The sequence below is a fragment of the Alkalisalibacterium limincola genome, assembly GCF_008017755.1.
Taxonomy (GTDB): Bacteria; Pseudomonadota; Gammaproteobacteria; order Xanthomonadales; family Xanthomonadaceae; genus Alkalisalibacterium; species Alkalisalibacterium limincola.
Genome location: NZ_VRTS01000012.1, coordinates 1 through 57,527, shown reverse-complemented (window position 1 = coordinate 57,527; position 57,527 = coordinate 1). Strand labels below are relative to the sequence as shown.

The window sequence follows — 57,527 nt, the reverse complement described above, 5'->3', positions numbered from 1 at the left end:
GTCGGGGCCGGTGTCGGCGCCCGGGTCTTGGCCGTCATCGGCCGGGGTGTCCTCGCCGGTGGCCACGTGGGCCACGCCGGTGCCTTGTCGCCGTCGAACGGCAGCTCCGGTTCGAGGTCGGGAATGTCGCGCAGCTCCGCCAGTGGCGGCAACTGGTCGAGGCTCTTGAGGCCGAAGTAGTCGAGGAAGCCGCGGGTGGTGCCCAGCAGCGCCGGCTTGCCCGGTACGTCGCGGTGCCCCACGACACGGATCCAGTCGCGCTCCTCGAGCGTGCGGATGATGTTGGTGCTCACCGCCACGCCGCGAACCGACTCGATCTCGCCGCGGGTGATCGGCTGGCGATAGGCGATCAACGCCAGCGTCTCCAGCACGGCGCGGCCATAGCGGGTCTGGCGTTCGGTCCACAGGCGCGAGACCCAGGGGTAGACCTCGCCACGGACCTGGTAGCGGTAACCCGAGGCCACCTCGACCAGCTCCACGCCGCGCCCCTCGCAGTCGCCGGCAAGTGACTCCAGCGCCTGCTGCAGGATCTGGTGCGACGGGGCCTCGCCCTCGGGGAAAAGCTCCGCCAGCTGCTTGGTGCCCATCGGCTGGCTGGCTGCCAGCAGTGCGGCTTCGACGATGCGCTTGAGCAGCGGCATGTCCATCGAAGGGGCAGGGATGGCGTCGGCCACGTCCTGCGCCGGCTCCGCTGCGGCCTGGTCTGCCGCCTCGTCGCGGTGGATCGTCGTCGCTTCCGCGTTGGCGTCGTCGCCGCTGCCATGCGCGGCGCCCATCGGGGTGTTCTCATCGCTCATGCGTGTTCGGCCACCGCTTTTGATTTCACGTAGATCGGCCCCAGCGGGACCTCCTGTACCAGGTCCAGCAATTGCTCCTTGGCCAGTTCCAGCGTGGCCAGGAAGGTCACCACGACGCCCAGCCGGCCTTCGGCGGGGTCGAACAGCGAGATGAAGTCGTGGAACGCGCCGTCGCCGAGCCGCTCGAGCAGTTCGCCCATGCGCTGGCGCACGCTCAGCCGCTCGCGCTGGATCGCGTGGTGGCTGAACAGGTCGGCGCGCTTGAGCACGTCGCGCAGCGCCACCAGCATCTCGCGCAGGTCGACCGGCGGCGGCAGGCGGATCACGTCGCGGTCGGAGACCTGCACCGAGGCCATCGCGGTGTCGCGTTCCATGCGCGGCAAGGAGTCGATGTCGAGGGCGGCCTGCTTGAAACGTTCGTACTCCTGCAGGCGCCGCACCAGCTCCGCACGCGGGTCGTCCTCGTGGCCTTCCTCGACCGGCGGTCGCGGCAGCAGCATGCGCGACTTGATCTCGGCCAGGATCGCGGCCATCAGCAGGTACTCCGCGGCCAGTTCGAAACGCATCTCCTGCATCAGTTCGATGTAGCCCATGTACTGCTGGGTGATCTGCAGTACCGGGATGTCGAGGATGTCGAGGTTCTGCCGGCGGATCAGGTACAGCAGCAGGTCGAGGGGGCCCTCGAACGCCTCCAGGATCACTTCCAGCGCGTCGGGCGGGATGTAGAGGTCCTGCGGCACCTCGACCATCGGCTCGCCGCGCACCACGGCCAGCGGGATCTCCTGCTGGCGCGAGCTCGCCGCCTCCGGCGCGGTGGCCGCGGCGGGGGCTGTGCTGTCGGTGGCCTCGGTGGGCCCGGTCGCGTTCGCTTGTGCCATCAGGTCTCTGGAGCCCCTTTCGGGCTGTGTGTCGCGCGGGTGCCCGGTGGGCATGGTTCGCGTCCCCTGGTCGCCGACGGCGTCACCCGCATGCGTTCAATCCAGGTCGATCGGCCGGAATCCCTCGCGGAGCAGTTCCGGCATGTCCCCGGTACAGTCGATGACCGAGGTCGGGCCAGACGGGCAGTCCTCGGCATCGAGCATCAGGTCCACGTGCTTGAGCATCGTTTCCGCGACTGTCTCGGCCTCGTGGCTGGGCAGTTCCTCGGCGTCGGTGTCCGGCAGCACGAGGCTGGTCGTCAACAACGGTTCGCCTACCGTTTCCATCAGCGCCATGGCAGCCGGGTGGTCGGGTATGCGGATACCCACGGCACGACGCTTGGCCTGCTTGAGGCGGCGGGGCAAACCGGATGCGCCGGCAGGATGAACGTACACGGGCCGGGAGTGTGTGAGCGGATCAGCCGGAAGGCCTGATCGTCGATGCGGGCCAAGTGGCCGGCTTCACTCATTGACCGACAGAGTAAGGTGAAAGGGTGAGTGGTGTCCAGCGCCCGCAGGCGCACCACCCGGGCCTCGGCGTCGCGGGCGTCCACGCCCCAGACGAATGCGTAGCCGGCATCGGTCGGGCACAGCAGCAGGCCACCCTGGCGGACGACGTCGGCGGCACGATCGACGAGGCGCTGCTGCGGGGACACCGGATGCACGCGGAGGCGGTTGCTCATCGCAGTATCATGCCCAGCCAGGACCTTTTCGGATAGACCACATGTGGTACGTGATCTTCGGGCATGACCGCCCCGACAGCCTCAAGGCGCGCCTCGAGGCGCGACCGGCCCACGTGCAGCGCCTCGAGGCCCTGCGCGACCAGGGGCGCCTGCTGGTGGCCGGCCCGTGCCCGGCGATCGATGCCGAGGACCCGGGCAGCAACGGATTCAGCGGCAGCCTGATCGTCGCCGAGTTCGCTTCGCTTGCCCTGGCCCGGGCCTGGGCCGATGCCGACCCCTACCTTGCCGCCGGCGTCTACGAACAGGTCGACGTGCGGCCGTTCAAGCGGGTGTTGCCGTGATCGGCCCGCGCGAAACCCGGGTCGAGCGCATCCGCGCCGCGCTGGAGGCCGCGCTGGCCCCCGAGGCGCTGGAGGTCATCGACGAGAGCCACAAGCACGCCGGCCACGAGGGCGCGCGCGACGGACGCGGCCACTTCAAGGTGCTGGTCACCAGCGCCGCGTTCGAGGGCCTCAACCCGATCGCCCGGCACCGGGCGGTGTACGAAGCGCTCGGCGACATGATGGTGACCGACATCCATGCGTTGTCGATGACGGCCCGCACGCCGGCCGAGGCCGGGCGATGAGGCCGGGCATGCCCTGCCACCTTCTTCGAAGCCGCCGCGGCAGCGTATAGTCCCGACCCATGCGCCTCTCCACGATCAAGCTCTCGGGCTTCAAGTCCTTCGTCGATTCGACCGTGCTGCACCTGCCGACCAACATGACCGGCGTGGTGGGCCCGAACGGCTGCGGCAAGTCCAACATCATCGATGCGGTGCGCTGGGTCATGGGCGAGAGCTCGGCCAGCCGCCTGCGCGGCGACAGCCTCACCGACGTCATCTTCTCCGGCTCGGCCTCGCGCAAGCCGGTCAGCCAGGCCATGGTCGAGCTGGTGTTCGACAACGCCGACGGGCTGGTGGGCGGCGAGTTCGCCCGGTTCTCGGAAATCTCGGTCAAGCGCACCGTCAGCCGTGACGGCCAGAGCGTGTACTACCTGAACGGCAGCAAGTGCCGCCGCCGCGACATCACCGACCTGTTCCTCGGCACCGGCCTGGGCCCGCGCAGCTACTCGATCATCGAGCAGGGCATGATCAGCCAGATCATCGAGGCCAAGCCCGAGGAACTGCGCGTCTACCTGGAGGAGGCCGCCGGCATCTCCAAGTACAAGGAGCGCCGCCGCGAGACCGAGATCCGGATCCGGCATACCCGGGAAAACCTGGATCGACTCAACGATGTACGTGATGAAGTTGATAAACAACTTGAACACCTGAAGCGTCAGGCGCGAGCCGCCGAGCAGTACACCGCGCTCAAGGACAGCCAGCGCGAGAAGGACGCCCAGCTCAAGGCGCTGCTCTACCGCAAGCTCGACGCCGAGCTCGGTGGCCTGCGCGAGACGCTGGCCCAGGACGAGACGAAGCTGGAGCAGCTCATCGCCGAGCAGCGCCATGCCGAGGCCCAGATCGAGGCCTGCCGCGAGCAGCACGGCGAGGCCCGCGAGGTGCTCAACCAGGCCCAGGCCCGGGTCTACCAGGTCAGCGCCGACATCGCCCGGATCGAGCAGCAGATCCAGCATTCGCGCGAGCTGCGCGAGCGCTTGGAGCGTGGCCATGGCGAAACCCAGGGGGCGCTGGCGGAACTGACCGCGCACATCGAGGACGACGAGCGCCAGCTGGCCGAGCTGCGCGAATCGATGGAGGCCGACGAGCCGCGGCTGGCATCGCTGCGCGAGCAGGACGCCGAGCGCCAGGAGGCGCTGCGCGTCGCCGAGGCGGCGCTGGTGGACTGGCAGCAGCGCTGGGACACCCATGCGCGCACCCAGTCCGAAGCCGCGCGCGCCGCCGACGTGGAGCGCACCAAGATCGAATACCTCGAGCGCCAGGCGCTGGAGGCCAATTCCCGCCACGAGGCGCTGACCGGCGAGCGTGGCGGCCTGGACGTGTCCGCGCTGTCGGAGGCACTGGCCGCGCTGCGCGAGCAGCATGACGAGCAGAAGCAGGGGCTCGACGAACTCGGCGATGCGCTGGAGGCCCGAAAGCAGGCGGTGGCCGAAGTGCAGGAATCGCAGCGGGCGGGGCAGGCTGAACTGGCCGAGCTGCGCAAGCAGGTGCAGGCCGCCCGCGGCCGGCTGGGTTCGCTCGAGGCACTGCAGCATGCCGCGCTGGGGCAGGAGAAGGGCGCGGCGCTGGACTGGCTGCGCGCACAGGGCCTGGAAGGCGCGCCGCGCGTCGGCGAGCTGCTCGAGGTCGAAGCCGGCTGGGAGACCGCGGTGGAGACGGTGCTTGGCACGCTGCTGCAGGGCGTGGCCGTGGATGCCCCGGACCGCCTGTTCGATTCGCTGGCCGAGTTCGACAACGGTCGCGTGGCGCTGGTGTCGGCCGAGGCCGCCGAAGTCACGGTGCCGGACGACTCGCTGGCCTCCAAGCTTCGTGGGCCGGCGGCCGTGCGGCGCCTGCTGAAGAACGTGAAGTTCGCCGAGGACCTGGCCGAGCGCGCGGCCGCGTTGGCGGCCTGGGCGACGGCGAGGCGGTGATTACCCGAAGCGGCGAATGGGCCGGCCCGGGCTGGGTGCGCGTGATCCGTTCCGGCGAGGCGCAGCAGGGCGCACTGGCGCGCGAGCGCGAGATCCAGGCGCTCAAGGCGGAGATCGACACACTGGGCGAGCGCGAGGATGCGCTGGTCGAGGCCCAGGCCAACCTGAAGTCACGGCAGCTGGAAGCCGAACAGCAGCGCGAGGACGCCCAGCGCGCCCTGTACCTGGCGCACCGCAGCGTTTCCGAACTGGGCGGCCAGATCCAGAGCCAGACCGGCCGCCTGGAGTCCGCCCAGGGTCGCCTGGCCCGGATCGAACAGGAGCTGGGACAGCTGGCGACCACCCTGTCGGAGTCGCAGGAGCGCGCCACCGAGGCGCGCGGCCGGCTCGAGCACAGCATGGAGCGCATGGGCGAGCTGGAGGACGAGCGCCACGCACTCGAGGCCGAGCGCCGTGGCCTCGGCGAACAGCGCGACGCGGCCCGCAACGCGGTGCGCGAAGCGCGCGACACCACCCACCAGCTGGCCCTGTCGCAGGAGAGCCGACGCACCAAGGTGACCGCGCTGACCCAGGCCCTGGCGCGCATGGGCACCCAGCGCGGGCAACTCGAGCAGCGGCTGGCGGAACTGGGTGGCCAGCTGGGCGAGGGCGATGCGCCGGTGCAGGCGCTGCAGTCCGAGCGCCAGACCTGCCTGGACCAGCGTGTGCTGGTCGAGAAGGACCTGGCCACCGCGCGCTCGCGCGTGGACGGTATCGAGGCGGAAATGCGCCAGTACGAGCAGACCCGGCAGCAGCGCGACCAGCAGTCGCTGGCCCAGCGCGAGCTGATCGGCAAGCGCCGGCTGGAGGAGCAGTCGCTGGTGCTGCGCGAGCAGCAGCTCAACGAGGGCATCGCCGCGGCCGAGCTGTCGATGCAGGACGTGCTGGCCAACCTGCCGGCCGAGGCCGAGGTCGGTGCCTGGCAACAGGCGCTGGTGGAGATCGAGGCGAAGATGCGCCGCCTGGAGCCGGTCAACCTGGCCGCGATCCAGGAATTCGGCGAGGCCGAGAAGCGCAAGACCTACCTCGACGCGCAGCACCTCGACCTGAGCTCGGCGCTGGAGACGCTGGAAGACGCGATCCGCAAGATCGACCGCGAGACGCGCGGCCGCTTCAAGGACACCTTCGACCGCGTGAATTCCGGCGTGCAGGAACTCTATCCACGCCTGTTCGGCGGTGGCCACGCCTACCTGGAATTGACCGGCGAAGACCTCCTGGATGCCGGCGTGGCGATCATGGCGCGTCCGCCGGGCAAGCGCGTGAGCAACATCACGCTGCTTTCCGGCGGCGAGAAGGCGCTGACCGCCGTCGCGCTGGTGTTCGCGATCTTCCGCCTGAACCCGGCGCCGTTCTGCCTGCTCGACGAGGTCGACGCGCCACTCGACGAAGCCAACGTCGGGCGCTTCTGTGCGATGGTCACCGAGATGAGCGAGAAGGTGCAGTTCCTGTTCGTCAGCCACAACAAGGCCACGATGGAAGCCGCGAGACAGTTGTCGGGTGTCACCATGCGCGAGCCGGGCGTGAGTCGCCTGGTCTCCGTCGACCTCGACGAAGCCACCCGCCTGGCAGGCGCCGCCTGACCCCCCGAGGAGGACCCTGACAACGATGGATGCCACCCAGCTTCGAATCATCCTGCTGATCGCAGGCCTGATCCTGATTGGCGCGATCTACTGGTTCGGCCGTCCCGGAAAGCCGGACCAGGTCCGTCGTGGGCCGCGCGCGCGAAGCGCCGCCGCGACCGGGCGCCGGGGCGCGGAGCCCGAAGCCGGGCGCCGCGAGCCGACCCTGAGCGACATGGTCGAGGACGAGGACGGCGCGTCCGCGGTGGCGCCGCAGGGCGAAGATCCGGAGTTCGACCGCGAGATCCAGGCCGAGCTCGAACTGCTCGAGCGTACGCTGGCGGAGGAAAATGCCGAGGATCGCGGCGGGGACGAGGACGAGCACGCGCACCGTGGCGGCCGGGTCGAGCCCAAGGCGGGCGGTTCGGCCAACGCGAAACTCGGCGAGCGTCCGGACGAGCAGTTCGACCGCATCCTCACGCTTTTCGTGGCGGCGCGCGCCGGTGCGCAGCTCAGTGGGCCCGACCTCGTCGTCGCGGCCGAGAAGGCCGGCCTCATCTATGGCTACATGGGCATCTTCCACCGACTGGTGGATGGCCATCCCGAGCAGGGGCCGGTGTTCAGCGTCGCCAACATGGTCAAGCCGGGAAATTTCGAACTGGCCGGAATCCAGCAACTGCAGACCCCGGGCATCAGCTTCTTCATGACCCTGCCCACGCCGGTACCGGCGCTGGACGCGTGGGACATGATGCTGCCGACCGCGCAGCGCATGGCCGAACTGCTCGATGCCGTCGTGCTGGACGAGGAGCGCAATGCGCTCGGGCGCCAGCGCATCGCCCACATCCGCGACGAACTGCGCGCCTACGACCGCAAGCGCGACGCGGCCAACCAGCCCCCGCGCTGGTAAGCCGGTGCCATGGCCGGCTCCGATGAAGTCCGCGAACGCGCGGCCGGGCTGAGGCGTCGGCTCGAGGACGCGAACTACCGCTACCACGTCCTCGACGACCCTTCGATCCCGGACGCCGAGTACGACCGCCTGCTGCGCGAGCTGGAACAGCTCGAAGCGCAGCATCCGGAGCTGGCCGACCCCGACTCCCCGACCCAGCGCGTCGGGGCCGGACGCCTGGAGGGCTTCGAGGAAGTCCGGCACGCGATGCCGATGCTCTCGCTGGGCAATGCCTTCAGCGAATCGGAGGTGCACGACTTCGTGCGCCGGATCAGCGACGGCACCGGAGATGCGAACCCGGCCTTCTCGGTCGAGCCCAAGCTCGATGGACTGGCCATCAGCCTGCGCTACGAACACGGCAAGCTGGTGCAGGGCGCCACCCGTGGCGACGGCCTGAGCGGTGAGAACGTCACCGCGAACCTGCGCACCGTGCGCGCGATTCCGCTGAAGCTGCGCGGCGATGCGCCGCCGGTGCTGGAGGTTCGTGGCGAAGTCTACATGCCGCGCGCGGCGTTCAACGCGTTCAACGAACGTGCGCTGGCCGAGGGCGAGAAGCCGCTGGCGAATCCCCGCAACGGCGCGGCCGGCTCGCTGCGCCAGCTGGATCCGCGCATCACCGCCAGGCGCCCGCTGGGCTTCTATGCCTACTCGCTCGGTGTCGTGGAAGGCTGGGACGTGCCCGAGACACACTCCGAGACGCTGCAGGCGTTGAGGGCTTCGGGCTCCCCGTGTCTCCCGAGGCCGACACCACGCGCGGCGCGGACGGACTGCTGGCCTATTACGCGCGCATCGGCGAGCGCCGCGACGCGCTTCCCTACGAGATCGACGGCGTGGTCTACAAGCTGGACCGCTTCGAGCAGCAGCGGGCGATGGGTTTCGTGGCGCGCGCCCCGCGCTGGGCGATCGCGCACAAGTACCCGGCCCGCGAGGAAGCCACGACGGTGGAGGCGATCGAGGTGCAGGTGGGACGCACCGGTGCGATCACGCCCGTGGCGCGGCTCACGCCGGTGCAGGTGGCGGGTGTCGTGGTGACCAATGCCACGTTGCACAACGCCGACCAGATCGCCCGCCTGGACGTGCGGGTGGGCGATGCGGTGATCGTGCGCCGCGCCGGCGACGTGATCCCCGAAGTGGTGCGCGTGATCACCGAACGGCGCCCTCTGGATGGCGACGGCAAGCCGGTCCACGCGGGCTTCGACATGCCGGTCGCGTGCCCGGCCTGTGGTTCGGCCGTGGTGCGCGAGGAGGGCGAGTCCGTGGCGCGCTGCACCGGCGGCCTGGTGTGCCCCGCGCAACGCAAGCAGGCATTGATCCATTTCGCCTCGCGCCGGGCGATGGACATCGAGGGCCTGGGCGAGCGTCTCGTCGAGGATCTCGTCGACCTGGGCTTCCTGGAGACCGTGGCCGACCTCTACCGGCTCGAACTCGACGACCTGCTGGCGATGCGCCGTCGGGCCGACGAGCGCGACGGCACGACGCCGGAAACGGTGAAGTCCGGAAAGGTCGCCACCAAATGGGCCGAGAACCTCGTCGAGTCGATCGACCGCAGCCGCCACACCCGGCTGGAGCGACTGCTGTTCGCGCTCGGCATCCTGCAGACTGGCGAGGAAACCGCGAAGGCCCTGGCCAAGGCGTTCGGCACGCTCGACACGGTGCGTCGCGCCGATGCGCTGGTGCTCATGTCGGTGCCCGACGTGGGCCCCAAGGTGGCGCAGTCGATCGCTGCGTTCTTCGCCGAACCCCACAACGAAGCGGTCATCGATGCCTTGCTCGCGGCCGGCGTGGTGCCCGAGGGCAGCGGTGCACCGTCGGGTACGTTGCTCTCGCGGTTGGGACTGGCCGCGCTGCTGCGCGCCGCCAAACAGCTGGGTGCTCCGCTCGATGGACTGGGCGACACGTCGATCGAGCGCATCGGCGAGCATTGCGCCTCGCTGGCGGCGCTGAAGGCCTCCGGCGCGCACGGCCTGGTGGCCATGGGCGTGCCGTCGGGGCCGGCGAAGGCGGTGATGGACCTGCTCGAGGATTCCCACTGGGGCCCACGCCTCACCGGCGCGCAGGCACTGGTCGACGAGCTGCGCGCGCTGTCTCCGGTCAGCAGCGCCGAGGGTCCCTTGCAGGGACAGACCGTGGTGCTGACCGGCGCGCTGAGCGCCATGACCCGGGACGCGGCCGGCGAGCAGCTCGAGGCCCTGGGCGCGAAGGTGGCCGGCAGCGTGTCGAGGAAAACCAGCTTCGTGGTCGCCGGCGAAGCTGCCGGAAGCAAGCTCGCCAAGGCCAGGCAGCTGGGCGTGGAGGTATGGGACGAGGCGCGGCTGCTGGAATTCCTGGCGCGGCACGCGCGCTGACAGGCGGATTGCGTGACGCGGTACGCGCTGCCTGCACGTGGCGCGGGCGCGGTTCAGGAACTGCGGCGTGCAGACGATAACCTTGCTGGCACCGGGGCCGGTGCCCCAGAACGAAGCGTGACGATGTCCCATACCCCAGCCGACTGGCAGCCCACGGCCCGCATCGAAGCACTGCGCCTTCGCGCACGCCTGTACCAGCTCGTCCGCGAGTTCTTCGCCGAGCGCGGGGTGCTGGAGGTCGAGACGCCGATGCTGTCGGCCGGCGGCAACACCGATGCGAACATCGAAAGCTTCAGCACCCGGTTCGATGGCCCCGCTGCCGGCGGTCCCGCCAAGCGCTGGCTGCGCACTTCGCCGGAGTACCCGCTCAAGCGCCTGGTGGCCGCGGGTGTGGGCGACTGCTACGAGATGGGTCGGGTATTCCGCAACGGCGAGGCCGGCACCCGCCACAACCCCGAGTTCACGATGCTGGAGTGGTACCGGGTGGGATGGGACCACCGGCGCCTGGCCGAGGAAGCTGCCGACCTCGTGCAGGCCGCACTGGGCCTGGTGGGTCGACGCACTGCGGTGCGCCGCGCCACGTTCCGCGAGCTCTACCGCAAGAAGCTGGGCATCGATCCGTTCACCGCGTCCGTGGAGGAGCTGCGCGCGCCACTTGCGGTCTACGAGATCGACCCCGAGGGACTGGGTCGCGACGACTGGCTGGACCTGCTGATGACCCACCTGATCCAGCCCTCGCTGTCGAACGGGCGCATCCTGGTGCTGAGCGACTATCCGGCGAGCCAGTGTGCGCTGGCGAAGATCCGCGAGGACGAACCCCCGGTGGCGGAGCGTTTCGAGCTCTACGTCGGTCCGCTTGAACTGGCCAACGGCTACCACGAGCTGACCGATGGCAACGAGCAGCGGCAGCGCTTCACCCGCGACCTCCACAAGCGCCATGGTCGCGGAGCGGTGCGTCCGCCGGTGGATGAGGCGATGCTGGCGGCGCTCGACCACGGCCTGCCGGCGTGCGCCGGCGTGGCACTCGGCGTCGAGCGCCTGCTGATGACGATGATGGGCACCGACCGGATCGCCGACGTGCTGGCGTTTCCGTTCGAGCGGGCCTGAGCTTCAGCTTCCCTCGGGGGCCAGCAGCACCTGGTTTCGTCCGGCCTTCTTGGCGGCGTACAGCGCGGCGTCGGCGCAGCGCAGCAGTCCATCCGGCCGCAGCGCCTGCTGCGGGTAAGTGGCCACGCCAATCGTGACGGTGATCGCTGGCAGGGGTCTGCCCAGGTGCGTGAGCTCGGCGCGCGCGATCGCTTCGCGTATCTGGTCACCCCGCTGCATCGCGAACTTCGATTCGGTGTCGGGCAGGATCAGCGTGAACTCCTCGCCGCCGTAGCGGCAGGGCACGTCCTCGGCCCGGCACTGGCCCCGCAGCAATTCGCCGACGTGCCGCAGGACGGCGTCGCCGGCCTCGTGACCGTGATCGTCGTTGAAGCGCTTGAAATGATCGACATCTATCATCAGCACGGCGATGTGCCCGTCGCGCCGCTGGGCACGGGCGGTCTCACGGGTCAGCGACTCCTCGAGGTAGCGCCGGTTGAACAGGCCGGTCAGCGGGTCGCGGATCGACTGCACGCGCAACTGGTCCTGCAGGCGCAGGTTGAACAGTGCCAGGGCCAACTGCTCGCTCGCCGCCTCGGCCAGCGCCGCGCGTGCGATCGGCCCTTCGCCGCTGCGCGCCAGGTACAGGAAGCCCAGGGACTCGCCCTGGACCGACATCGGCACGCACAGCGTCGTCGCCGGTTGGTTCTCTGGAGGCAGCTCGACGTGCGCGCATTTGACGTCCCGCTGGATCTGGGGCACGGAGTAGCTGTGGCCCCGGCGCAGTGCCCAGCAGTCGTCGGGTGCGGCCAGTTCCCGGGTCGGGGACGGGAGGCTTCCCCAGGTGAACATCCTTTCTGCGTAGTCCTTCGACGCACGCGCCAGGTACAGCGCACCGCCCAGCTCCGGGAAAAGGCGGTCCAGGGTCTGTTGCGACACCGACAGGGCTTCGTCGAAGCTTCGGCAGCTCTGCAGCAGGCCGGCGTACCGGCTCAAGGCCTGCATGTCCTCCTGTGCGGCGCGAGCGGTGTCGTAGCGTTCGGCGAACTGGCCCTGGGCCGTGGCAATACTGTGGGTCTCGCGCAGGACGCGGCGCAGGACCAGGGCCAGGACCGCCAGGCTCAAACCGATCCCGCCGAACGCCAGGGCGATGAGCACCACATGGTTCCTCCGGCGGGAGACTTGCGCCGCAGCCAGGGCGTACTCGTCGATCGTCTCGATCGTTTCGGCCAGTTGGGTGATCTCGCGGCTCAGCGCCAGTCCGCCGCCCTGGCGAAGCTCGTGCACGGCGGCGTCGAGACCCGACTGCGCATAGACGCGTGTCACCATCCGCGCGTGCTCAAGGCGCGGTTCGGCCATGGCGATCAGCGAGTCGATCCGCTGGCGTTGCATCGCATCGGGATGCGGGTTCGCACGAAGCCTCTCGATGATCGCGAGCAACTCCGCGGACGCCGAGTGGAAGTTGGACAGGCTGTCGGCCTCGCCGGTCAGCACGTGCAGGCGCTGCGAAGCCTCGGCCGAGCGCAGGGCGGTGACCGAGCGTTCGATGACGAGCAGGCGCTGCTGCATGCGTTCGATGCGCATCGCGTCGGCCGCGGTGACCAGCGTACTGGCGACCACGGCGACACCCACCACCACCAGGACCGCGGCGGCGGCGACGAAGCCAAGCCAGGAGCGACGGGCATCCCGGGCGGAAGCGAGGACAGTGGCATCGTGGACGTTCAACGCGCCCAGCATACGCAAACATGGCGGACGGAGCCGCCAACTCCATCTCATTGTCGGATTGCTAGACTACGGGCTTTTCCGGACCACCCCGATGATCGATTTCGCCCGCTACGACCGCGTCCGGCCCCTGCGCTGGACCGGTGACGCCCTGGAGATGCTCGACCAGCGCAAGCTGCCGTTCGAGGAAGTCTACGTGCGCTGCGCCGACCATCCGGCGGTGGCGCGCGGCATCCATGACCTCGTCGTGCGGGGGGCGCCCGCCATCGGCATCGCGGCCGCCTGGGGCCTGGTGCTGGCCGGGCGCGACGTGCGTGCCAACTCCGGGCCGGACGCGTTGCGCGCCTTGCGCGATGCCGTCGATGTGCTCAACCGCGCGCGCCCCACGGCGGTCAACCTGGCCTGGGCACTGGCCCGCATGGGCCGCGTGCTGGCCGCATCGGGCAGCGACTGGCAGGAGCGACTGGAGGCCGAGGCGCAAGCGATCACCGAGGAAGACCTGGCCGCCAACCGGCGCATGGGTGAGCTGGGCTCCGACCTCATGGTCGCGGGCAGCGGCGTGCTGACCCATTGCAACACCGGTTCGCTGGCCACCGCGGGTTTCGGCACGGCGCTGGGTGTCATCCGGGCGGGGGTCGCGTCGGGCCGCGTCGAGCGGATATTCGCCGGCGAAACACGTCCGTGGCTGCAGGGTGCGCGCCTCACGGTGTGGGAGCTGTTGCAGGACGGCATCGACTCGACGCTGGTGGCCGATTCAGCCGCCGCCCACCTGATGGCCTCCGGTCAGGTGCAATGGGTGGTCATCGGCGCCGACCGCATCTGTGCCAACGGCGACACGGCCAACAAGATCGGCTCCTCGCAGCTGGCCATCGTCGCGCGCCACTACGGGGTGAAGTTCATGGTCGTGGCGCCGTCCTCGACCGTCGACATGGCGATGGAAAGCGGTGCCGGCATCGAGATCGAGATGCGTGATCCAGCCGAGTTGCTGGGCGTTTCAGGCACCCGCACCGTGGCCGAAGGCGTGCGCGCCTGGAACCCTGTCTTCGACATCACCCCGGCCGGCCTGATCGATGTGATCGTCACCGAGAAGGGCGTCATCGAAGCGCCGGACCGGGCCCGGATGGCACGCGCTTTCCCGGCCTGAACCGGGGTTGGCTTCCGCAGTTGCAAGTTACTGATTTGGTTCGCTAAAAACCCGGCTGGATCGCCCGTGTCCATGCTATACTTCACCGTCTTTTGACCCGGTCGGCGCATGCCCGCCGGGCCCATGCCTGCGAGCGTCCGGGGAGGGCGGCGCAGGGTGTTGAAAACCAACGGAAAAACGAATGGCAGAGCTCGCTAAGGAAGTCATCCCGGTCAATCTCGAGGATGAGATGCGCCGCAGCTACCTCGATTACGCGATGAGCGTGATCGTCGGACGCGCCCTCCCGGATGTCCGGGACGGTCTCAAGCCCGTCCACCGTCGCGTGCTGTTCGCGATGAGCGAACTCGGAGCCCACTCCAACAAGCCCTATTACAAGTCCGCCCGAATCGTCGGCGACGTGATCGGTAAATACCATCCGCACGGCGACTCGGCGGTGTACGACACGCTGGTGCGCATGGCGCAGCCGTTCTCGCTGCGCTACATGCTGGTCGACGGGCAGGGCAACTTCGGTTCCATCGACGGCGACTCCGCCGCGGCGATGCGCTACACCGAGGCGCGCATGTCGCAGCTCAGCCACGAGCTGATGGCCGACATCGACAAGGAAACCGTCGACTTCCAGCCCAACTACGACGAGAAGGAACAAGAGCCCAGCGTGCTGCCCACGCGGGTGCCGAACCTGCTGGTCAACGGCTCCACCGGCATCGCCGTGGGCATGGCGACGAACATCCCGCCGCACAACCTCACCGAGGTCATCGCCGCGGTCACCGCGCTGATCGACAACCCCGAGGCGACGATCGAGGAGTTGATGGAGCACCTGCCGGGTCCGGACTTCCCGACCGCGGGCATCATCAACGGCGCCGCCGGCATCCACCTGGCCTACCAGACCGGTCGCGGCCGGGTGCGCATGCGCGCGCGTGCCGGCATCGAGGTCGACGAGAAGGACGGCCGCGAGTCGATCATCGTCACCGAGCTGCCCTACCAGGTGAACAAGGCGCGGCTGATCGAGAAGATCGCCGAGCTGGTCAAGGAAAAGCGGATCGAGGGCATCTCCGAACTGCGCGACGAGTCCGACAAGGACGGCATGCGCATCTTCATCCAGGTCAAGCGGGGCGAGTCGGCCGACGTGCTGCTCAACAACCTGTACTCGCAGACCCAGATGGAGTCGGTGTTCGGCATCAACATGGTGGCGCTCGTCGACGGCCGCCCGCAGCTGCTCAACCTCAAGCAGATCCTCGAGGCCTTCGTGCGCCACCGCCGCGAGGTGGTCACCCGGCGCACGATCTTCGAGCTGCGCAAGGCCCGCGCCCGCGCCCACATCCTTGAAGGCCTGACCGTCGCGCTGGCGAACATCGACGAGATGATCGAGCTGATCAAGAGCTCGCCCAGCCCGGCCGAGGCGAAGGAGCGCATGCTGGCGCGCACCTGGGACGCCGGCATGGTCGGCGCGCTGCTGGCCGCGGCCGGTTCGGCGGCCTCGCGCCCCGAGGAGCTGGCCGACGGCATCGGCCTGACCGAAAAGGGCTACCAGCTCTCCGAGGTGCAGGCCAAGGAAATCCTCGAGATGCGCCTGAACCGCCTGACCGGGCTGGAGCAGGAGAAGCTGACCGACGAGTACAAGCAGCTGCTGGAAGTGATCCGCGACCTCATCGAGATCCTCGAGGTGCCCGACCGCCTGCTGCAGGTGATCCGCGACGAACTCCTGGCGCTCAAGGAAGGCTTCGGTGACGCGCGTCGCACCGAGATCCGGCCGAGCGAGGAAGACCTCGACATCCTCGACCTGATCACCCCCGAGGACATGGTGGTGACGCTCTCGCACACCGGTTACGCCAAGCGCCAGCCGGTCAGCAGCTACCGGGCCCAGCGCCGCGGTGGCCGTGGCCGCTCGGCCACCGCGGTGAAGGACGAGGATTTCGTCTCCAAGCTGTGGATCGCCAATACCCACGACACCCTGCTGACCTTCACCAGCAAGGGCCGTGTGTTCTGGCTTGGCGTGCACCAGCTGCCCGAGGCCGGCCCGAACGCCCGCGGTCGTCCGATCATCAACTGGCTGCAGCTCGAGGCCGATGAGCAGGTGCAGGCGGTGCTGCCGGTGCGCGAGTACGCCGAGGACAAGTTCGTCTTCTTCGCCACCCGCAACGGCACCGTCAAGAAGACGCCGCTGACCGAATACGCCTACCGCCTGCAGCGCGGCAAGATCGCGATCAACCTGGACGAGGGCGACGAGCTGGTCGACGTGCAGATGACCGACGGTGGCCACGAGGTGATGCTGTTCGCCTCCAACGGCAAGGTCGTGCGCTTCCACGAGGAGGCAGTGCGCCAGATGGGCCGCACCGCCACCGGCGTGCGCGGCATGCGCCTGGCGCCCGGCGAGTTCGTGCGCAGCCTGATCGTGGTCGACGGCGAGGGCGACGTGCTGACCGCCTGCGAGAACGGCTTCGGCAAGCGCACCCCGGTCAGCGAATACCCGACCAAGGGCCGTGGCATCCAGGGCGTCATCGCGATCCAGACCTCCGGCCGCAATGGGCCGCTGGTCGGGGCGATCCAGCTGACCGAGGAGCACGAGATCCTGCTGATCTCCAACCGCGGCACGATGGTGCGCACGCGCGCCTCGGAAGTGTCGCAGGTGGGCCGCAACACCCAGGGTGTCACGCTGATGCGCGTGGGTGACGGCGAGCGCCTGATCGCGGTCGAGCGCGTGGATGCGCTGGAAGCGGACGAGGTGCTGGAGGACGAGGACGGCGAGGGTGGTTCGGTCGTGCCCCAGGCCGCCGGTGCCGATGCCCAGGATGCGGGCGCAGAGCCCACCGAGTAACTCCGGTCGGCGTGATCCACGAAAAAGGCGACCCTCGGGTCGCCTTTTTCGTTCCGGGACGCGTCAGCCGCCGCTTCAGCCGATGGCTTCGAGCATGGCCTCGGCGCTGGAGACCTTGAATTCACCGGGCGCTTCGACGGCCACGTGGGTCACCACGCCGTCCTCGGCCGCCAGCGCGAAGCGCTGGGCGCGCAAGCCCATGCCGAAGGCGGTGCCGTCGAGTTCCAGGCCCAGTGCGCGGGTGAATTCGCCATTGCCGTCGGCCAGCATGTGCAGGCCCTCGGGCACCTGCTGGCTCTCGCCCCAGGCGCCCATGACGAAGGCATCGTTCACCGACAGGCAGGCCACGTCGTAGCCGCGCGCCTTGAAGTCCGCGAAGTGCGCCACGAAGCCCGGCAGGTGCTTGGCCGAGCAGGTCGGGGTGAACGCGCCGGGCACCGCGAAGAGCACCATCTTGCGGCCCTCGAACAGCTTGGCGGTGTCCACGGCCTGCACGCCGTCGCGCATTTCGTTGACGGTGGCGGCGGGAATGCGTTGGCCGGGGGAGATCGCCATGCGGGGAATCCTTGTGCTGGGGAAGGGAGCAGGGAGTGTAGCGCCGGCGCGTGAAAACCCCGTCGCTTCCCTCTTGAAGCCCTGCCAGGCGACCCCAGATTCCTGAGCAGCAGCCGGATGCAACCGGACTGCCCCAACCAAGTGGAGGTTCCCATGAGCATGATCCGCTACAACCCCTGGGGCAATTCCAACCAGCTCCAGAACGACATCAAGCAGGTCTTCGAGAAGTTCTTCTCCGAGGACGAGAACGACCAGTCCAACATCGCCACCAGCCAGTGGGCACCGCGCGTGGACATCCGCGAGGAGTCGGGCCGCTTCGTGATCCTGGCCGACATCCCCGGGGTCGACCCCAAGGACATCGAAGTGCAGATGGACAAGGGGATCCTGACCATCAAGGGCGAGCGCAGGTCCGAGAAGCGCGACGAGAACGAGCGCTACTCGCGTGTGGAGCGCCAGCACGGCCTGTTCTATCGCCGCTTCGCGCTGCCCGACAGCGCCGACCCCGAGCAGGTCAGCGCGGCCGGGCGGCACGGGGTGCTGGAGATCACCATCCCCAAGCGACCGGAAACCACGCCGCGCCGGATCACGGTCAACGGCGAGTAAGCGATACTGGGGCCATGAGGGCCCCGGCGCGCAGCAGGCGCCCCGCGACTCCGGTCGCGGGCCGTCATGTTCGCGCCGCTGATCGGGGGCCGCAACGGAGCGAAGCATGCAGTTCAAGGACTACTACCAGACCCTGGGCGTCGAGCCCGGTGCCGGCGAGGCGGAGATCAAGACCGCCTATCGGCGCCTGGCCCGCAAATACCACCCCGATGTCAGCAAGGAAGCCGGGGCGGAGGACAAGTTCAAGGCGGTCAGCGAGGCCTATGAAGTGCTGCGCGATTCGGCGAAGCGGGCGCAGTACGACCAGTTGCGCGCCGGTGGCTTCCGTCCCGGGGAGGAATTCCGTCCCCCGCCGGGCTTCGGTGGCGGCGGAGGCGCGCCACACGGTTTCGAGTTCGAGTTCGGCGATGACGGTGGCGGTGGCTTCAGCGATTTCTTCGAGTCGCTCTTCGGACGCATGCGTTCGGGTCGTCCGGGTCCCGGCGGCGGTCCGGCGCAGGGGCCGGGTGCGCATGCCGGACACGCAGGCCACGCCGTGCATGGCGACGTGCATGCGAAGCTGGCGATCCCGTTGGAGCTGGCCTTCACCGGCGGCAAGCAGCGCATCAATGTCGATGGCCGCACGCTGGAGGTGAAGATTCCGGCCGGCGTCCGACAGGGCCAGGTGATCCGCCTGGCCGGGCAGGCCGGCGGTGGCCGCCACCTGCTGCTCGAGGTCGCGTACCGGCCGCACCCGCAGTTCGAGGTCGACGGCCGCAACATCCTCTACAACCTGCCGGTGGCGCCCTGGGAAGCGGGACTGGGCGCAGCATCGACGTGCCGACGCTGGGAGGACGGGTCACGCTGCGGATCCCGGCGGGTTCGGACTCCGGGCGAAAGCTGCGCCTTCGCGGCCGCGGCCTGCCGGGGCAGCCGTCCGGCGACCAGATCGTCCTGCTCGAGGTGCGCGCCCCGAAGGCGGAGAGCGACGCGCAGAAGGCCGCCTACCAGCGCATGGCCGAGGCCTTCGACTTCGACGCGCGGCAGGACTGAGCGCGCGCCAGCCATAAACTGCTTGACCTGTGCGTGCCCCGGCGGGACGCTTGCCGGTAGCCGCGCCCGGGGGGGCTGGGTGCGGAAAATCCAGGGGGTCGATGATGCGTGTATCCAGGGCCGGCGCGATGCTGGCAGCCTTTGTGTTGATGTGCACGCCCGCGCTGGTCGCGGCGCAGGATTACGGGAATTTCGAGATCGGGGCGGGATTCACTCCGGACCCGCAGACCGGTAGCGGCGTCTCCGGAGGTTCGGTGGATGCCAGCAGCTTCGGGCCCGGGTGCGTCGGGTCGGTCGACGACTCGCCCGACCACCGCATCACCGTCACCAGCACGCTCGACCTCACGCTCTACGCGCTGAGCAGTGTCGACACCACGCTGGTGCTGCGGGGTCCGGCCGGCACCTTCTGCGACGATGATTCCCATGGTGGCCTGAATCCGGAGATCAACGCGCGGCTCACGCCCGGCACCTACGAGGTCTATGTCGGGAATTTCGACCAGGACGACCAGGCCCGCTACACGCTCACGTTGACCGAGAACCTGGGCGGCACGCCCGGCGCGGACGAGGAGAGCGGGCCGCGTACCTTCTCCCTTGGTGCCGGTTTCCTGCCCGATCCGACCATCGGCCGTGGCATCACCGGCGGCGACATGGACGCAGCGCGATTCGGGGCGGGCTGCACGGGCAAGGTGCATGTCGAACCCGACCACGTCCTCACCGTCACCTCGGCGGTGAACCTGCACATGTACGTCGACAGCGACGTCGATGCCACGCTGGTGGTGATGGGACCGCAGGGCGCCTGGTGCGACGACGATTCCAACGGCAACCTCGATCCGGCGATCCGCCGGCGCTTCCCCGAGGGCGTGTACCAGATCTACATCGGGCACCTGGGCGGGGATGCGGGGCGCTACACGCTGACGCTGACCGAAGACCTCGAGGATTTCCTCTAGGCCCAACGAAAACGCGCCGGCAGGTGCCGGCGCGTCGATGCTGCTGCAGCCGTGGTGGCGCGGTCAGTGCGCGGCGAGCAGCTCGTTGATCACCTTCACCAGGGCCTGCTCGTTGAACGGCTTGGTGATGTAGCCCTTCGCGCCCTGGCGCATGCCCCAGACCTTGTCGGTCTCCTGGTCCTTGGTCGTCACCAGCACGATCGGAATGTGCGCGGTCGACGGGTCCTTGGAGATCTGGCGGGTGGCCTGGAATCCGTTGAGGTTGGGCATGACCACGTCCATCAGGATCAGGTCGGGCAGTTCGCGGCGCGCGAGCTCCACGCCCGCGGCACCATCCTCGGCCGTCAGGGGATCGTGTCCGAGCTTCTCGATGATGCGTTTCATGCCCATCAACTGGGAAGGCGAGTCATCGACGATGAGGATGCGGGCCATGGGGGATTCCGTTTAGAAGTCTTGGGGATTGTAGCCAGCGAGGGGGCGCTGTCCACCGTTGTCTCACAGCCGGACCAGGGTCCTGCCGAAGCTGTCGCCGGCCAGCATGCGCGGAAACACGTCGTGAAGCTCTTCCAGGCCGACCTCGCGGGTGCAGACCGCATCAAGGTGGCGCGGCTTCCAGTCGCTTGAAAGCCGCTGCCAGACCTCCTCGCGGACATCGCGTGCGGTGCCTGCGGAGGCGACGCCCAGCAGGCTGACGCCCCGAATGATGAAGGGCATGACGGTGGTGGGCAGGCTGTGGCTGCCGGCCAGCCCGCAGCTGGCCACGTTGCCGTAGGGCACCGTCTGCGCCAGCAGGCCCGCCAGCGTGTCGCCACCCACGTTGTCGAGCGCGCCGCCGAAGCGCGCCGAGCCCATGGGCTTGTCGCACAGTGCAGCGTCCCGCGGCAGCACCTCGCTGGCCCCCACGTCGCGCAGGAAGCTGGCGCGCTCGCTCTTTCCGCTGAAGGCATGCACCTCGTAGCCGGCCGCGCTGTAGATGTCGACCGCCAGCATGCCCACGCCGCCGGTGGCGCCGGTCACCGCCAGGGGGCCCATGGCGGGCTTCTGGCGGTTCTCCTCCATGCGCAGCAGGCCCAGGGCGGCGGTAAAGCCCGCGGTGCCGAGGATCATCGCTTCGCGCAGGTCGAGTCCCGCAGGCAGCGGCACGGTCCACTGCGCCTCCAGGCGCACGTACTTCGAGTAGCCCCCGTCGCGGGTCTCCGACAGGCCCGAGCCGGTGCAAAGCACCGGGTCGCCCTCGCGGAAACGCGGATCCTCCGAACGCACCACCGTGCCCGCGACGTCGATGCCACCCACCAGCGGGAACTGGCGCAGGATCTTGCCCTTGCCGGTGCCGGCCAGCGCGTCCTTGTAGTTGATCGACGAATAGGCGGCCTCGATCACCACCTCCCCGGCGTTGAGGTCGTCGAGCGAGATCTCCTCGATGCCGGCGCGATAGCCCTGGCCGTCGTTGTGGATGCGGAAGGCGGAGAAGGAGTTGGCTATGGACATGGCTGGTCTCACCTGCGTGGCGCGTGGGAGTTACCCGCAATTATGGCGCGGAATCTCGATCACCCGCGGCGTGATGACGAACCCGTCGACCGCTTCGGTCTCCTCGTCACAATGGTAGAGGTCCATGTGGATGACCATTTCCGGCTGATCGGCGCACTGCACGCGGTACGCATCGACCATCCGTCCATAGGGGCCGACCCCGGTCGAGCCGATGCGCTCGAAGGCCGGGCTGGAGTCGTCGGCACAGCGCAGGCGGTGCAGGTAGTCGCGCTGCCCCATCGGCCCGGTCGCCCGGACCGGATTGGTGGGGCTGCCCAGTTCGCCGGACACCGCGGCATGGTCCGGGCGCTCCTGGTGATAGGAAAGCGACTGGGCGAAGTCCAGCGCTGCGGAGTCCGTGCTTGCACACCCAAGGCCGGTGAGCACACTTCCGGCCATCACCGCGGTCATCACAACGCGCGCATGCTTCATTCGCTTTCCCCCAGGCAAGTCTTCGATCCGATGAATACTAGCGGCAACTCGCCTCCGGGTCAGATCCGGCTCAGCGCAGGTCGCGGCCTTCCGTGATCTTCTCGTCGAGCCACTTGCGCGAATCCGCGGGGGTGTAGTCCTGCATCCAGGCCAGCATCGAGTCGATGCTCTCGCCGTGCCACAGGTCCTGGCGCTGGGCGGGGTGCAGGAAGCGGGTGTCGACCATGCGGTCGAGCATCTGCATCAGCGGCTGGTAGAAGCCGTCGACGTCGAGGAAGGCGCAGGGCTTGTTGCCCAGGCCGAGCTGGCGCCAGGTCAGCATCTCGAACATCTCGTCGAGCGTGCCGAAGCCGCCGGGCAGGGCGATGAAGCCTTCGGCCAGGTCGAACATGCGCATCTTGCGCTCGTGCATGTTGCCGACCACTTCCAGGCGGGTGACGTCGACGTGGGCCACTTCCATGTTCCGGAGCTGTTCGGGAATCACGCCGATCACGCGGCCGCCGGCCTGCAGCGCGGCGTCGGCGACGATGCCCATCAGGCCGACGTTCCCTCCACCATAGACGAGCTCGAGCCCGTCGCGCGCGAGGCGGTCTCCCAGCTGGGCGGCGCGTTCGGCGTAGACCGGGTTGGTGCCGGAGTTGGAGCCACAGTAGACGGCGACTGATTTCATTGGATGGACTTCCTCAAAGCGAAGCGGCGCACCTTTTGGGGCGCGCCGCTTCGGGTGCAACAGCATTGCGACGCGATCAGTTCTGCTTGTGGATCGCGCGCTTGTCGACGGCCAACGCGGCCTCGTGCACGGCCTCCGACAGGGTCGGGTGGGCGTGGCAGATGCGGGCCAGGTCTTCGGCGGAGCCCTTGAACTCCATCGCGACGACACCCTCGTGCACCAGCTCGGATACGTTCGGGCCGACCAGGTGCATGCCGAGGATGCGGTCCGTCTCGGCGTGGGCGATCACCTTGACCATGCCGGCGGTCTCGTTCATCGCAACGGCGCGACCGATCGCGGCGAACGGGAAGGTGCCGACCTTGTACTCGATGCCGGCCTCCTTGAGCTGCTTCTCGGTCTGGCCGACCCAGGCCAGCTCGGGCTCGGTGTAGATGACCCACGGCACGGTGTTGAAGTCGATGTGGCCGGGCAGGCCGGCGATCATCTCGGCCACGGCGATGCCTTCCTCGGACGCCTTGTGCGCCAGCATCGGGCCGCGAACGCAGTCGCCGATCGCCCACACGCCATCCACGCCGGTGTGGCAGTGCTCGTCGACCTCGATGAAGCCACGGTCGGTGAGCTTCACGCCGCAGTCCTCGCCCAGCAGGCCTTCGGTGGCGGCGCGGCGGCCCACGGCCACCAGCAGCTTGTCGACCACCAGCTTCTGATCGTCCTTGCCGTCGCTGTAGGTCAGGTGGACTTCGTTCTTCTTCACCTCGGCCTTCGACACCTTGCAGCCCAGCTTGATGTCCAGGCCCTGCTTCTTGAATTCCTTCATCGCCACCTTGGCCACGTCCGCGTCGGCGGCGGCCAGGAAGTCGGGCAGGGCCTCCAGGATCGTCACCTCGGCGCCGAGGCGCCGCCACACGCTGCCCATCTCCAGGCCGACCACGCCGGCACCGATGACGCCCAGGCGCTTCGGGGTGGACTCGAAGTCGAGCACGCCGATGTTGTCGACGATGTGCTTCTGGTCGTACTTGGCGAACGGCAGCTCGATCGACACCGAGCCGGCGGCCAGGATGACGTTCGTGCCCTTGAGCTCGACGTCCTTGCCGTCATGGGCCTTCACCTTGACCACGTTGCCCTTGTGCAGGCTGCCGAAGCCGTGGAAGGCGGTGACCTTGTTGGCCTTGAACAGGCCGGCGACGCCGCCGTTGAACTGCTTGACGATCTTGTCCTTGCGGCCAACCATCGTCTTGACGTCGATCTTGGCGTTGTCGGCGGTGATGCCGTGGTCGCCGAACATGTGCGTGAGGTTGTGGAACTGGCGCGAGGAATCCAGCATCGCCTTGGACGGGATGCAGCCGACGTTGAGGCAGGTGCCGCCCAGCGCCATCTTGCCGCCGTCCTTGCCCTTGAACGCATCCACGCAGGCCACCTTCATGCCCAGCTGCGCGGCGCGGATCGCGGCCACGTAGCCGCCGGGGCCTCCGCCGATCACGACGAGGTCGAAATTGTGCTGTTCGCTCATTTGCGTTGATCCTTGTGTTCGCAGACCCTCCCCGCGGACGGGGAGGGAGGGGAGCCGCGATCAGATGCCCAACAGCATCCGGTGCGGGTTCTCCAGCTGGTTCTTGATGTCGACCAGGAACAGCACCGCGTCCTTGCCGTCGATGATGCGGTGGTCGTAGCTCAGCGCGATGTACATCATCGGCGCCGCCACCACCTGGCCGTTCTCGACGATCGCGCGCTCCTTGATCGCGTGCATGCCCAGGATCGCCGACTGCGGCGGGTTCACGATCGGCGTGGAGAACAGCGAGCCGAAGGTGCCGCCGTTGGTGATCGTGAAGGTGCCGCCCTGCAGGTCCTCCAGCGACAGCTTGCCGTCGCGCGCCTTCTTGGCGTAGTCGAGGATGGCCTGCTCGATCTCGGCGAAGCCCATCGACTCGGCATTGCGCAGCACCGGCGTCACCAGGCCCTTCTCGGTCGACACCGCGATCGAGATGTCGGCGTAGCCGTGGTAGATCACGTCGTCGCCGTCGACCGAGGCGTTCACCACCGGGTACTTCGCCAGCGCGTTCGCGGCGGCCTTCACGAAGAAGCTCATGAAGCCCAGCTTGACGCCGTGGGTCTCCTGGAACGACTCGTTCATCGCCTTGCGCATCGCCATGACCTCGCGCAGGTTGACCTCGTTGGACGAGGTCAGCATCGCGATGGACTCCTTGGAGTGCATCAGGCGCTCGGCGATGCGCTTGCGGATGCGCGTCATCGGCACGCGCTCCTCGGGGCGACGGCCACCGGCGCGACCGGCACCGCCGGCCTTCATGTGGTTGACCAGGTCTTCCTTGGTCACGCGGCCGCCACGGCCGGTGGCCTCGACGTCCTTCGGATCGATGCCTTCCTGCGTGGCGACGCGACGGCCGGCCGGGGACAGGTCGGAGGTGTCCGACTTCGACTCCCCCTTCGAGGAGGACTTCGCCTCGGCCTTGGCCGCTGGCTTGTCGTCCTTCTTTTCGCTCGCCTTCGGCTCGCTCTTCGCCTCGGCCTTCTCTTCCTTCTTCTCCGGCGCCGCACCCGCCTCGATGATCGCGATCAGCTGGTCGGAGGTGACCGTGTCGCCTTCCTTGTGCTTGATCTCCTTGATCACGCCGTCCACCGGCGAGGGGACTTCCAGCACCACCTTGTCGGTCTCGAGGTCCACCAGGTTCTCGTCGCGAGCGACCGCGTCGCCCACCTTCTTGTGCCAGGTGGCGATGGTGGCGTCGGAGACGGATTCCGGAAGGTTGGGGACTTTGACTTCAGTGCTCATGGACTCGGGTCCTGATTGCGTATTGTTTGGAAAGGGAAAGGACTTATTCGGCGACGTCGTTGCTGAGCTTGCCCACCAGCGCTTCCTCGACGAGCCGCTTCTGCTCGACGACGTGGGTCTTCATGTGGCCCGCGGCCGGCGACGGCGAGCGCGCGCGACCGGCGTAGTACAGCGACTGCTTGGCGCCGGCGCAGTGGGTCAGGTGGTGGCGGATCTGGTACCACGCACCCTGGTTCATCGGCTCTTCCTGGCACCACACCACGTCGGCGGTGGGCGAGAAGCGCTTGAGCTCCTCGACCAGCTCCGGCCGCGGGAACGGGTAGAGCTGCTCGACGCGCACGATCGCCACGTCATCGAGCTCGCGCTTGGTCGCCTCCTCCCGCAGGTCGTAGTAGACCTTGCCCGAGCACACCACCACGCGCCTGGCCTTCTTCGGTGCCTTGACCCGGTCGTCCGGGATCAGCAGCTGGAAGCCGCCGTCGGCCAGCTCGTCGAGCGTCGACACCGAGTCCTTGTTGCGCAGCAGCGACTTGGGCGTCATCACGATCAGCGGCTTGCGCGTGGCGCGCTTCATCTGCCGGCGCAGCATGTGGAACATCTGCGCGGCGTGGTCGGCACGCACACCTGCATGTTGTCCAGTGCGCACAGCTGCAGGAAGCGCTCCAGGCGGGCGGAGGAATGCTCCGGGCCCTGGCCCTCGTAGCCGTGCGGCAGGAACAGCACCAGGCCGCACAGGCGGCCCCACTTGGCTTCGCCGGAGCTGATGAACTGGTCGATGACCACCTGGGCGCCGTTGGCGAAGTCGCCGAACTGGCCTTCCCAGATGCACAGCGTCGATGGGTCGGCGGTGGCGTATCCGTACTCGAAGCCCATCACCGCTTCTTCGCTGAGCAGCGAATCGATGATCGAGACGTGCTCGGGGCGCTCCACCAGCTGCCGCAGCGGCCAGTAAGTCTCGCCGCTGTCTTGCTGGTGCAGCACCGCATGGCGGTGGAAGAAGGTGCCGCGGCCGGAGTCCTGGCCGACCAGGCGCAGCCTGAAGCCCTCCTCGAGCAGCGTGGCGTAGGCCAGGTTCTCGGCGAAGCCCCAGTCCATCGGCTGCTCGCCGGCCATCATCTTGAGCCGGTCCTCGTACACCTTGGCCACGCGCGAGTGCAGCTTGACGTCCCCGGGCACGACGTTGATCGCCTTGGCCAGCTTGTCGAGCGTCTTGCGCGGCACCTTGGTGGACGTCGGCGAGGCCAGCGTGCCCTTGAGGTAGGGGGCCCAGTTGACGGTGATCGCGTCGGAGGCTGGCGGTGCCAGCTCGACGACGACCGTGCCCTCGTCGAGCTTCTTGCGGTAGGCGGCCACCATTTCCTCGGCATCCTCGCCGCCCAGCACGCCGGCCTTGGCCAGCGCCTCGGCGTAGAGCTCGCGGGTGGTCTTGCGCGCGCGGATGTTCTTGTACATCAGCGGCTGGGTGGCCGCCGGCTCGTCGGCCTCGTTGTGGCCGTGGCGGCGGTAGCACACCAGGTCGAGGATGACGTCCTTGTTGAACTTCTGCCGGAACCGCAGCGCCAGCTCGGCGCAGAACACCACCGCCTCCGGGTCGTCGCCGTTCACGTGCAGCACCGGCGAGCCGACGATCTTGGCCACGTCGGTGCAGTAGAGGGTGGAGCGGGCGTCGTCGGGGCGGCTGATGGTGAAGCCGACCTGGTTGTTGATGACCACATGCACGGTGCCGCCGACGGCGAAACCGCGCGCCTGCGACATCTGCGAAAGCTCCATGACCACGCCCTGGCCGGCGAACGCGGCGTCGCCGTGGATCAGCACCGGCACCACCTTCGTGCCGACCTCGTCGTGGCGGCGCTCCTGGCGCGAGCGCACCGAGCCCGCGATCACCGGGTCGATGATCTCCAGGTGGGACGGGTTGAAGCCCAGTGCCAGGTGGACGGTGCCGCCCGGGGTCTCGATGTCGGAACTGAAGCCCAGGTGGTACTTCACGTCGCCGGTGTGGGCCGGGGTCTCGGGGTGGTCGAACTTGCCCTCGAACTCGGCGAACAGCTGGTGCGGCGGCTTGCCCATCGTGTTGACGAGCACGTTGAGGCGGCCACGGTGGGCCATGCCGATGATCAGCTCGCGGATGCCGTCCTCGCCACCGCGCTGGATCAGCGCGTCCATCAGCGGGATCAGGCTGTCGCCGCCTTCCAGCGAGAAGCGCTTCTGGCCGACGTACTTCTTGTGCAGGTAGCGCTCGAGCGTCTCGGCCTTGGTCAGCTCGGCCAGGATGCGCTTGCGCTTGTCGGCCTTGAACTTCCACTGGCCGGCATGGGCCTCGAGCTGCTCGTACACCCAGCGGCGCTGCTCGTGGTTGGTGATGTGCATGAACTCCGCACCGATGGTGCTGGAGTAGGTGGCCTGCAGGTGGGCCAGAAGGTCGCGCAGCTTCATGCGCGCCGGGCCGCCGAAATGCGGGCCGGTGCCGAACTCCTCGTCGAGGTCGGCCTTGGACAGGCCGTGGAACTCCAGCCCCAGGTCCGGCGCGTCGGGCTTCTCGCGCATGCCCAGCGGGTCGATCGAGGCGGCCAGGTGGCCACGCGAGCGGTAGGCGGTGATCAGCTTCAGGACCGCGCCCTGCTTGCGCGCGGCCTCGTTGCTCAGCGGCTCGCCACTGTCGCGGCCGGCGTGGCGGGCGGCGTCGCGGATGTGCGCGACCACGGCCGAATGCGGCACGTCTCCGGCTTCACGACCCTCGAGCCCATTGAAATAGGTTCGCCACTCGGGGTCGACCGACTCGGGGTCCACCAGGAACTGTTCGTAGAGATCCTCGACGAAAGCGGCGTTGCCGCCGGCGATGTGAGACGACTTCGCAAACTGCTTGATTAGGCTATCCACGGCTCGGCCTGGACCCTCTGGATTCCGGGGCGGAAGGGGAATGTCGATGCGGGCAACGACGGCACACCACAACGCGGCGCACCAAGTTGGCGATTATAGACGCAGGGCGCACCTGCTGGAACCGGCAAATGCCGCGAAAACAGTGGAAAAACGTCTAATCAGGCGCCGCGTTGGGCCCTGTTCACAGCCCGAGGGCGCGGAACTGGGTGCAGCGCTCGCAGCGCTCGAACACCGGGTCGAAGCCGGCGATGAGCTGGTGGGCCCGGGCCGGGGCCATCGGGCTGGCCTCGCCGGAGAAGCGGTTCGCCAGCGGCCGGTACACGAATCCACCGCGCTCGGCGGCGATCCAGGCGCCGGGTTCGCGGCGATCCACCGGGTCGGTCGGGCTGCGCAGTTCGATCCGGCTGGCCAGGCGCTGGGCGAGGGCGATCAGCGGGTGCGACGCACCCAGCCCCTCGGGTTGCTGCAGGATCACCCGCAGCGTCGCGTCGCGATGGGCGGTCAGGGCCACGCGGAGCGCGTCGATGACCCGGGGATGCCCCAGCAGCGGCAGGTCGCCATCGCGGCTGTAGACCACCATGCTGCGCGGGGCGGTCTCGATGACCGCGACCGTCGCATCCACGGCTTCGGCCAGCGATTCGATCTCGCGCACCGGCTGCGAGGGTGGCGACGGCTGGGCGCCAAGGCCCTCGGGCGGCCGGCAGGGGGTCGAGCGCGCGGCGCATCGTGATGTGCTCGATGCCGGCCTCCATGAAACGCTCGCCCTCCGGCGAGAAGCCGGCCCGGGAATAGAAGCCCTCGGCAGACACCTGTGCGTGCAGGCTGACCTCGTCCCAGCCGCGGGCGCGGGCCCGTTCGATCAAGGCCAGCAGTATCGCTTCGCCGACACCGCGGCCGCGCCAATCCTTCATCACCGCCATGCGACCGATCTTTCGCCCGGGCGTCAGCCGACCGGTGCCGATCGGCCGATGGTCGAGATCCACCGCCAGCACGTGCTCGCACTGCGGGTCGAGGTCGTCCCATTCCTCGTCCAGTGGCACCTGCTGTTCCTGGACGAAGACGGTTTCGCGCACCAGGCGCAGCGCGTCGAAGTCGGCCGTGTAGTCGGCCGGCACCACCTGGAACTCCAGCACCTGCGGGTCTTGGCTCATCGCTGTCGTCGCCTCGGAACGGGGCCAAGCTTCATGATGCCTCGTCCCAGCAGGTCGATGACAGCCTGGCGGCCATCCTCGTCCAGCGCGCCGTAGTCGCCGGCGTCCAACCGGCCGTCGGCACACAGTGCGCGGGCCGAGGCGATACCCATGCGCCAGGCGTCTCCCTCGACGAACAGCCGTGCCCCACGGCCATCGCGTGCCCAGGCCAGCCGCACGAACGGATGGCGGGCGATCAGCGCCCCCTTTTCCAGTCGGGCTTCCACGTCGCCACGCGTCGGTGCCCGGGCCGGGCCGGGAATCTGGCCGGCGCTTCGGTAGCGGGTGATGAAGCTGCCGAAGAAGTCACGCAGCTGCGCGTCGTCGAGTTCGCCCAGGCTGCCCAGCGCGGTGCGCAGGCGGCCGATCGCGGCGGCGTCGATCTCGTGGGCATCCCGCGCCGGGGCCAGGTCCGGGTCGGCGTAACGCAGTTCCTCGGGCAGCCGTTCGGCGACGTGGTCGGCCAGCTCCACCACCAGCTCGGCCGCCGAGGGCGCGCGCATGCCCAGCGAGAAGGTCAGGCAGGCGTCCACCGCCTCGCCGTGGTGGGGCACCCCGGGTGGCAGGTACAGCATGTCACCTTCTTCAAGTATCCACTCATGAGTTGGCTGGAACTCCTTGAGAAGCTTGAGTTCCGAGTCCTCACGAAAGTCCACGGGCGGGTTCGCCCCGGCATCGATCTGCCAGCGCCTGCGGCCCTTGGCCTGCAGCAAGAACACGTCGTACTGGTCCACGTGCGGGCCCACCGAACCACCCGGGGCGGCGAAGCTGACCATGATGTCGTCGATGCGCCAGCGCGGCAGGAAGTCGAAGGCCTGGATCAGCGCGGCCACGTCCAGGTCCCACTTGTCCACGTCCTGCACCAGCAGGGTCCAGTCCTGGTGCGGCATGTCCGGGAACATCTCCTCCGGGAACGGACCGGTGCGCAGTTCGTAGCGGTCGGCCTGCCGGTGGTGCACGACGATGCGCGACAGCGCCGCCTCCTCGCAGGCCAGGCCGGCCAGGTCTTCGGGTTCGATCGGCGTGGTGAAGCCCGGGAACGCGTTGCGGACCAGCAGTGGGCGCTTTTGCCAGTAGCGCGACAGGAACTGCTCCGGGGTCATGCCCAGCGGGGGCAGGGTGGCGGCGTCGACTTCGATCGGGGTTCGGGCCACGGTGGCCTCCGGCTGGGCGGGCGCCTGGGCACCCCGGGGGAATCAGATTTCGCGTGCCAGCTTCGCGGCCAGGCCGGTGTAGTCGCCGGGGGTCAGCGCTGCCAGCCGCGACTTGGCGTCCTCGGGCAGGTCCAGCCCATCGACGAACTCACGCAGGCGCGTCGCATCGATGCCATGGCCGCGGGTGAGTTCCTTGAGCTGCTCGTACGGGTTGGGCAGGCCGTGTCGACGCATGACCGTCTGCACCGGCTCGGCCAGCACCTCCCAGGAGGCATCGAGGTCGGCGGCAAGGCGTTCCGGGTTCACGCTCAGCTTGCCCAGGCCCTTGAGCAGCGACTCGATCGCGATGAGCGTGTGGCCGAAGGCGGTGCCCAGTGCGCGCAGCACGGTGGAGTCGGTCAGGTCGCGCTGCCAGCGGCTGATCGGCAACTTCGCCGCGAAGTGCTCCAGCAGGCCGTTGGCGATGCCGAAGTTGCCCTCGGCGTTCTCGAAGTCGATCGGGTTGACCTTGTGCGGCATCGTCGAGGAGCCCACTTCGCCGGCCTTCACCGCCTGCTTGAAGTAGCCCTGCGAGATGTAGCCCCACACGTCGCGGCACAGGTCGATGCCGATCGTGTTGAAGCGACGGGTCACGTCGCACAGCTCGGCGATGCAGTCGTGCGGCTCGATCTGCGTGGTGTAGGGGTTGAAGAACAGGCCCAGGCTTTCGACGAAGTTCTGCGAGAAGGTGGGCCAATCCACGTCGGGATAAGCCACCACGTGGGCGTTGTAGTTGCCCACCGCGCCGTTGATCTTGCCCTGCAGCTCCACGGCCCACAGCTGCTTTTGCTGCCGGCGCAGGCGCGCCACCACGTTGGCGACCTCCTTGCCCACGGTCGAGGGCGAGGCGGTCTGGCCGTGGGTGCGCGAGAGCATCGGCAGTGCCGCGTGTTCGTGGGCCATCGACACCAGCGCCGCCTCCAGGCGCTTGATGGCGGGCTCCAGCACCTCCTCGCGGGCGCGGGAGAGCATCAGCGAGTAGCTGAGGTTGTTGATGTCCTCCGAGGTGCAGGCGAAGTGCACGAACTCCAGCGCCGGTGCCAGCTCTTCATCGTCGCGCAGGCGCTCCTTGATGAAGTACTCCACCGCCTTGACGTCGTGGTTGGTGGTGGCCTCGATCTGCTTGACCCGGGCGGCGTCCTCGACGCTGAATTCCGCCGCGAGGGCGCGCAGGCGGGTGGCCGCATCTTCGGAGAACGCCGGCAGTTCGACGATGCCATCCTCTGCGGCCAGCGCCAGCAGCCATTCCACCTCGACCCGCACGCGGGCGTGGATCAGGCCGAACTCCGAGAGGATGGGGCGCAGCGCATCGACCTTGCCGGCATAGCGGCCGTCGACCGGGGACAGGGCGAGGAGGGCGGCGTGCGGGGTGTCGGACATGGCGTGCAATTCGCATTGGGTCGAAGGGGCAGGATTCTACACTGCGGGCCTCTTGGCGGCCGCGCCCTGCCCATTGCGAGGCATGAAGTTGCACCCGCTTGCCCGTAGCCGTTTCGACCGGATCGCCCGTGCGGGCGCTATTGCAGCTCCGCCAGCAATGCCGCCCCCAAACGGTGGTCGGGTAGCGCGGCGAGGCTGCGCGCCGTGCCCAGCAACCCGGCGCAGTTCTCGTCGGCCTCCGGGCCTTGCGCCGAATAGGCGATCGGCCAAGGCCGCAGCGGCGGTAAGGCGATAGCGGGCTCGCTGGCGGCCAGCGTCGACGTCGCCTGCCACGGCGCCCAGTCGCGCTCGGCCGCAGCACGAACCACCTCGACGGCGCGTGCCAGCGCGGCGCGTTCCGCCTTGGGGTGGAGGGCCTGGGCGTAGCAGGCGCCGCCAGGCGACTCCCATTCGAACTGTTCGTCGAGCTTCACCAGGTTCCGCAACCAGGCGCGCGCCACGTGCGGTGGGGTGGCGGCCAGCGCGGTGCCGAAGGGCCCGTGCAGCAGCTGGCGAAGCGCCTCCTCGACACCTTCCTGGCGGGTCTGGGCCAGCAGCAGCGCATCACTGTGCAGGCGCACATGGTCGGGGAAGGCGAGTTCGAAGAAATCCAGCATTTCCGCCGCCTCGGGCATGTCGCGGGCCAGCAATGCCCGTGCCAGCACCGTGCCGCGGGCCTCGGCCGGCACCGCCTGGCTGTCGTTGTCGAGCAGCAGGAAGTCCGGCAGCACGCCGAAGTGCGTGGTGGGCTCCAGCCACGCCATGTCATCCGGCGGGGTGTCGCGCATGGCGTCCAGCGCCTGCGGCCCGAAGCCCGCGCGCTCGAGGTGCTCGACCATCGTCTTGATCGTGCCGTCGGAGTCGATGCCCCGCTCGCCTCCCAGCACGTTGGAGGGGCGGTGCAGGCCGATGCGCGAATCGGTGTACAGCTCGATGCGGTCGGCGGCGGCCAGCAGCAGGGTGCAGGCGCTGGCGCACTCGCCGTCCACCCGTGCGGTGAAGGGGCCGCGGGCCCGCAGCAGGTCCGCAGCGGCCGCGGCGGCGTCGATGATGCCGCCGCCGTTGTCGAGCACCAGCACCAGTTCGCCGGTGTGGCTTTCCAGCAGCACCTGCAGGTCGTGGGCCAGCGTGCGGCCCAGCCCACCCAGGAGCAGCACCTCGCCCTTGTCGTTGATGCTGAGGTGGTGGGGGTCGACCTCCAGGTCCGACGCCACGGTGGTGCGGAACACCAGCGTGCCCATGGCCAGCGCGGGCAGCGCGACCAGCGCCGAGATGCCTGCCACGACCTTGACGCCGGGGCCGATGGATCCGCCACCGCGCCAGCGCACCCAGGCGAAGGCGGCCACGGCCAGCAGCAGCAAGCCGGCGCAGGCGGCCATGACCAGGACGCTCAATCCCAGTGCCTCCTCGCTGTCGGCCACGCGCCAGGCAATCGCGCCCAGGCCGGCGTAGGCCACCCAGCACCCCGCTGCCGCCACCAGGGCCAGGCCGCCAACCAGCGCGCGCGCGCGCGGGCCGGGGCCCGGGAAACGCGCGGGGAAGACCTGCGCCACGCTCTGCCACGTCGGGTCGCCGGGCTGGGCGAGCAGGTCGTTGCCGCCCAGTTCGCCGGCATCGATCCGCGCGTGGAGCGTGTCGGCATCGAAGGGGCCAAGCACCTGCCCGGCCCGCGAGAGGTACCAGAGCATCAATCCAGCCTGTAGAGCATGATGATGGCTGCGTAGCCCACCACCAGCGCGGCGATGCCAAGCACGGCAAGCAGGGTGCGCGTGGTCCCGGCGGCCCGGTAGAGCACCACGGTGCCGCGCCAGTCGCCGTCCCACGAGGACTGGCCCTCGCGCTCCAGCGTGCGGTAGGCGACGAGCTGGGTGATCATGGCGATCAAGGGCACGCCCAGGCCGAGCCCGCGAACCAGCACGTCGACCTCGCGCAGCAGCGCGCGGCGCAGACCCGGCGGTCCCCCGTTGGTGCCCTCGACCCGGATCCCGAACAGGAACTTGCCCGGCGTGGTCGCGGTGAGCCCGTACATCAAGGCACAGCCGATCGCCGCCAGCACCAGCACCAGCACACCCTGCGCCAAGGCCAGGGGCAGGACCGTGTCCAGGCTGGTGTCGAAGCCGAACATCAGTACGAGTTCGATGAGGATGCCCCCGAAGAAGCCGAGCAGCAGTGCATCGATGGTGCGGGCGGCCCATCGGCTCCATGGCGCCACCGGCGCGCGCTCCCACACCTGCGCGGGCAGTTGCGTGGCGTCGGCCACGACGTTTTCCTCGATCATTTCACCATCCCCGTGGACGATGCCTCCCAGCACGCATCCCCCCGGAAGCGATTTCGGCATCGCCGGAAATGATGACACAGCCTGCGGCCGTTGCGGCATGCGGAGCGTCGGTCCGGCAACCGTGCCGACGCCCCGTGCCCCTGCGGCCAGCGTTGGACGCTGGTCCTGGTTCAGCGCATCCCGACCCGTGTGCGTGCGGTGTAGCGGACCTGGGCCATCGCATCGTCGGTGGCGCGACGCACGCACACCTCGGTGCTGGGCTCGCCGTCGGGATACAGCTCGGCCAGTTCCTTGCACACCCGCTCGGCGGCCTCTTGGACGCGGTCCTCCAGCGTGAACAGGTCGGCGGTGCGGTCGAGGTTCAAGTCGTCGAACTCGACCTGGGCGGTCTGCTCGGCCGAGGCCACCTGCATGCGCCCGCCGCGCTGCCGCTCGCGGGTGATCCGGGGGGCCACGACGGTGATCGACTCGAGCCGCTCCGTCGATGGTTCGGACTGGGCAATGGCCGGAGTCGGTGCGAACGCCAGCGAGACCAGCATCGCGGCGGGCAATGTTGCGGTGAGTAAGGTGATTCCACGCATGATCGCTTCTCCTTGCTGCGTGATGTGCCGGTGGCAAGCCGGCCTTGGGGGAGGGCCGGCGGACTCGCGTGAAGCCGACCGCCACCCCTTACAACGCAGCCCGACCTCGGGAAAGGACGCTATGCTGGCCCACGCCCCCGACATGGAGCCCGACATGGCCGACACCCCATCCTCCAGGCCGCGCGAGCGCATCGAGCGCGATTCCATGGGCGAGTTGCGCGTCCCCGCCGACGCGCTGTACGGCGCCCAGACCCAACGCGCGGTCGACAACTTCCCGATTTCCGGGCTGCGCATGCCCCGCGGCTTCATCCGGGCGCTGGGCCTGGTCAAGGGCGCCGTGGCCGAGGCCAACGCTTCGCTGGGCCACCTGCCCAGGGACACCGCCCGAGCGATCGCCCGCGCCGGGGCCGAGGTGGCCGCCGGCACGCACGACGACCACTTCCCGGTCGACGTGTTCCAGACCGGTTCGGGCACCAGTTCCAACATGAACGCCAACGAGGTCATCGCCCGGCTGGCCAGCACCAAGCGGCGCACCGTGCACCCGAACGACCACGTCAACCTGGGCCAGAGTTCCAACGATGTCGTGCCCACCGCCATCCAGGTGGCGGCCTGCCTCGCTGCGCACGAAGACCTGCTGCCTGCGCTGAAAAAGCTGCGCAAGGCCATCGACAGCGCGCCAAGCGGCTGGACAAGGTGGTCAAGACCGGCCGCACCCACCTGATGGACGCGATGCCGCTGACGCTGGGACAGGAACTGCGCACCTGGTCGGCGCAGCTGGACTCGGCCAGCGAACGCATCGGCGACAGCCTCCGGCGCATGCGGCGCCTGCCGCTGGGCGGCACCGCGATCGGTACCGGCATCAATGCCGACCCGAAGATGCCCAGGCTGGCGGTCGCCGCCCTGTCCAAGGCCGGCGGGGTGAAGTTCGAATCGGCGAAGAACAAGTTCGAGGGCATCGCCAGCCAGGATGCCTCGGTGGAACTGTCCGGCCAGCTCAATACGCTGGCCGTGGCACTGATGAAGATCGCCAACGACCTGCGCTGGATGAACTCCGGGCCCCTGGCCGGCCTGGCGGAGATCGCGCTGCCTGCGCTGCAGCCGGGCTCCTCGATCATGCCGGGCAAGGTGAACCCGGTGATCCCCGAGGCGGTGGCGATGGTCTGCGCGCAGGTGATGGGCAACCACACCACCATCACCGTGGCCGGCGCCAGCGGCAATTTCCAGCTCAACGTCATGCTGCCGGTGGTGGCGCTCAACCTGCTGCAGTCGATCCAGCTGCTGGCCTCGGCGTCGCGGGCGCTGGCCGAGGACGCGATCGCCGGCTTCAAGGTCAACGACGACCGGTTGCAGGACGCACTGGCGAGGAACCCGGTGCTCGTCACCGCGCTCAATCCGGTGATCGGTTACGAAAAGGGGGCGGCCATCGCCAAGCAGGCCTACGCCGAGAAACGTCCGGTGCTGGACGTGGCGAAGGAAATGACCGACCTGGACGAGGCGCAGTTGCGGAAGCTCCTGGATCCGGTGGCGTTGACCCGGGGCGGCATCGCCGGGTGAGGCCACTGCAGTGCCCGGCCGCCCTGGGGCGGCCGGACTCCCTGCGTGGTCAGTGCAGGGCGGCGATTTCCGACCAGCATTGATCGCCCGCGTCGAGCTGCCCGTCGACGTAGGGCAGCAGTTCGATCAGGCCCATGTCGATCGCCTTCTGGCTGCTCTCGACCAGTGCGTCCACGCTGCCGCAGATGCCTTGCATCGAGTCGGCAAGGCGCGCCTTGACCGATGCTTCGACGCCGGCCGCGAATGCCGGGTCCCCGGCGCGTCCGCTGGCCACGGCCTGCAGGGCCTCGGCGGTCACCTCGGCGGCAATCGCCTCGGCCTCGCGCCCGATCGCCTGGCCCTTCGCGCCGAGGTCCTCGATGTGCAGATGCATGCGCATCAAGGCCTGGCGTTGTTCCGGCGAGGTGGGCACCTCGATGTCGTCGATGAACAGGCGACCGGTCGTGCCGATCCTCGCGTCGGGGTGCCCGAAGGCGGTGAGCTGCAATCCCTCGCTCCCCGCGGACGGGTTGGCGGTCTGTTCGGCAGCGACGACGCTGGTGAGGGCCAGCGCGGCGCTTGCCAGGGCCGTCAAGGCCCAGCATTGGATGTGTTTCATCATCAGGACTCCATGGCAGTTTCCAAGGCCACGTCAGCGCCACCGCCCAAGGCGACGCTGCCGTGGCAGACCCGGCGCGGTCTGGGCGTGCATCCTGCGCGCGCCGTCTTACCTCGAAACCAGGACCGGTCGCGGCGCGGGCGCCGCTCCGACCGTCAAAGCGAAGCCATCCCCTCGCGACACTTCTCGCTGCTGCGCGGGGTCATGCGCGCGTAGGGCTGGAATTCGGTCAAGCCGCTCTCGGCCACCGCGCGCTGCGAGCGGTAGACGTCGTCGATGCGATCGCAGATCGGGCCCAGGCCCGCCGACACGGCGTCCTTGACGCCCTGGCCGATGCGCTCGCCCATGCCCTCGTCGGCCTCGCCGCTGAACTTGGCCCGCACCGCGTCGCGTGCAGCCGTGGCGGCAGCACCGCCCGCGGCCTTGCCGAACTCGGCGGAATCCTCGCCAAAGCGCAGGATCTGGGCATGGTAGTCGCGCAACAGGGCGCGCTGGGCGGGCGTGGTCGCAACCTCCGTCCCTGCCACCTTGAACGTGCCGTCGGGCTCGAGCGTGGCGCGCGGCAGGTCCGGGACGTTCATGCGCACCGTGTCGCCACGTACGCTGAGGTGGCTGGAATCGCCTTCGAAATCGACGTGCTGCGCGCAGCCGGCCAGCAGCACGAGCGCCACCAGCGGGGCCAGCATCAGGGGTTTGGTGTTCATCGTGAATCCCTCCGGTATGGCCGGGCCCGCCGAGGCGGCGCCGGCCTGGATGCCATCAGCGGCGGCGCGGCACGTCCACGTTGCCGGCCACGTTGCGGGTGCGCACGTCGCCGCTGCCCTTGACGCTCAGGCTCACGTCGCCGCCGACGTCGTAGGCCCTGACGTCGCCCGAGCCCAGCGTCCTGACGCTGACGCTGCCGGCGATGCGCTGCAGCTCCGCGTCGCCCGAGCCGATCGAACCGATGTCGACCGAGCCCTCCACGTCGCGAAGGTCGAGGTCGCCCGATCCGATGCTGCCCACGCTCACGTCGCCGGCCACGCCGTAAAGCTCCACGTCGCCCGAGCCGATCGAGCCGATCTCGGCGCGCCCGACGTTGCGTGCCTCGATGTCGCCGCTGCCCACCCGGGCCTTGAACAGGCCGGCCACGTCGCGTGCCTCCAGGTCGCCCGAGCCCACGGTGGCATCGAGCGATTGCACGTTGTGGATCCACGCATCGCCCGAGCCCACGGCGAGGTCGATTGCCAGGGTGTCGGGAATGCGGCCCTCGATCTCGAAGTAGCCGTAATTGCCGCTGCCGCGGCCGAAGAGGTTGAAGCGCACCGACGAGCTGCCGCCGGTCTCGCGCACCAGCTTGAGCACGCCGTCACCGGCCCGCTCGGGTTCGAGCGAGAGTTGCGCCAGGCGCTCGGCGGAGGAGGCGCAGCCACGCACGCTCAGGCGGCCATCGCCATCGGGCGCACCGACCAGGCGCAGCTTGTCCGGACCGATCGCGACCTGCAGCACCCGGATGTCGTCCAGGTCGAGCTGCAGCTCGCTGCGGTTCTCGTGGGCGCAGGGCATCGCGGCCAGCGCCAGCGTGGGTGCCAGGAAAAGGACGGGGATCAATGCCTTCATCATTGGACTCCTTGGAAGGATAGGGGTTGAACCGGGCAGGGCGTCAGCGGTTGGGCAGGCTCACGCTGCCCTTGACGCCGCGGTGCTCCACGTCGCCCGAGCCCTTGCTGCGCAGCCGCAGGTCGCCGCCGATGTCGCGGGCCTCGATGCTTCCCGAGCCCAGCGCGCGCGCCTCGACATCGCCGCCCACGTCGAAGAGCTTCGCCCCGCCCGAGCCGATGGTTCCGATCGACACCGTGCCGCTGACCTCGCGGAGGTCCAGCTGTCCCGAGCCGATGTTGCCGATGCGGGCGTCACCCTCGACGCCACGCAGCTTGATGTCTCCCGAACCGATGGAGCCGATCTCGACCGGGCCGGTGCGTTCGGCTTCGATGTCGCCGCTGCCGACCAGCGCGGTGAAGCGACCGTCCACCCGGCTGACCTCGAGGTCCCCGGAGCCGACCACGGCCTCCAGGGCGCCCACGTTGGTCACCTCCGCGTCGCCCGAGCCCACGGTCAGGTCGACGGCGAGCCGGGCGGGGATGCGCCCGCTGATCTCGAAGCGGCCATAGTCGCTGCGGGTGATGAACCAGCTGCGGCCGATCTCGTTGTGGCGGCCACCGTGGTCGAGCGCCAGCACCAGGCGGTCGTCGCCGTCACGCTCCAGCGCCGCGGCCAGGTCATCCAGGCGCGTCTGGTCGGAGGCGCACATGCGCACGCTCAGCGAACCACCTTCCTGGTCCTGGCCTTCCAGCCGCAGGCTGTCCGGGCCGATGCTGACCTGCAGCGTCTCGATGCCGACGGTGTCGAGTTCGAGTGTCTGCGTGCGTTCCACCGCGCAGGGGCCCTGGCCCAGGGCCAGGCCCGGCGAAAGCAGCAGGACGGCGATCATTGTCTTGTTCATGAATTCCACTCCATCGGAGGTTGTTGCCCGCCCGCCCGGCATGGGCCGGGCGGGCAGGGGGGTCAGCCCTCGTCGCGCCAGCGGCGCAGGCGGATCGCGATGACCACCATGACCGCGCCGGCCAGGGCACCGATCCACATGTGCGGCAGGGCGAAGCTCTGGAACGCGAAGCCGGCGCTGAACAGGTGCAGGAAGTCCTCGGGACCCTGCATGCCGGAGAACGTGGCCCAGTCGCGGTAGAGCACGTCGGTGCCCGGTGCCACGCTCAGCAGCATGCGCCCGACGATGTTGAGGCCGAACCAGCCCGCACCCAGGTCGAACACCCGCATCAGGCCGAACCACGCCACCAGCACCCAGGCGAACAGCGGCAGCATCACCGCCCACAGGAAGGGCTTGGTGCGCGCCCAGGCCGAGCACAGCAGCAGCCAGCCGACCGCCGGCAACGCCCACACCGCATACACCGGGATCCACATCAGCACGTTGAACGCGACCAGCATCGGGCTGGACGGGCCGATCACCAGCGTGAACGGGTTGCCGCCATGGGCCAGCACGAAGATCGACAGCACCACCAGGAAGGCCAGCATCGTCAGCACCGCCGCCACGATCGCGATGACCGGTGCCACCACCGTCGCGGTCACCACCTTGGACAGAACGGTGTCGCGGTCGGAAATCGGCAACGACTTCCAGAACAGCACGCTGCGATCGCGGCGGTCGTCGTAGAGCGCGCCCAGGCAGTAGAAGAACACCACGAACGGCAGCACCATCAACGGCCACGTGGCGGCCATGTACAGGCTGATGTCCAGGCCCTGGCCCAGCGCCACCGCGTCCTCGGCCAGCACGTCGCGGGTCAGGTCGCTGATGTTCACGCCACTGACCTGCATGTTCTGCCGGCTGCCCAGCACCAGGGCGGTGATGAAGCCCATGATGTTGATGCCGATGAAGACCAGGCCGGCGATCATCGGGGCCCAGAAGAAGCCGCCCTTGGACTCCCAGAATTCACGCTTGAGAAGCCACTTGAAGGTGTTCATGCGTAGGTCCCCTTCATGGTCGAGACGAACAGGTCGGCCACGCCGGGCGTCTTGGTCTCGCCGAACTCGGCGAGCTTGGCGCGCGGCTGCCCGTCAAACAGGAATACGGTCTTGCCAAACACCTGGCGCTCGTCGATCGGGCCAAGCGCCCGTGCCGCTGCCACGTGCTCGCCGGCCACCATCACTTCGACGAATCGGTCACCGACCTCGTCCATGCTGGCCTCCAGCGCGATCTTGCCGTCCTTGATGAACATCAGGTCGGTCAGGATGTGCTCGATCTCCTCCACCTGGTGGGTGGTCACGATGATCGTCTTCTCCTGGTCGAAGTAGTCCTCCAGCAGATGCTGGTAGAACGCCTTGCGGTACAGGATGTCCAGGCCCAGCGTCGGCTCGTCGAGCACCAGCAGCTTCGCGTCGATCGACATCACCAGGGCCAGGTGCAGCTGCACCACCATGCCCTTGGACATCTGCTTGACCTTCATGTCCGGGGTCAGCTTGGTCTTGGCCAGCAGGTCCTCGCAGCGCTTGCGGTTGAACTTCGGGTGCACGCCCTCGACGAAGTCGACGGCCTCGCGCACCTTCATCCAGCGCGGCAGCACCGCCACGTCGGCGATGAAGCACACGTCGTGCATCAGCTCGTCGCGCTCGGTGCGCGGGTCGCGGTCGAGCACGCGAAGCTCGCCATCGAAGGGCACCAGCCCCAGGATCGCCTTGAGCACCGTGGTCTTGCCTGCGCCGTTGGGACCGATCAGGCCCACGATGCGGCCCGGGCCGATATCGAAGTCCACGTGGTCCACGGCCAGGGTCTTCTTGTAGCGCTTGCTCAAACCCCTGGCAGCGATGACCGGCTTGATCGCGGTATCCATCACTTCTTCTCCCCGTCGGCCTTGGCCGTTTCCATCAGATCATCGAAGTCCAGCCCCAGGCGCTGATGCGCTCCACCACCAGGGGCCACTCATTTGTAAGGAACTGGTTGCGCTCGGACGCCAGCAGCTTCTGCCGCGCGCCCTCGGTGACGAACATGCCCAGGCCCCGGCGCTTCTCCACCAGCGTCTCGTCCACCAGTTCCTGGTAGGCGCGGCTGACGGTGATCGGGTTGAGCTGGTACTCCGCCGCCACCTGGCGCACGGAGGGCAGGGCGTCGCCGGGATTGAGGTCGCCGTCGAGCATCATCGCCACCACTCTTTCCTTGAGCTGGAGGTAGATCGGAGTGTTGTCGTTCCAGGTCACGCTCATGGCTCAGATCTCCGCAGTGCGTGGAAGGGCGCGGGAGTAGGAAAAGTAGGGCATCGACAACTGGGCTCTCACGGCGCGCCTCTGGGCGCGGTGTTGGGCCGCTTCCGACGCCGGGTCGGCGGCGGTTGCGGATTCGGTCGGCTGCTCGCGGGTGTCCGCGGCGGACGGCAGGGGTTCGGCCCGGGCCGCGCCATTGCCCGCCATCGCCAGCAGCGCGAGGATGGCGGTCAGGGCGAACAGGCCGGCCAGCGTATGTTTGTAGGTCGCGTTCATTTCGCGTCTCCCGGCGGACTGAGGGACAGTCCTTCTGGATAGGTGTTGTAGGTAACTATAACACCAGTTTGGCCACTGTCAACATCTTCCGCACTTTTGTTCAGGCAGGCACGATCCGCGCCGCTGAACCGGCGCAGATACAAGGGCTTGCAATATGAATCCAGTAGTTTTCCGTGCCCAGCCGCAGTCTTCCCGATGCCCGCGACGGGGCCGGCAGCGCCTGCACAGGGTGGTCCGGCGCCGTGCGGGGCCGTTCCGCTGGAGAACTACAGGCGGTTCTTGATCGCGCTGATGCCCCAACCCAGCAGCGGCACGTGCTCGAACATGCCGCCGGCGGCGTCCCAGTAGTCCTGGTGATAGGCCACGCGGCCGTCGCCGTCGAAGCGCAGGTGGCTCATGCCGACGCTCCAGTTCTCGCGGCCCTTCGCGAACTTCTTGAACCGGATCATCATCTTCCATCGCACCAGGTAGTCGCCGGCCGCGGTGCGCGTGGTTTCCTGGATCTCCACCCGCACGTCCTCGGTGGCCTCGGCGCTGTCGCGCATGTAGGCCATCAGGTTGTCCAGGCCGCGCACGGTCTTGAGCGTGTCGCTGAAGTAGACGTCCTCGGCATAGGTGTCGCGCAGCCGGGTCTCGACCGCTTCCACGGTGAGGTGGCTGAAGAAGCCGGTGAAGCGGGCCAGCGCCTCGGCCTCGCGCGTGCTGCCCGGTTCCATCTGCCCGTCGCCGCGCTGCCTGAGCCGCTCGAGTTCGCTGAAGGTGTCCATCCTGGTCCGCCTGTGTGTGGGCTGTCGTGCCGACTGTGCCGAAGGCCCCGTGATCCGGACATGATCCAATCCTGACCGGGCGATCTGCATGGGGAACCCTGTCGGCCCGATCCGGTCGTATGCGTTGCCCGCCCGCACCGTCGCGGGCTATCGTTCGCCGTTGTGGCCCGGCATGAAGCCGGACAGTCCCCCAGGAGATGCCAAGTTATGAAGCTTTCACCGCGCTACACCGCCACGGCGTTGGCCGTATCCGCCACGCTGATCGCCGGTGCCGCCTTCGGCCAGCAACTCACCACCGAAAAGGACCGTGTCAGCTACACCGTTGGCATGGACATGGCCCAGATGATCGAGCCGATCAAGGACGAGCTGGAAGTCGACGTGGTGATCCGCGCGATCCGTGACAGCCTGGGCAGCGGCAACACCGCACTCACCGCCGAGCAGGCCGATGAGGTGCGCCAGGCCTTCGCCCAGCGCATGCAGGCCCAGCAGCAGCAGCGCAACCAGCGCCTGGCCGCCGAGAACAAGGCCGCCGGCGATGCGTTCCTGGCCCAGAACCGTGGCAAGTCCGGCGTGCAGGTGACCGACTCGGGCCTGCAGTACCAGGTGGTGCGCCAGGGCAGCGGCACCCGCCCGACGGCCAACTCCACCGTGCGCGTGAACTACGAGGGCCGACTGCTCGACGGCACCGTGTTCGACAGCTCCTACGAGCGCGGCGAGCCGGCGCAGTTCCCGCTTCGCAACGTCATCCCGGGCTGGACCGAAGGCCTGCAGCTGATGCAGCCGGGTGCCGAGTACACGTTCTGGATCCCGGCCGAGCTGGCCTACGGCGAGCGCCCGAACCCGGGCCCGATCCCGCCGAACGCCACGCTGGTGTTCAAGGTGGAGCTGCTGGACGTGGTCGAGTAAGACCGGCAGCGCAATGAAATCCGGGCGCCGGCGGAGATATCCGCCGGCCGCCTGCGTTTGCAGCCTGCGTTTAGAATAGGCCCATGTCCGACGACCTCGAATCCCGCCTGGTGGAGCTGGAAAGCCGCGTCGCTTTCCAGGAGCTCGCCTTGAACGAACTCTCCGATGCGCTGGCCAGCTCGAGCCTGCAGGCGGACCGCACGGCGATGCTGCTCGATCGCGCGCTGCAGGACCTCAAGCAACTGCGCACCCTGCTGTATGCCGACCCGGGGCAGGAACAGCCCCCGCCGCATTACTGATCACCCTCCCGCTGCCCACGCAGCGCCGCGACCGAAACGATGACCAACTCCCTCAAAGACCAGCTGATGGGCCTGGGCTTCAAGCCCGCCCCCAAACCCGAGCGCAAGCCCGACGAGCGCGGCCGCAAGCCGCACCACGGCAAGCCCGGCGCACGCGGCCCGGGTGGCGGCAGGCCCCAGGACGGCAAGCCCCACAGTGGCAAGCCCAACAACGGCAAGCCGGGCGCTGAGGGGCAGGGCGCGCGCGAAGGTCGTCCCGACGGGCGTGGCCCGCGGCGTCGTGGCGGCAAGCCCGGTGCTGGCCGGCCCGGGGGGCGGCGCCAGCGGCGGCAAGCGCAGCCAGGAAGAGATCGACCTGGCCAAGGCCTACGCGATCCGCGCGCAGAAGGAAAAGCAGGAGCGCATCGACGCCGAGAAGGCCAAGCAGGAGGCCGCGCGCATCCGCCGCGAGGCCCGCGCGAAGTTCGACGCCCTCATCGAAGGCAAGGCGGTGAACGCGGCAGAGGCCGAGCATCCGCGCCACTTCGAGTACGGCGGCAAGATCAAGCGCGTGTACTGCACCGAGGATCAGATCAAGCAGCTCAACGCCGGCGAGTTGTGGGTGGGCCAGCAGAAGGGCCGCTATCTGCTGCTGCCGATCGCGCTGCTGGCCGAGGCGAAGGCCGTCTTCCCCGACGGCATCGCGCTGGAGGTCGACCCCAACGCCACGCGCGAGGAAGACCCCTACGCCGATCCGCAGTACCAGGTGCCCGACGACCTGATCTGGTGAGCGGCATCGGCCGGGCGGCGCGCGGCGTTCCCGTCCGCGCCGCCTAACCGGCTTTTAATGAGGCGCCGGCTAGACTCCAGCCGCGCCAGCCGGCGCAGCACTTCAAGGGATCTGATTTGAGCACGCGTCGTTGGGTTGTCCGTTCGTTCGCGCTCGTGGCGGGTTCTCTCGCTGCGTCCTTCCTGGTGGCCCCGCTGGCCACGGCCGTCGTTCCCGATGAGGCGGTGGTCCTGGATTCGGTCACCGTTTCCGGTGAGCAGCCCGGTCCCGGCCTGTGGCGCGTGTCGCGCGGCGACCACCACCTGTGGCTGATCGGCATCGTCAGCCCCGTGCCCCAGGACATGCAGTGGCGGCCCACGGAGCTGGAGGAGCGCCTGGCCGAAGCGCACGCGGTGCTGCAGTCGCCGGGCGTGGACGTGGGCACCGGTCGCGGGCGCCTCCATGCGATCACCCTCGCGCCCCAGGCCATCGGCATCCGCAACAACCCCGGCCGCAGACGCTGGCGACGTGCTGCCGCCCGACACCTACGCGCGCTGGATCGAACAGAAGGGCCGCTACCTGGGCCGCGACCGCAAGGTGGAACGCTGGCGCCCGATCTTCGCCGCCCAGAAGCTGCACGAAGCCGCGGTGGAGGCCAATGCGATGGCACGGCTGTCCCCGGTGTCCACGCTGGTCAAGGACACCGCACAGGCACGTGGCCTTCCCCGGGTCGAGTCGACGCTGAAGATCACGATCGACGACCCGCGCGACGCGATGCGCGAGTTCAAGGCCACAGAGGTCGAGGACCTGGCCTGCTTCGAGGCCACGCTGCAGCGGCTGGAATCCGACATCGGCCTGCTGCGCGGCCGCGCGAACGCGTGGGCCACCGGTGACCTCGACATCCTGCGCGAACTCAGCGGCGCCGACCCCGGCAGCGCCTGCATCCAGGCCCTGCTGGGCACCGGCATGCTGGCCCGGCGCGGCTTCGACGACCTGGAAGCGCGCGTGCATGCCTCCTGGCTGGCGGCGGCGGAGCAGGCGCTGGTCGAGTATCCGGTCACCGTGGGTGCGATTCCGATGTCCGAGGCGCTGCGCCCCGGGGGACTGCTGGCCCAGCTGGCGGCCCGCGGTTACACGGTCAGGGCACCGGATGAGTTCGAGGATGATGAGTACGACGATGCCGGCGCGGGGGTCGAAGTATCGACAGCGGCGACGGCGGAGCATCCCGCCGACTGACGTGGCCGATGGCCCCCGCGGCTGGCGTTCTCCCGGGATGGTACCCGCAGCCATCCCGCAGCAAGCCAGGAGAACGTCCGATGAGCTTGACCCGTCGCGAACTGCTTCGTGCATCCCCGGTGGTGGCGTTCGGGGCCCTGTCTCCGGGCGCACTGCTTGCAGCGGTGGTTGAACAGTCGACGCCGATGCCCGACCTGTCCGACTGGGGCCAGGTCCGCGCCCAGTTCCCGCTGGACTGGTCCTACAGCCACTTCGCCTCGTTCTTCCTGGTCAGCCATCCCAAGCCGGTCAGCGATGCGCTGGACGCGTACCGCCGCGCGCTGGACCACAACCCTTACCTCAGCCTCGAGCGCGCCATGTTTTCAGGGCCCGAGGACAACCTGCTGCTGGCCGTGGCCACCGAGGTCGCCGACTACACCGGTGGCACCGTCGATGAGGTCTGCCTGACCGGAAGCACCACCGAGAGCCTCGCGCTGGTCTACCAGGGCCTGACGCTGGAGCCGGGCGACGAGGTGCTCACCACCACGCACGACCATTACTCGCACCACGAGTCGATCCGGCTGGCGGCCGAGAAGTCCGGCGCCTCGATGCGCAAGATCAGCCTGTTCGAGGACTCCTCGCGCCCGGACACCGCCGACATGATCCGCCGGCTGCAGGCGGCCATCACCCCGAGCACCCGCGTGGTCGGCTTGACCTGGGTGCATTCGAGCTCGGGCATCCGGCTTCCGATCCAGGAGATCTCCGCTGCGTTGAAGTCGCGTCCCAACGCCCCGCTGCTGGTGGTGGACGGCGTGCACGGACTGGGTTCGGCCGAGCCGAAGGTGGCGGAGCTGGGTGCGGATTTCTTCTGCGCGGGCACGCACAAGTGGATGTTCGCGCCGCGCGGCACGGGCATCATCTGGGCCCGCGAGGAATCCTGGGCGCGCCTGCGGCCCACCGTGCCCAGCTTCACCGACGAAGAGGCGTACGTCGCGTGGATGCAAGACGCCGCGCCGGCGACACCCACCAACGCACGGCGGATGATGCCGGGCGGGTTCGAGGCCTTCGAGCATCGCTGGGCCACCGCCGCCGCCTTCGCCATGCACCGCAAGATCGGTCGCGAACGCGTGGCGGCCCGCATTGCCGAACTCAACGGGCAGATCAAGGACGGGCTGGCGGAGATTCCACGGGTTCGGGTGCATACGCCGCGCTCGCCCGAGTTCTCCGCCGGGGTGGTCACCTTCGAAGTGGAAGGCGTGCCGACGCGCGAGGTGATCAGCCAGCTGCTCGAGCGCCGCATCGTGGCCAGCGGCAGCCCCTACGCCAACAGCCAGCCGCGACTGGCGGCCAGCCTGGTCAACACGCCCGAGGAGGTCGAGGCCGCGGTGGGCGCGGTACGGGAGATCGCCGGGTCGGCCTGAGCAGCGCGGACCGGGCCCGCCACCGCCGGTGGCGCAGGGGCCCGGTCCGCACGGCGGGATCAGCGCGTCGGTGCCTGCACGGTGTCGCGCAGCAACTGGTGTGCCAGGCGAACCCGGCGATCGCGGCCGTCGATCGAGTCCTCCAGCGCCACCATCAGCACGAAGGCTGCGTCCGTCGCGCCGCCTTCGGTCCAGCCGACGTACCAGCCCACGCCCGCGTGATCGCCCCGGCGCAGTCCGGTACCGGTCTTGCCGTATACGGCCGTGCCGTCGACGTCGCCGCCGCGCATCGCCTCGCGCACCGTCGCCATGTGCTGCGGCGCGAAGGGCAGGTCGCCGCGCCGCAGCCGGTCGGCGAAGGCCAGCTGTTGTCGCGGTGTGATCAACAGCACGCCGTCGTGCCAGGCGTTTTCGGCCTGCGCGCCGAGCATGCCGTTGCCGTAGTCCACCCGTGCCACCCACTCCGCCAGCGTGTCGCGACCAATGCGCGTGGCCAGGGTGCGGAAGTAGCTCTCGCTCGACGAGGCCATCGCCTCGGTCAGGGTCGACGCCTGCTCCCAGTGCGGGAAGTTCGGATAGGCGCGCCCGTCCCAGGGCACCTCCTCATCGCCCCCGGCCAGCGCGCCGGTTTCCAGAGCGATCAGGGCCAGCAGGGGTTTGATCGAGGAGGCCGGTCGGCGCGCCGCGTCCGGTGATGCGTCTGCAAGCACCTCGTGGGTCGTGCCGTCCTCATGCTTGGTCAGCCACACGCCGGGCGTGCCGTAGTCGGCGAAGCGCGCGGCCTGGCTTTCGGGGCTGGCGTGGGCGGCGCCCGCCACGGCGAGGGTGCATGCCATCGCGGCCAGCAGGGATGTGCGGAGCAGGGCAATGCGTTTCATGGAACCTCCTTGCGTTGTGTGTGGCGGCCGACTGTGCGGCGTCGTGCCGGGCCCGTTCCAGCCCTGGGCCCGTCGCGGACGTCACCGCTGTAACGGCTGTCACCACGCCCGCCGGCGCGGTGCTAGTCTGCGCGCCATGCCGCGTATCGAACTCAGCGCACCGGTCCGGGTGGACGGTCGGCCGGTCTCCCCGCAATCGGCGTGGTTGTTGCTGCGCCTGTGGGTGGTGGCGACGGGTGCGGATCCGCACAGTCCGGGCTGGCTGCGCGCCGCCGAAGTTCGCGAGCACTTCGCCCGCGCGCGCAGCAACCCGCGCATGCTGGTCAGCCGCGCTTTCGCCGATTTCGCGCGCTGGGGCATTCGGGTGGGCTGGGGCACGCAGGTGGATCGGCCGCTGTCGATGCTCTCGCTGGCCGGCCGCAGTCGCGGGCCGTTCTGGCTGGCAGCGGGCGAGGCGAAGCGGATCCGGATCACGCTGGAGGGGAAGGGCGCCACCGCCGCAGATGTTCTGCAGTGGCTGGATCTTCCCAGACCGGTACCGGCCGATGCCACGCCCCTGGCCGACGGCCCGGACGCGGCGTATTGGCATGCCTGGGGCGGCGCGAAGGCCGACATGCAGCGCGGCCGCCTGATGGTGGCGGGCGGCGAGGGTGCCCTGGGCGGCTACCGCAAGGCCCAGGCCCTGGCCGGCGACGCGTATGGCGCGGCCCTGGCGCTGGTGCAGCAGGCAATGGTGTGGCGCCGGGCCGGCAATGCCGACGCCGCGCGCGCCGTGCTGGCCGAGCTCGATGCGCAATGGCGCGACGAACAGGCCCCGGAGCACGCTTGGCTGGGCGCGATGGCCGCCATCGTGTCGGCGTGGTGCGCCTATGCCGACCGCAACATCCTCGTGGCCCGGCAGATCCTGCGCGAGGCCAGCACCGACGGGCGCTGGGCGCTGCTGTTCCAGCACCATCCGCGGGTGCGCTGCGAGGCCAGCAACCTGCTGGCGCTGATCCACCGTGCCGAGGCGCTCGACGATGCTGCCGCGCCCGCCGAACGCCAGCAGTCCGCGGTGCGGGCGGTGGCGCACTACCGCCAGGCGCTGGCGCTGGCCTGCGAGTCCGAGCTATTCGACGCTGCCGCATCGACCGCCAGCAACCTCGGCTGGTCGCTGTGGCTGTTCCGCCGCAGTGGCCTGGTCCGGGGGCCCACGCGCAACGAGCGTCCACTGCGCTGGATCGCACTGGCCGACGCCCTCACGCAGCAGCACGGCCTGGGCGGCGGCAGCTGGAACACCATCTACCTGCTGCGCATGGTGCGCGATGGCGGGCCACCCGACGCGCACCCCGAGCTGGCGGCATTCCGGCGCTGGCCGGTGACATCTCCGGCCCAGGTGGCGCGGGAAGTGAAGCCGATGCAGTTCGCGCACCGCGGCGACACGTGGCTGGCGATCGCCGGCACCCAGCTGGCCGAGGTCGATGCCGGCCGCATCCAGGTCGACGCCCTGCAACGGGCGAACCTGCTGCTGGAGGTGGCCTGGTACGAGGCCCACCAGGGCGACCTCGCACGCGCGGCGCAGGCCGCCACCCGCCTGCGCCGGCGCCTGCGCGAACTGATGCCGGTGGACCGGGAGTTCTTCCGTGCCGCACTGCGGCGGCTGCCGGAGCTGGGGAAGGCCTGAGGGCGCCCACCGAACGGCGCATAGGCCATCAGTCAGGGTTGCAACGGCACTAAATTTGTAGTGCACTACAGTTGCAGTGTCCCTTGCCGCCCCGGAGCCCGTCCATGCTCGAGTCCCTTCCCCCCCCGCGAACGCCAGATCGTCGACGTGCTCTACGCGAACGGCCAGGCCACCGTGGCCGAGGTCCGCGAGGCACTGGACGTCGAGCTCAGCGAGCAGGCAGTGCGCGCCATGCTGACCCGGCTGGAGGCCAAGGGCGTGGTCAAGCGCAAGGCCTCCGCACGCGGCCAGCTGTTCCTGCCGGCGGTGCCCAAGGCGGCCGCCACCCGCTCGGCGCTCGACAAGGTGGTGAAGGTGTTCTTCGACGGCTCGCCGACCAGTGCCGCCAGCGCACTGCTGGGCATGAGCGAGTCGCTGGACGAGGCGCAGCTGGATGAACTGCAGAAGATGATCGAGCAGGCACGCAAGGGAGCACGCTCATGAGCACGGTCGTGTTCTTCGAGCTGGCCTGGAAGTCCGTGCTGCTGGCGGGCGTCACCTTGCTGGTGCTGCGCGCGCTGTCGGGCCGCTCGGCCGCCGAGCGCTCGTGGGTGGCGCATGCGGGCCTGGCCGCATTGCTGCTGCTGCCGTTGATCGTGGTGGGCGGGCCGCGCTGGCAAGTGGAGGCGCCGCAGGTGGTGACCCGTGCGCTGGGCGAGGCCGCACCGACCTTCGTGCCGGCCCCCGCGTCGGTCCGCCAGGCGCCCGGGCGGGCGGCCGTCGATGCGGCGCCAGTGCCGCCGGCCGGTCCCTCGCAGGCTGTGTCCCCCCAGTCTGCCGTGACGCCGCCCAAGGGTGGCTCGAGCGCCACTGCTGCGATGTTCTATCTCGTCCCGGTGCTGATGTTGCTGGGGGCACTGCTGCTGGCGGTCGCCCGCCTGTTCGGCCTGCGTCGGCGGGCGCGGGTGGTGACCGATCCCAAGTGGGTCATGGCGATGGCGCGTGCCCAGGAGCGCCTGGGGTTCAAGCGTGGCGCCGCGCTGCTGGTCAGCGACGAACTGAGTTCGCCGGTCAGCTGGGGCGTGGTGCAGCCGGTCATCGCACTGGATCCGCGCTCGGCCGCCGACACCCGTCAGGCCGAGGCGGTGATCGCCCACGAGCTGGCCCACCTCGACCGGCTGGACTGGAGCAAGCTGCTGCTGGGTCGCCTGGCCACCGCGGTGTTCTGGTTCAACCCGCTGGTATGGCGCCTGGCGCGCGAATGCCACCAATTGCGCGAGGAAGCGGTGGACGACGCAGTGCTGTCGGCCGACGTGCGGGGCGATGTGTATGCGCAGGTGCTGGTGCAGGCCGCGCGCTACCAGACCCATGGCGCGCTGTTGGCCGCCAACGGCGTAGCCCCCGGCTTCAAGGGCCTCAAGCAGCGCGTGGCGCGGGTGCTGCAGCCGACGCTGCGCCGGGTGCCGGCCAGCAACGGCTTCGCCTGCAGCTGTGCGGCGGCCGCACTGCTGCTCGCGGCCCCGTTGGCCGCCCTGGCGCCGGTGTGCACCACGGGTGGTGCCGCGGTGGCAGGGACCCCCGCCAGCGTGACCCCGGCGCGCCATGCGTCCGCCGGCTTCACGGAAGTCGAACTGCAAAGCGCCGGCAAGGTCCGCATCGTGCCGGGCGACGCACATGGCTATTCGGTGGTGGCGGGCGACCCCGCCTCGGCCATCGTCGAATGGGCGATGGGTCGCCTGTTCGTGTCGGCCTGCGATGACCGTTGCGAGATCGAGGTCACCACGCCCGGTCCGCTGGGTGCCCTGTCGATCAGTGGACGCGGCGAGATCCTGGTGGGGAACGGCTTCCCGAAGCAGGGCGCACTGGCCCTGGCCCTCAGTGGTTCCGGTCGGATCGACACCCGGGCGCTGGTCGCAGACCACGTCGTGGCGGCCCTGGACGGGCAGGGCGAGATCATCACCCAGGCGCTGTCCGGACTCGTTGCCAGCACTTCCGGCGGTGGCGACATCGTGTATTACGGCAACCCGCGGGTGCTCGCCTCACCTTCCACCGGCGGCGAGGTGCGCCGGGCATCCAGCGACGACGGCTGACCCCGCCCCTAAACGTCCTCGCGGCACCCACCGCATTCCCTGATTCCCCTCGCGTGATCGAACTGGCCGCCAGCCGCGGCCACGGGCCTTCGCGCGCCTGATTCCGGCCCCGGCCGTGCAAGGAACTTGAACATGAACATCCGAATTCCCCGCCGCACATCGCACGCCGGAAAGTCCCGCGAAGGGCGTTCCACGTCGCTCGCCAGCCTGCCGTGCCTGATCGCGCTGGCGCTGGCCCTGCCTGCCGCTCACGCCGCCACGATGAGCACGGGCGAGGACGGCCGCCGCATCTACACCGCCGAGCATTTCGAACGCTTCGCGCCGCGCAACGCCTTCGACATGCTCTCGCAGCTGCCCGGCTTCGTGATCCGCGAACAGGCCCAGACCCGCGGCCTTGGCCAGGCCACCGGCAACGTGCTGCTCAACGGGCAGCGCATCTCGGGCAAGGACAACGAGATCCTGGTCGAGCTGCGCCGCATCGCGGCCGAGAACGTGCTGCGCATCGAACTGGTCGATGGCGCCACGCTCGACATCCCCGGGCTGTCCGGCCCGGTGGCGAACGTGGTGACCGTGTCCACCGGGCGCACCGGCCAGTACACCTGGTCGCCGGAATTCCGCGCGCGCAACACCGACCCCCGGCTCAGCAACTTCGCCGTCTCCGTCAGTGGTCGCAATGGCCGGCTGGAACACACCCTGGGCCTGGACAACGCCTCCAACCATTCGGGGGCCGATGGCCCCACCGTGATCCGCGACCGCGACGGCGCGCTGATCGAAGAACGCCACGAGGCCTGGACCTCGGAGTACAACCAGCCGCGCATCAGCGCCCGCTTCGCGCTGCGGCCGGAGGTGCCCTCTGGCGTGGCCACGGAAGGCGAAGCCGACAACGGCGAGAGCGAGCCGATCGCCAACCTCAACCTGTCCTACCGGCGCATCGACGAGGACTTCCGCGAGGACGGCCTGCGCACCGGGCCCGGCCGCGTGGACCGCGAGCGCGACGTGCGTTCGATCGCCAAGGGGTACGGCCATGAAGTGGGCGGCGACTACGCGTTCGCCCTCGGTGGCGGGCAGATGAAGCTGATCGGCCTGTCGAAGGGCCGCACCATCGACCGCGTCGCCACCGCCATCACGCGCTTCGCCGATGGCAGCCCCGACGCCGGCGACCGCTTCGACCGCGACAGCGTCGAGGACGAGCGCATCGCGCGCGGCGAGTACCGCTGGAGCCGCGGTGTCGGCGACTGGCAGGTGTCCGGCGAGGCGGCCTTCAACAGCCTCGACAACGTCGCGCGCCTGTTCGTGATGGGTGCCGATGGCGAACTGCAGCCCGTGCCGCTGCCCGGCAGCAGCGCCCGGGTCGAGGAGGACCGCTACGAGCTGATGGGCAGCTACGGCCGCCCGATCGGCAGCGACTGGACGGTGAACCTGTCCGCCGGTGCCGAGCACTCGCGCCTGGAACAGGTGGGCGAGGGTGGCCAGGCGCGCACCTTCCTGCGCCCGAAGGGACTGCTCACCGCGGCCTGGCGCGCGTCGCCCGACACCGACGTGAGCTTCAAGCTCGAGCGCCGCGTCGGCCAGCTGAATTTCTTCGACTTCCTGGCCACCGTGAACCTGACCGACGAGCTGGAGAATGCCGGCAACCCGGACCTGCGGCCGTCGCAGATCTGGGACCTGCAGAGCGAAGTGACCCGTCGAATGGGCGACTGGGGCAGCACCTCGCTGCGTGGTTACGTGGTGCGGGTGGACGATCAGGTGGACGTGGTCCCCATTGGCGACACCGGCGAGTCGCCGGGCAACATCGGCACCGGCAGCATGTGGGGCGTGGAGTGGAAGGGCACGCTGAACCTGGGCGGGCTGGGCTGGGAGGGCGGCCGGATCGACACCCGCGTGATCCACCAGCGCAGCCGTGTAAACGACCCGCTGACCGGCGAGCGCCGCCCGATGAGCAACAGCCTGGAGGACTTCGCCCAGGTGACGCTGCGCCACGACCCGCCCGGCAGCAACTGGGGCTGGGGCGGCGGGATGAGCTACGAGTACCGCTCGCGCAGCTACCGCCTCACCGAGCAGGGCCGCATGTGGGAGGGACCGGTGTGGGCGAACGTCTACCTGGAACACAAGGATGTGATGGGCCTGACCGTGCGTGGCACGCTCAACAACCTGCTGGGCGGCACCAGCATGTGGGACCGCACCGTGCACGAGGGTCGCCGCACCGATCCGGTGGCGTTCCACGAACAGCGTGATCGCCTGATCGGGCCGATCTTCACGCTGTCGATCCGTGGCGAGTTCTGATCCGGCACCCTCCACCCGGGCCTTGGCTCGGCGATAATCCACCCGCGGCCCCTCCATCCCGTCAACCCCATCGAGGAACGAGTCAGTGAGCTTCCATATCCGGGTGTTCCAAGGCATCGCCTTGTCGTGCTGCACGCTTTTGGGGGGCTACGCGATGGCCACGCCCTGGTCGGACATGGCGAAGCAGGACCTGCAGGCACTGCACGACATCCTGTCGGAGAACCATCCCGGCGCCGTGGACGAGGAGAACACCCGGTTCCGTCGCTGGCTCGCCGACGGGCTCGAAGCGGGCATGCGCGACGCCGAGGCGGCTGCCAGCCTGTCCGACTACCGGACGACCCTGCTCAAGTACACCAACGGGTTTCGCGACAACCACATCTTCCTGGTTCCGCGTGCCGACATGCTGTATCGGCGCTGGCCCGGCTTCACCGTCCACCAGGACAGCGAGGGGCGCTTCCTGGCGACGCTCAGTGAAGTCCAGGAGGTTCCGGACGGTGCCCAGATCACCCGGTGCGACGACGTCATGCTGTCCGTCCGCCTCGACCGGGACCTCGCGCCCGTGTCCTGGAACCCGGATGTGCCCCACCGCAAGGGCAGGCTGGCCCCGGAACTGTTCTTCCTCGGCATGGACGTGGAGCCGCCGGCATCGTGCGAAGTGGTCGTGGATGGCGTGGTGCAGCCGGTGGACCTGGCCTGGCGCCCACTGCCGCGGGAGGAGGCCCTCGAGAAGATCAGCCTGGCGCGCGGGGCGAACACGCCACCGTTCGGCGTTCGGTCCGTCTCCGGCGTGTGGTTCGTCTCCATGCCCCACATGGGGGACGTGCCCGAAGACTTCTTCACCGACCTCGAGGCCTCCCGCGACCGGCTTCGCGAGGCGTCCCACGTGGTCCTGGACATGCGCGGCAACGGCGGTGGCAACAGCCAGCACGGCGCGCGTGTGCTTTCGATCCTGTACGGGGAGGACGCGGTCGGGGCGATCGTCGGCAGCTTCGACTGGACCGTGGACTGGCGGGCGTCCCCGGGCAACCTGGCCGAACTGCGCAAACAGACCTTCCGCGGCGAGCAGTTCTTCGACGACATGGCGGCCAGCATCGAGGCCGGGCGTCCCTTCCATCGCACGTCGCAGCCACCCACGGCCACTGCCGAACCGGGTGCAGCCAGCCCGTTCAGCGGCAAGGTGTTTGCCCTCACCGACGGGGCCTGCGCCAGTGCCTGCCTCGACTTCATGGACGTCGCGCTGCGCCTGCCCGGCGTCACGCACATCGGGCTCCCCACCAGTGCCGACGCGGTCTACATCGACAACCGTTCCGAGCGGCTTCCCAGTGGCCTTTCCGTGATCTCGTTCGGAATGAAGGTGTACCGAAATCGCGTGCGCGCCAACAACGAGTACTACACGCCGTCGCTGCGTTGGCCTGGGGGCCTGATGACCGACGAGGCGGTTGCCGCTTGGGTGAAGGAGCTGAACTAGCCCACGGGTCTGTTCCTATCGAAGCTGCAACGAAAAGTACCTGGCCTGAAAATGCCATTCCGTGGCGCTCGTAAGAACGGTGGGCACCGATTCGGTTGATTCCGCAAGCCGCGCAGTCCGGTCAATCGACGCTTGCAGCCACGGCCGCGACGATGCGATCAAGATCCTGCGCGCTCGTGGTCCAGTTCGAGAAGGCGGCGCGCACGGTAGGCTGCCCGAACAGCTGGCCGGGCGTCATGAAGGTTTCGCCCCCTGCATTGAGACGCTGCAGGAACCTGTCACGCGCCGTTGCGCCACCCCGGGTCGGGGTGAAGCTGACGATGTTGAGCGGAATGCCGCCAAGCACCTGGAAGCGCCCGGTTGCGCTGATCGCTTCTCCGAACTGGCGGGCAAGTCGGCAGTTGGCCCCGACCCACTCGCCAATGCCCCGCGTGCCACGCGTGGCCAACACCATCCACGCCGGAAACGCCCTGAAGCGCCTCGAGTTCTCTGGCGTGAAGTGCAAGGGGTCTGGATCGTCGCCCAGATACGCCGAGCTCGCGGAAAACACTTCGCGCTGGAGGTCGGGCCGCGCGGTGTACGCGATCGCGCTGTCGTACGGCACGTTGAGCCACTTGTGCAGGTCGACGGTGACCGAGTCGGCATGCTCGATTCCGTCGAGCCGGGGGCGCAGTCCGGAATCGAAGGCGGCAAACAGACCGAACGCGCCATCGACGTGCAGCCAGGCCCGATGACGCTTGCAGATTTCGCTGACACGAAGCAGGTCGTCGAAATCCCCGGTATTGACCTCCCCGGCGCTGGCCACCACGACCGCAGGCCCCCCGGAGTGAATGGCAAGGGCCTGTTCGAGCGCCAGCGGGTCCACCGCTGTGCGCCCAGCCAATGTAGCGACCGGCCGCAGCCTGGACCGGCCAACCCCGGTGATCGACATGGCCTTGAGGATGCTGGAGTGCGCCGACCCGGCAAATACGGTGAGGGGCGCGCTCGACTGCCGGGCAGCCCATTCGCGCGCGGTGGCGATGCAGACAAGGTTGGCGGCGGTGGCACCGCTGACGAACTGGCCGTGCATCGATGATGCCAGCCCGAACGCCGCGCCGAACGCAGCGACCGTGCGGCGCTCGACATCCGCGGCGATCGATCCGGCAGCATTGGACACGTTCTGGTCCCACGTCGAAACCAGCCAGTCCGCTGCCAGCGCTTCCGGCGTGACGCCTCCCGTCACGTATCCAAGGTACCTCGGCCCCGGGGAGGCGGAGATCCACGGAACGATCCGCTCGTTGGCCAGCTTCAGCGCGGCGTCGAAGCCGATGCCGTCCGGCGGGGCCGGCGCCTCGGGTGCCGGCAGGTGGGCCACGCGCTGGTCGCCGATGCCATCGAGGTGGCGGATGGCCAGCGTGTACGCAGCATCCAGCGCATCGCGAAAGCTCCCGCCGCCCTGGCCGCCGATGCGGTCGACGACCTCGCCCGGCGTCACTTCACGGCTCGTGAGATGCGCCGGAATTCATCGGTCAGCATGCCGGCGAAGCCCCAGTTCTGCGGCTCCACTTCATCGATGACGATATGCGTATGTTCCGGACTCTTGTCCAGGACTTCGACCAGGGTCCGGGTGATCTGCTCGACGAGCTTGCGCTTTTGTTCGACGGTCACGCCGTCCTTGGTGATGCGGACGTTGACGTAGGGCACGAGTGTTCTCCAAAGGGTGATGGAGGGGGGGTGCGTGGCGGCAGGGCGCCGCGGCGCTGTGGGTTTAGAAAGTATGATGCGCGTCATATTAGTCGGCAAGTGCCTTGCCCGGGCAACGAGTATTTTTTTCGTGAGACCCGCAGCCCCGGGGGAGTGGGCGTTGTAGTGACGCAACTGGCACCCGAAGGCGGACATGCCAGCCCTGGTGCGGGCCAATGGGGATGCGCTGACCAGGGCTGCATAGTA

General features: G+C 69.1%; 43 protein-coding genes and 10 pseudogenes (1 of these 53 running past the window's edge). 22 read left to right on the top strand and 31 right to left on the bottom strand.

Features of this window, described 5'->3' with window-relative positions:
* From scpB to FU658_RS16180, 3 genes and pseudogenes are all read right to left on the bottom strand, one after another.
* Positions 1 to 647 (bottom strand): annotated as a pseudogene (scpB, locus tag FU658_RS13585) (SMC-Scp complex subunit ScpB) (its annotated part extends 66 nt beyond the left edge of the window); the annotation flags it as partial.
* Between the two features lie 146 nt (positions 648 to 793).
* Positions 794 to 1,675: a segregation and condensation protein A gene (locus FU658_RS13580; protein ID WP_147892571.1), complete on the bottom strand. Its 882-nt coding sequence runs from the start codon at positions 1,673 to 1,675 to the stop codon at positions 794 to 796.
* 96 nt (positions 1,676 to 1,771) lie between these two features.
* Positions 1,772 to 2,397: pseudogene (locus FU658_RS16180) on the bottom strand (L-threonylcarbamoyladenylate synthase).
* Between the two features lie 41 nt (positions 2,398 to 2,438).
* On the opposite strand from FU658_RS16180, the gene FU658_RS13565 reads away from it, so the two are divergent.
* The 6 genes and pseudogenes from FU658_RS13565 (at position 2,439) to epmA (ending at position 10,961) form a co-directional block, all read left to right on the top strand.
* Positions 2,439 to 2,738, top strand: coding sequence for a YciI family protein (locus tag FU658_RS13565; protein ID WP_147892568.1), 300 nt, complete (start codon positions 2,439 to 2,441; stop codon positions 2,736 to 2,738).
* Positions 2,738 to 3,022, top strand: a complete 285-nt coding sequence (locus FU658_RS13560) for a BolA family protein (protein WP_187266137.1) — start codon at positions 2,738 to 2,740, stop codon at positions 3,020 to 3,022. Before FU658_RS13565 ends, FU658_RS13560 begins: the two co-directional genes overlap by 1 nt.
* A gap of 59 nt (positions 3,023 to 3,081) precedes the next feature.
* A pseudogene (gene smc / locus FU658_RS13555) lies at positions 3,082 to 6,584 on the top strand (chromosome segregation protein SMC).
* 25 nt (positions 6,585 to 6,609) lie between these two features.
* Entirely contained in the window at positions 6,610 to 7,470 is an 861-nt protein-coding gene (gene zipA, locus FU658_RS13550) for a cell division protein ZipA (protein ID WP_147892566.1), read from the top strand.
* 9 nt (positions 7,471 to 7,479) lie between these two features.
* A pseudogene (gene ligA, locus FU658_RS13545) lies at positions 7,480 to 9,854 on the top strand (NAD-dependent DNA ligase LigA).
* Between the two features lie 123 nt (positions 9,855 to 9,977).
* On the top strand, positions 9,978 to 10,961 hold the full coding sequence (epmA, locus tag FU658_RS13540; RefSeq protein WP_147892565.1) for an EF-P lysine aminoacylase EpmA: 984 nt from the start codon (positions 9,978 to 9,980) through the stop codon (positions 10,959 to 10,961).
* Between the two features lie 3 nt (positions 10,962 to 10,964).
* On the opposite strand, the gene FU658_RS13535 is transcribed toward epmA, so the two are convergent.
* Positions 10,965 to 12,677: a diguanylate cyclase gene (locus FU658_RS13535; RefSeq protein ID WP_187266134.1), complete on the bottom strand. Its 1,713-nt coding sequence runs from the start codon at positions 12,675 to 12,677 to the stop codon at positions 10,965 to 10,967.
* A gap of 79 nt (positions 12,678 to 12,756) precedes the next feature.
* On the opposite strand from FU658_RS13535, the gene mtnA reads away from it, so the two are divergent.
* Entirely contained in the window at positions 12,757 to 13,806 is a 1,050-nt protein-coding gene (gene mtnA / locus FU658_RS13530) for an S-methyl-5-thioribose-1-phosphate isomerase (protein ID WP_147892563.1), read from the top strand.
* Between the two features lie 181 nt (positions 13,807 to 13,987).
* Positions 13,988 to 16,618, top strand: a complete 2,631-nt coding sequence (gene gyrA / locus FU658_RS13525) for a DNA gyrase subunit A (RefSeq protein ID WP_147892562.1) — start codon at positions 13,988 to 13,990, stop codon at positions 16,616 to 16,618.
* A 75-nt stretch (positions 16,619 to 16,693) separates the two neighbouring features.
* On the opposite strand, the gene FU658_RS13520 is transcribed toward gyrA, so the two are convergent.
* Positions 16,694 to 17,173 carry a peroxiredoxin gene (locus tag FU658_RS13520; RefSeq protein ID WP_147892561.1) on the bottom strand — a complete coding sequence of 160 codons (480 nt, stop codon included), beginning with the start codon at positions 17,171 to 17,173 and terminating at the stop codon, positions 16,694 to 16,696.
* A gap of 153 nt (positions 17,174 to 17,326) precedes the next feature.
* Here FU658_RS13520 and FU658_RS13515 point away from each other — a divergent pair, with 153 nt between their 5' ends.
* The 3 genes and pseudogenes from FU658_RS13515 (at position 17,327) to FU658_RS13505 (ending at position 19,755) form a co-directional block, all read left to right on the top strand.
* The gene (locus tag FU658_RS13515) at positions 17,327 to 17,776 is read left to right on the top strand and encodes an Hsp20/alpha crystallin family protein (RefSeq protein WP_147892560.1); all 450 of its coding nucleotides are present in this window, start codon (positions 17,327 to 17,329) and stop codon (positions 17,774 to 17,776) included.
* 106 nt (positions 17,777 to 17,882) lie between these two features.
* Positions 17,883 to 18,808, top strand: a pseudogene (locus tag FU658_RS13510) (DnaJ C-terminal domain-containing protein).
* A gap of 128 nt (positions 18,809 to 18,936) precedes the next feature.
* Positions 18,937 to 19,755, top strand: coding sequence for a hypothetical protein (locus FU658_RS13505; RefSeq protein WP_147892558.1), 819 nt, complete (start codon positions 18,937 to 18,939; stop codon positions 19,753 to 19,755).
* Positions 19,756 to 19,818: 63 nt separating this feature from the next.
* On the opposite strand, the gene pilH is transcribed toward FU658_RS13505, so the two are convergent.
* From pilH to FU658_RS14585, 14 genes and pseudogenes are all read right to left on the bottom strand, one after another.
* A complete protein-coding gene (pilH, locus tag FU658_RS13500) occupies positions 19,819 to 20,187 on the bottom strand; it encodes a twitching motility response regulator PilH (RefSeq protein ID WP_147892557.1) in 369 nt (122 codons plus the stop codon).
* Positions 20,188 to 20,250: 63 nt separating this feature from the next.
* Complete coding sequence (locus tag FU658_RS13495) at positions 20,251 to 21,243, bottom strand: oxidoreductase (RefSeq protein ID WP_147892556.1); 993 nt, start codon at positions 21,241 to 21,243, stop codon at positions 20,251 to 20,253.
* 30 nt (positions 21,244 to 21,273) lie between these two features.
* A complete protein-coding gene (locus FU658_RS13490; RefSeq protein ID WP_147892555.1) occupies positions 21,274 to 21,714 on the bottom strand; it encodes a hypothetical protein in 441 nt (146 codons plus the stop codon).
* 70 nt (positions 21,715 to 21,784) lie between these two features.
* Entirely contained in the window at positions 21,785 to 22,384 is a 600-nt protein-coding gene (locus tag FU658_RS13485; protein WP_147892554.1) for an LOG family protein, read from the bottom strand.
* 76 nt (positions 22,385 to 22,460) lie between these two features.
* A complete protein-coding gene (gene lpdA, locus FU658_RS13480) occupies positions 22,461 to 23,894 on the bottom strand; it encodes a dihydrolipoyl dehydrogenase (RefSeq protein WP_147892553.1) in 1,434 nt (477 codons plus the stop codon).
* Positions 23,895 to 23,954: 60 nt separating this feature from the next.
* Positions 23,955 to 25,172, bottom strand: a complete 1,218-nt coding sequence (sucB, locus tag FU658_RS13475) for a dihydrolipoyllysine-residue succinyltransferase (protein ID WP_147892552.1) — start codon at positions 25,170 to 25,172, stop codon at positions 23,955 to 23,957.
* 43 nt (positions 25,173 to 25,215) lie between these two features.
* A pseudogene (locus tag FU658_RS13470) lies at positions 25,216 to 28,049 on the bottom strand (2-oxoglutarate dehydrogenase E1 component).
* Positions 28,050 to 28,230: 181 nt separating this feature from the next.
* On the bottom strand, positions 28,231 to 28,701 hold the full coding sequence (locus tag FU658_RS15650) for a DUF7931 domain-containing protein (RefSeq protein ID WP_255505629.1): 471 nt from the start codon (positions 28,699 to 28,701) through the stop codon (positions 28,231 to 28,233).
* 124 nt (positions 28,702 to 28,825) lie between these two features.
* Positions 28,826 to 29,200 (bottom strand): annotated as a pseudogene (locus FU658_RS15780) (GNAT family N-acetyltransferase); the annotation flags it as partial.
* A complete protein-coding gene (locus FU658_RS13460) occupies positions 29,197 to 30,393 on the bottom strand; it encodes a JmjC domain-containing protein (protein ID WP_425477623.1) in 1,197 nt (398 codons plus the stop codon). The gene FU658_RS13460 and the pseudogene FU658_RS15780, both read right to left, overlap by 4 nt.
* A gap of 42 nt (positions 30,394 to 30,435) precedes the next feature.
* Positions 30,436 to 31,812, bottom strand: a complete 1,377-nt coding sequence (gene purB / locus FU658_RS13455; protein WP_147892550.1) for an adenylosuccinate lyase — start codon at positions 31,810 to 31,812, stop codon at positions 30,436 to 30,438.
* Positions 31,813 to 31,949: 137 nt separating this feature from the next.
* A complete protein-coding gene (locus tag FU658_RS13450) occupies positions 31,950 to 33,539 on the bottom strand; it encodes a GYF domain-containing protein (RefSeq protein ID WP_147892549.1) in 1,590 nt (529 codons plus the stop codon).
* Positions 33,539 to 34,129 (bottom strand): RDD family protein, encoded by a 591-nt coding sequence (locus FU658_RS13445; RefSeq protein ID WP_187266133.1) that lies wholly within the window; start codon positions 34,127 to 34,129, stop codon positions 33,539 to 33,541. The genes FU658_RS13450 and FU658_RS13445 overlap by 1 nt, the downstream gene beginning before the upstream one ends.
* A 170-nt stretch (positions 34,130 to 34,299) precedes the next feature.
* Positions 34,300 to 34,710: a UrcA family protein gene (locus FU658_RS14585; RefSeq protein ID WP_187266132.1), complete on the bottom strand. Its 411-nt coding sequence runs from the start codon at positions 34,708 to 34,710 to the stop codon at positions 34,300 to 34,302.
* A 154-nt stretch (positions 34,711 to 34,864) separates the two neighbouring features.
* Here FU658_RS14585 and FU658_RS13435 point away from each other — a divergent pair.
* A pseudogene (locus FU658_RS13435) lies at positions 34,865 to 36,264 on the top strand (class II fumarate hydratase).
* A 49-nt stretch (positions 36,265 to 36,313) separates the two neighbouring features.
* Here FU658_RS13435 and FU658_RS13430 read toward each other — a convergent pair.
* The 9 genes and pseudogenes from FU658_RS13430 to FU658_RS13390 all read right to left on the bottom strand — a co-directional run bounded on the left by FU658_RS13430 (position 36,314) and on the right by FU658_RS13390 (position 42,648).
* The gene (locus FU658_RS13430; RefSeq protein WP_147892546.1) at positions 36,314 to 36,862 is read right to left on the bottom strand and encodes a YggN family protein; all 549 of its coding nucleotides are present in this window, start codon (positions 36,860 to 36,862) and stop codon (positions 36,314 to 36,316) included.
* A 155-nt stretch (positions 36,863 to 37,017) separates the two neighbouring features.
* A complete protein-coding gene (locus FU658_RS13425) occupies positions 37,018 to 37,566 on the bottom strand; it encodes a hypothetical protein (protein ID WP_147892545.1) in 549 nt (182 codons plus the stop codon).
* 55 nt (positions 37,567 to 37,621) lie between these two features.
* The gene (locus tag FU658_RS13420) at positions 37,622 to 38,461 is read right to left on the bottom strand and encodes a DUF4097 family beta strand repeat-containing protein (protein ID WP_147892544.1); all 840 of its coding nucleotides are present in this window, start codon (positions 38,459 to 38,461) and stop codon (positions 37,622 to 37,624) included.
* Positions 38,462 to 38,504: 43 nt separating this feature from the next.
* Positions 38,505 to 39,344, bottom strand: coding sequence for a DUF4097 family beta strand repeat-containing protein (locus FU658_RS13415; protein WP_147892543.1), 840 nt, complete (start codon positions 39,342 to 39,344; stop codon positions 38,505 to 38,507).
* 62 nt (positions 39,345 to 39,406) lie between these two features.
* Positions 39,407 to 40,372 (bottom strand): hypothetical protein, encoded by a 966-nt coding sequence (locus FU658_RS13410; protein WP_147892542.1) that lies wholly within the window; start codon positions 40,370 to 40,372, stop codon positions 39,407 to 39,409.
* Complete coding sequence (locus FU658_RS13405) at positions 40,369 to 41,238, bottom strand: ABC transporter ATP-binding protein (protein WP_222708459.1); 870 nt, start codon at positions 41,236 to 41,238, stop codon at positions 40,369 to 40,371. Before FU658_RS13405 ends, FU658_RS13410 begins: the two co-directional genes overlap by 4 nt.
* Positions 41,238 to 41,608 (bottom strand): annotated as a pseudogene (locus tag FU658_RS13400) (GntR family transcriptional regulator). The gene FU658_RS13405 and the pseudogene FU658_RS13400 overlap by 1 nt, the downstream one beginning before the upstream one ends.
* A 3-nt stretch (positions 41,609 to 41,611) precedes the next feature.
* The gene (locus tag FU658_RS13395; protein WP_147892541.1) at positions 41,612 to 41,881 is read right to left on the bottom strand and encodes a hypothetical protein; all 270 of its coding nucleotides are present in this window, start codon (positions 41,879 to 41,881) and stop codon (positions 41,612 to 41,614) included.
* A 266-nt stretch (positions 41,882 to 42,147) separates the two neighbouring features.
* Positions 42,148 to 42,648 (bottom strand): nuclear transport factor 2 family protein, encoded by a 501-nt coding sequence (locus FU658_RS13390; protein ID WP_187266131.1) that lies wholly within the window; start codon positions 42,646 to 42,648, stop codon positions 42,148 to 42,150.
* Positions 42,649 to 42,855: 207 nt separating this feature from the next.
* On the opposite strand from FU658_RS13390, the gene FU658_RS13385 reads away from it, so the two are divergent.
* The 5 genes and pseudogenes from FU658_RS13385 (at position 42,856) to FU658_RS13365 (ending at position 47,237) form a co-directional block, all read left to right on the top strand.
* Positions 42,856 to 43,554 carry an FKBP-type peptidyl-prolyl cis-trans isomerase gene (locus FU658_RS13385; protein WP_147892539.1) on the top strand — a complete coding sequence of 233 codons (699 nt, stop codon included), beginning with the start codon at positions 42,856 to 42,858 and terminating at the stop codon, positions 43,552 to 43,554.
* An 83-nt stretch (positions 43,555 to 43,637) separates the two neighbouring features.
* Entirely contained in the window at positions 43,638 to 43,853 is a 216-nt protein-coding gene (locus tag FU658_RS13380; RefSeq protein ID WP_147892538.1) for a SlyX family protein, read from the top strand.
* 39 nt (positions 43,854 to 43,892) lie between these two features.
* Positions 43,893 to 44,622, top strand: a pseudogene (locus FU658_RS13375) (DUF2058 family protein).
* A 507-nt stretch (positions 44,623 to 45,129) separates the two neighbouring features.
* A complete protein-coding gene (locus FU658_RS13370) occupies positions 45,130 to 45,837 on the top strand; it encodes a TraB/GumN family protein (RefSeq protein WP_187266130.1) in 708 nt (235 codons plus the stop codon).
* 80 nt (positions 45,838 to 45,917) lie between these two features.
* Entirely contained in the window at positions 45,918 to 47,237 is a 1,320-nt protein-coding gene (locus FU658_RS13365) for an aminotransferase class V-fold PLP-dependent enzyme (RefSeq protein ID WP_147892535.1), read from the top strand.
* Between the two features lie 59 nt (positions 47,238 to 47,296).
* Here the strand turns inward: FU658_RS13365 and FU658_RS13360 are convergent, their stop codons facing one another.
* Entirely contained in the window at positions 47,297 to 48,115 is an 819-nt protein-coding gene (locus tag FU658_RS13360; RefSeq protein WP_147892534.1) for a class D beta-lactamase, read from the bottom strand.
* 136 nt (positions 48,116 to 48,251) lie between these two features.
* Here FU658_RS13360 and FU658_RS13355 point away from each other — a divergent pair, with 136 nt between their 5' ends.
* The 5 genes from FU658_RS13355 to FU658_RS13335 all read left to right on the top strand — a co-directional run bounded on the left by FU658_RS13355 (position 48,252) and on the right by FU658_RS13335 (position 55,598).
* Positions 48,252 to 49,778: a hypothetical protein gene (locus FU658_RS13355; RefSeq protein ID WP_147892533.1), complete on the top strand. Its 1,527-nt coding sequence runs from the start codon at positions 48,252 to 48,254 to the stop codon at positions 49,776 to 49,778.
* A 60-nt stretch (positions 49,779 to 49,838) separates the two neighbouring features.
* On the top strand, positions 49,839 to 50,261 hold the full coding sequence (locus FU658_RS13350; RefSeq protein WP_147892532.1) for a BlaI/MecI/CopY family transcriptional regulator: 423 nt from the start codon (positions 49,839 to 49,841) through the stop codon (positions 50,259 to 50,261).
* Positions 50,258 to 51,847, top strand: a complete 1,590-nt coding sequence (locus FU658_RS13345; RefSeq protein ID WP_147892531.1) for a M56 family metallopeptidase — start codon at positions 50,258 to 50,260, stop codon at positions 51,845 to 51,847. Before FU658_RS13350 ends, FU658_RS13345 begins: the two co-directional genes overlap by 4 nt.
* 132 nt (positions 51,848 to 51,979) lie before the next feature.
* Positions 51,980 to 54,130 (top strand): TonB-dependent receptor domain-containing protein, encoded by a 2,151-nt coding sequence (locus tag FU658_RS13340; RefSeq protein WP_147892530.1) that lies wholly within the window; start codon positions 51,980 to 51,982, stop codon positions 54,128 to 54,130.
* Between the two features lie 85 nt (positions 54,131 to 54,215).
* Complete coding sequence (locus tag FU658_RS13335; protein WP_147892529.1) at positions 54,216 to 55,598, top strand: S41 family peptidase; 1,383 nt, start codon at positions 54,216 to 54,218, stop codon at positions 55,596 to 55,598.
* Positions 55,599 to 55,719: 121 nt separating this feature from the next.
* On the opposite strand, the gene FU658_RS13330 is transcribed toward FU658_RS13335, so the two are convergent.
* Both FU658_RS13330 and FU658_RS13325 read right to left on the bottom strand, forming a co-directional pair.
* Positions 55,720 to 57,072, bottom strand: a complete 1,353-nt coding sequence (locus FU658_RS13330; protein WP_222708457.1) for a pyridoxal phosphate-dependent decarboxylase family protein — start codon at positions 57,070 to 57,072, stop codon at positions 55,720 to 55,722.
* Complete coding sequence (locus FU658_RS13325; RefSeq protein WP_147892528.1) at positions 57,069 to 57,281, bottom strand: tautomerase family protein; 213 nt, start codon at positions 57,279 to 57,281, stop codon at positions 57,069 to 57,071. Before FU658_RS13325 ends, FU658_RS13330 begins: the two co-directional genes overlap by 4 nt.
* Between the last annotated feature and the right edge of the window lie 246 nt (positions 57,282 to 57,527).

What these genes read in the sequence shown, in the direction of transcription:
- FU658_RS13515 (WP_147892560.1), top strand. Translation starts at nt 17,327, where the DNA reads ATGAGCATGATCCGCTACAACCCCTGGGGCAATTCCAACCAGCTCCAG.
- FU658_RS13425 (WP_147892545.1), bottom strand. Translation starts at nt 37,566, where the DNA reads ATGAACACCAAACCCCTGATGCTGGCCCCGCTGGTGGCGCTCGTGCTG.
- purB (WP_147892550.1), bottom strand. Translation starts at nt 31,812, where the DNA reads ATGTCCGACACCCCGCACGCCGCCCTCCTCGCCCTGTCCCCGGTCGAC.
- FU658_RS13450 (WP_147892549.1), bottom strand. Translation starts at nt 33,539, where the DNA reads ATGCTCTGGTACCTCTCGCGGGCCGGGCAGGTGCTTGGCCCCTTCGAT.
- FU658_RS13495 (WP_147892556.1), bottom strand. Translation starts at nt 21,243, where the DNA reads ATGTCCATAGCCAACTCCTTCTCCGCCTTCCGCATCCACAACGACGGC.
- FU658_RS13420 (WP_147892544.1), bottom strand. Translation starts at nt 38,461, where the DNA reads ATGAAGGCATTGATCCCCGTCCTTTTCCTGGCACCCACGCTGGCGCTG.
- FU658_RS13405 (WP_222708459.1), bottom strand. Translation starts at nt 41,238, where the DNA reads ATGGATACCGCGATCAAGCCGGTCATCGCTGCCAGGGGTTTGAGCAAG.
- gyrA (WP_147892562.1), top strand. Translation starts at nt 13,988, where the DNA reads ATGGCAGAGCTCGCTAAGGAAGTCATCCCGGTCAATCTCGAGGATGAG.
- pilH (WP_147892557.1), bottom strand. Translation starts at nt 20,187, where the DNA reads ATGGCCCGCATCCTCATCGTCGATGACTCGCCTTCCCAGTTGATGGGC.
- FU658_RS13505 (WP_147892558.1), top strand. Translation starts at nt 18,937, where the DNA reads ATGCTGGCAGCCTTTGTGTTGATGTGCACGCCCGCGCTGGTCGCGGCG.
- FU658_RS13390 (WP_187266131.1), bottom strand. Translation starts at nt 42,648, where the DNA reads ATGGACACCTTCAGCGAACTCGAGCGGCTCAGGCAGCGCGGCGACGGG.
- FU658_RS13395 (WP_147892541.1), bottom strand. Translation starts at nt 41,881, where the DNA reads ATGAACGCGACCTACAAACATACGCTGGCCGGCCTGTTCGCCCTGACC.
- mtnA (WP_147892563.1), top strand. Translation starts at nt 12,757, where the DNA reads ATGATCGATTTCGCCCGCTACGACCGCGTCCGGCCCCTGCGCTGGACC.
- FU658_RS13385 (WP_147892539.1), top strand. Translation starts at nt 42,856, where the DNA reads ATGAAGCTTTCACCGCGCTACACCGCCACGGCGTTGGCCGTATCCGCC.
- lpdA (WP_147892553.1), bottom strand. Translation starts at nt 23,894, where the DNA reads ATGAGCGAACAGCACAATTTCGACCTCGTCGTGATCGGCGGAGGCCCC.
- FU658_RS13485 (WP_147892554.1), bottom strand. Translation starts at nt 22,384, where the DNA reads ATGAAATCAGTCGCCGTCTACTGTGGCTCCAACTCCGGCACCAACCCG.
- FU658_RS13520 (WP_147892561.1), bottom strand. Translation starts at nt 17,173, where the DNA reads ATGGCGATCTCCCCCGGCCAACGCATTCCCGCCGCCACCGTCAACGAA.
- FU658_RS13565 (WP_147892568.1), top strand. Translation starts at nt 2,439, where the DNA reads ATGTGGTACGTGATCTTCGGGCATGACCGCCCCGACAGCCTCAAGGCG.
- FU658_RS13365 (WP_147892535.1), top strand. Translation starts at nt 45,918, where the DNA reads ATGAGCTTGACCCGTCGCGAACTGCTTCGTGCATCCCCGGTGGTGGCG.
- FU658_RS13535 (WP_187266134.1), bottom strand. Translation starts at nt 12,677, where the DNA reads ATGCTGGGCGCGTTGAACGTCCACGATGCCACTGTCCTCGCTTCCGCC.
- FU658_RS13355 (WP_147892533.1), top strand. Translation starts at nt 48,252, where the DNA reads ATGCCGCGTATCGAACTCAGCGCACCGGTCCGGGTGGACGGTCGGCCG.
- FU658_RS13380 (WP_147892538.1), top strand. Translation starts at nt 43,638, where the DNA reads ATGTCCGACGACCTCGAATCCCGCCTGGTGGAGCTGGAAAGCCGCGTC.
- FU658_RS13345 (WP_147892531.1), top strand. Translation starts at nt 50,258, where the DNA reads ATGAGCACGGTCGTGTTCTTCGAGCTGGCCTGGAAGTCCGTGCTGCTG.
- FU658_RS13340 (WP_147892530.1), top strand. Translation starts at nt 51,980, where the DNA reads ATGAACATCCGAATTCCCCGCCGCACATCGCACGCCGGAAAGTCCCGC.
- FU658_RS13415 (WP_147892543.1), bottom strand. Translation starts at nt 39,344, where the DNA reads ATGAACAAGACAATGATCGCCGTCCTGCTGCTTTCGCCGGGCCTGGCC.
- FU658_RS14585 (WP_187266132.1), bottom strand. Translation starts at nt 34,710, where the DNA reads ATGCGTGGAATCACCTTACTCACCGCAACATTGCCCGCCGCGATGCTG.
- FU658_RS13430 (WP_147892546.1), bottom strand. Translation starts at nt 36,862, where the DNA reads ATGAAACACATCCAATGCTGGGCCTTGACGGCCCTGGCAAGCGCCGCG.
- FU658_RS13410 (WP_147892542.1), bottom strand. Translation starts at nt 40,372, where the DNA reads ATGAACACCTTCAAGTGGCTTCTCAAGCGTGAATTCTGGGAGTCCAAG.
- FU658_RS13445 (WP_187266133.1), bottom strand. Translation starts at nt 34,129, where the DNA reads ATGATCGAGGAAAACGTCGTGGCCGACGCCACGCAACTGCCCGCGCAG.
- epmA (WP_147892565.1), top strand. Translation starts at nt 9,978, where the DNA reads ATGTCCCATACCCCAGCCGACTGGCAGCCCACGGCCCGCATCGAAGCA.
- zipA (WP_147892566.1), top strand. Translation starts at nt 6,610, where the DNA reads ATGGATGCCACCCAGCTTCGAATCATCCTGCTGATCGCAGGCCTGATC.
- sucB (WP_147892552.1), bottom strand. Translation starts at nt 25,172, where the DNA reads ATGAGCACTGAAGTCAAAGTCCCCAACCTTCCGGAATCCGTCTCCGAC.
- FU658_RS13490 (WP_147892555.1), bottom strand. Translation starts at nt 21,714, where the DNA reads ATGAAGCATGCGCGCGTTGTGATGACCGCGGTGATGGCCGGAAGTGTG.
- FU658_RS13580 (WP_147892571.1), bottom strand. Translation starts at nt 1,675, where the DNA reads ATGGCACAAGCGAACGCGACCGGGCCCACCGAGGCCACCGACAGCACA.
- FU658_RS13360 (WP_147892534.1), bottom strand. Translation starts at nt 48,115, where the DNA reads ATGAAACGCATTGCCCTGCTCCGCACATCCCTGCTGGCCGCGATGGCA.